This is a genomic window from Ramlibacter sp. JJN2-2R (assembly GCF_057747835.1).
Window position 1 is genome coordinate 1,167,027 of record NZ_CM173226.1, and the last position, 53,336, is coordinate 1,220,362.

General features: G+C 69.4%; 63 protein-coding genes (2 of these 63 cut by a window edge). 36 read left to right on the plus strand and 27 right to left on the minus strand.

The annotated features are described in order from the left end of the window. The 5 genes from ftsH to AC3ANR_RS05715 all read left to right on the plus strand — a co-directional run. Nucleotides 1-97 carry the 3' portion of an ATP-dependent zinc metalloprotease FtsH gene (gene ftsH, locus AC3ANR_RS05695; RefSeq protein ID WP_488290906.1) on the plus strand. The gene continues 1,907 nt to the left of window position 1, outside the view, so only the last 97 of its 2,004 coding nucleotides appear in the window; its start codon lies off the left edge, out of view; its stop codon occupies nt 95-97. Nucleotides 98-164: 67 nt separating this feature from the next. Next, a complete protein-coding gene (locus AC3ANR_RS05700; RefSeq protein ID WP_488290907.1) occupies nt 165-431 on the plus strand; it encodes a GIY-YIG nuclease family protein in 267 nt (88 codons plus the stop codon). A 46-nt stretch (nt 432-477) separates the two neighbouring features. Further along, complete coding sequence (locus tag AC3ANR_RS05705; protein WP_488290908.1) at nt 478-882, plus strand: FKBP-type peptidyl-prolyl cis-trans isomerase; 405 nt, start codon at nt 478-480, stop codon at nt 880-882. A 99-nt stretch (nt 883-981) separates the two neighbouring features. Next, complete coding sequence (locus AC3ANR_RS05710) at nt 982-1,338, plus strand: hypothetical protein (RefSeq protein WP_488290909.1); 357 nt, start codon at nt 982-984, stop codon at nt 1,336-1,338. Between the two features lie 33 nt (nt 1,339-1,371). Then, nucleotides 1,372-2,469: a CapA family protein gene (locus AC3ANR_RS05715; protein WP_488290910.1), complete on the plus strand. Its 1,098-nt coding sequence runs from the start codon at nt 1,372-1,374 to the stop codon at nt 2,467-2,469. Nucleotides 2,470-2,556: 87 nt separating this feature from the next. Here the strand turns inward: AC3ANR_RS05715 and AC3ANR_RS05720 are convergent, their stop codons facing one another. Beyond that, nucleotides 2,557-3,108, minus strand: coding sequence for a GNAT family N-acetyltransferase (locus AC3ANR_RS05720; RefSeq protein ID WP_488290911.1), 552 nt, complete (start codon nt 3,106-3,108; stop codon nt 2,557-2,559). Between the two features lie 138 nt (nt 3,109-3,246). On the opposite strand from AC3ANR_RS05720, the gene AC3ANR_RS05725 reads away from it, so the two are divergent. Next, nucleotides 3,247-3,807 carry a GNAT family N-acetyltransferase gene (locus AC3ANR_RS05725; protein ID WP_488290912.1) on the plus strand — a complete coding sequence of 187 codons (561 nt, stop codon included), beginning with the start codon at nt 3,247-3,249 and terminating at the stop codon, nt 3,805-3,807. Beyond that, nucleotides 3,783-4,487, plus strand: a complete 705-nt coding sequence (locus AC3ANR_RS05730) for a class I SAM-dependent methyltransferase (protein ID WP_488290913.1) — start codon at nt 3,783-3,785, stop codon at nt 4,485-4,487. The genes AC3ANR_RS05725 and AC3ANR_RS05730 overlap by 25 nt, the downstream gene beginning before the upstream one ends. A 42-nt stretch (nt 4,488-4,529) precedes the next feature. Here AC3ANR_RS05730 and AC3ANR_RS05735 read toward each other — a convergent pair whose 3' ends face one another. After that, nucleotides 4,530-5,039: a hypothetical protein gene (locus AC3ANR_RS05735; protein WP_488290914.1), complete on the minus strand. Its 510-nt coding sequence runs from the start codon at nt 5,037-5,039 to the stop codon at nt 4,530-4,532. A gap of 161 nt (nt 5,040-5,200) precedes the next feature. Between AC3ANR_RS05735 and AC3ANR_RS05740 the strand changes: the two genes are divergently transcribed. Further along, nucleotides 5,201-5,602, plus strand: coding sequence for a hypothetical protein (locus tag AC3ANR_RS05740; RefSeq protein WP_488290915.1), 402 nt, complete (start codon nt 5,201-5,203; stop codon nt 5,600-5,602). 34 nt (nt 5,603-5,636) lie between these two features. Here the strand turns inward: AC3ANR_RS05740 and AC3ANR_RS05745 are convergent, their stop codons facing one another. Then, entirely contained in the window at nt 5,637-6,569 is a 933-nt protein-coding gene (locus tag AC3ANR_RS05745; protein WP_488290916.1) for a M14 family metallopeptidase, read from the minus strand. A 116-nt stretch (nt 6,570-6,685) separates the two neighbouring features. Here AC3ANR_RS05745 and AC3ANR_RS05750 point away from each other — a divergent pair, with 116 nt between their 5' ends. The 3 genes from AC3ANR_RS05750 (at nt 6,686) to AC3ANR_RS05760 (ending at nt 10,395) form a co-directional block, all read left to right on the plus strand. Beyond that, nucleotides 6,686-7,918 carry an adenylate/guanylate cyclase domain-containing protein gene (locus AC3ANR_RS05750; RefSeq protein ID WP_488290917.1) on the plus strand — a complete coding sequence of 411 codons (1,233 nt, stop codon included), beginning with the start codon at nt 6,686-6,688 and terminating at the stop codon, nt 7,916-7,918. Nucleotides 7,919-7,946: 28 nt separating this feature from the next. Beyond that, nucleotides 7,947-8,522, plus strand: a complete 576-nt coding sequence (locus AC3ANR_RS05755) for a sugar O-acetyltransferase (RefSeq protein WP_488290918.1) — start codon at nt 7,947-7,949, stop codon at nt 8,520-8,522. A 196-nt stretch (nt 8,523-8,718) separates the two neighbouring features. Beyond that, on the plus strand, nt 8,719-10,395 hold the full coding sequence (locus tag AC3ANR_RS05760; protein WP_488290919.1) for a protein kinase domain-containing protein: 1,677 nt from the start codon (nt 8,719-8,721) through the stop codon (nt 10,393-10,395). A gap of 60 nt (nt 10,396-10,455) precedes the next feature. On the opposite strand, the gene AC3ANR_RS05765 is transcribed toward AC3ANR_RS05760, so the two are convergent. From AC3ANR_RS05765 to AC3ANR_RS05775, 3 genes are read right to left on the minus strand one after another with little or no spacing between them, the layout of a single operon-like run. After that, complete coding sequence (locus AC3ANR_RS05765; protein ID WP_488290920.1) at nt 10,456-11,001, minus strand: GAF domain-containing protein; 546 nt, start codon at nt 10,999-11,001, stop codon at nt 10,456-10,458. 5 nt (nt 11,002-11,006) lie between these two features. Continuing rightward, entirely contained in the window at nt 11,007-11,972 is a 966-nt protein-coding gene (locus tag AC3ANR_RS05770) for a Bug family tripartite tricarboxylate transporter substrate binding protein (protein WP_488290921.1), read from the minus strand. Nucleotides 11,973-12,005: 33 nt separating this feature from the next. Further along, nucleotides 12,006-13,841 carry a gamma-glutamyltransferase family protein gene (locus AC3ANR_RS05775; protein WP_488290922.1) on the minus strand — a complete coding sequence of 612 codons (1,836 nt, stop codon included), beginning with the start codon at nt 13,839-13,841 and terminating at the stop codon, nt 12,006-12,008. 128 nt (nt 13,842-13,969) lie between these two features. Between AC3ANR_RS05775 and AC3ANR_RS05780 the strand changes: the two genes are divergently transcribed. From AC3ANR_RS05780 to AC3ANR_RS05795, 4 genes are all read left to right on the plus strand, one after another. Beyond that, a complete protein-coding gene (locus AC3ANR_RS05780; protein WP_488290923.1) occupies nt 13,970-14,878 on the plus strand; it encodes a LysR family transcriptional regulator in 909 nt (302 codons plus the stop codon). A gap of 79 nt (nt 14,879-14,957) precedes the next feature. Beyond that, nucleotides 14,958-15,902: an NYN domain-containing protein gene (locus AC3ANR_RS05785; RefSeq protein ID WP_488290924.1), complete on the plus strand. Its 945-nt coding sequence runs from the start codon at nt 14,958-14,960 to the stop codon at nt 15,900-15,902. Between the two features lie 85 nt (nt 15,903-15,987). Further along, complete coding sequence (locus tag AC3ANR_RS05790; protein WP_488290925.1) at nt 15,988-16,215, plus strand: hypothetical protein; 228 nt, start codon at nt 15,988-15,990, stop codon at nt 16,213-16,215. Between the two features lie 16 nt (nt 16,216-16,231). Then, nucleotides 16,232-16,972, plus strand: coding sequence for an RNA pseudouridine synthase (locus AC3ANR_RS05795; RefSeq protein ID WP_488290926.1), 741 nt, complete (start codon nt 16,232-16,234; stop codon nt 16,970-16,972). A gap of 41 nt (nt 16,973-17,013) precedes the next feature. Here AC3ANR_RS05795 and AC3ANR_RS05800 read toward each other — a convergent pair whose 3' ends face one another. Continuing rightward, on the minus strand, nt 17,014-17,235 hold the full coding sequence (locus AC3ANR_RS05800) for a hypothetical protein (RefSeq protein WP_488290927.1): 222 nt from the start codon (nt 17,233-17,235) through the stop codon (nt 17,014-17,016). 213 nt (nt 17,236-17,448) lie between these two features. Next, complete coding sequence (locus AC3ANR_RS05805; protein WP_488290928.1) at nt 17,449-18,285, minus strand: hypothetical protein; 837 nt, start codon at nt 18,283-18,285, stop codon at nt 17,449-17,451. A 293-nt stretch (nt 18,286-18,578) separates the two neighbouring features. Between AC3ANR_RS05805 and AC3ANR_RS05810 the strand changes: the two genes are divergently transcribed. The 7 genes from AC3ANR_RS05810 to AC3ANR_RS05840 all read left to right on the plus strand — a co-directional run bounded on the left by AC3ANR_RS05810 (nt 18,579) and on the right by AC3ANR_RS05840 (nt 23,440). Next, nucleotides 18,579-18,788 (plus strand): hypothetical protein, encoded by a 210-nt coding sequence (locus AC3ANR_RS05810; protein ID WP_488290929.1) that lies wholly within the window; start codon nt 18,579-18,581, stop codon nt 18,786-18,788. A gap of 220 nt (nt 18,789-19,008) precedes the next feature. Then, complete coding sequence (locus AC3ANR_RS05815; protein WP_488290930.1) at nt 19,009-19,365, plus strand: SpoIIAA family protein; 357 nt, start codon at nt 19,009-19,011, stop codon at nt 19,363-19,365. Between the two features lie 100 nt (nt 19,366-19,465). Continuing rightward, nucleotides 19,466-20,347, plus strand: coding sequence for an isocitrate lyase/PEP mutase family protein (locus AC3ANR_RS05820; RefSeq protein WP_488290931.1), 882 nt, complete (start codon nt 19,466-19,468; stop codon nt 20,345-20,347). 49 nt (nt 20,348-20,396) lie between these two features. Beyond that, a complete protein-coding gene (locus AC3ANR_RS05825; protein WP_488290932.1) occupies nt 20,397-21,416 on the plus strand; it encodes a Bug family tripartite tricarboxylate transporter substrate binding protein in 1,020 nt (339 codons plus the stop codon). A 17-nt stretch (nt 21,417-21,433) separates the two neighbouring features. Next, nucleotides 21,434-22,234: an SDR family oxidoreductase gene (locus AC3ANR_RS05830; protein WP_488290933.1), complete on the plus strand. Its 801-nt coding sequence runs from the start codon at nt 21,434-21,436 to the stop codon at nt 22,232-22,234. A 94-nt stretch (nt 22,235-22,328) separates the two neighbouring features. Further along, on the plus strand, nt 22,329-22,712 hold the full coding sequence (locus AC3ANR_RS05835; protein ID WP_488290934.1) for a hypothetical protein: 384 nt from the start codon (nt 22,329-22,331) through the stop codon (nt 22,710-22,712). 119 nt (nt 22,713-22,831) lie between these two features. After that, a complete protein-coding gene (locus AC3ANR_RS05840; protein WP_488290935.1) occupies nt 22,832-23,440 on the plus strand; it encodes a hypothetical protein in 609 nt (202 codons plus the stop codon). Between the two features lie 41 nt (nt 23,441-23,481). On the opposite strand, the gene AC3ANR_RS05845 is transcribed toward AC3ANR_RS05840, so the two are convergent. Then, the gene (locus AC3ANR_RS05845) at nt 23,482-24,456 is read right to left on the minus strand and encodes a questin oxidase family protein (protein ID WP_488290936.1); all 975 of its coding nucleotides are present in this window, start codon (nt 24,454-24,456) and stop codon (nt 23,482-23,484) included. Between the two features lie 61 nt (nt 24,457-24,517). Here AC3ANR_RS05845 and soxR point away from each other — a divergent pair, with 61 nt between their 5' ends. After that, nucleotides 24,518-24,997 (plus strand): redox-sensitive transcriptional activator SoxR, encoded by a 480-nt coding sequence (gene soxR, locus AC3ANR_RS05850; RefSeq protein WP_488290937.1) that lies wholly within the window; start codon nt 24,518-24,520, stop codon nt 24,995-24,997. 68 nt (nt 24,998-25,065) lie between these two features. Here soxR and AC3ANR_RS05855 read toward each other — a convergent pair whose 3' ends face one another. Next, nucleotides 25,066-26,253 carry a DUF445 domain-containing protein gene (locus AC3ANR_RS05855; protein ID WP_488290938.1) on the minus strand — a complete coding sequence of 396 codons (1,188 nt, stop codon included), beginning with the start codon at nt 26,251-26,253 and terminating at the stop codon, nt 25,066-25,068. A gap of 347 nt (nt 26,254-26,600) precedes the next feature. Between AC3ANR_RS05855 and AC3ANR_RS05860 the strand changes: the two genes are divergently transcribed. From AC3ANR_RS05860 to AC3ANR_RS05870, 3 genes are all read left to right on the plus strand, one after another. Next, complete coding sequence (locus AC3ANR_RS05860) at nt 26,601-27,347, plus strand: class II aldolase/adducin family protein (protein WP_488290939.1); 747 nt, start codon at nt 26,601-26,603, stop codon at nt 27,345-27,347. A 6-nt stretch (nt 27,348-27,353) separates the two neighbouring features. Beyond that, nucleotides 27,354-27,941 carry a YdeI/OmpD-associated family protein gene (locus AC3ANR_RS05865; RefSeq protein ID WP_488290940.1) on the plus strand — a complete coding sequence of 196 codons (588 nt, stop codon included), beginning with the start codon at nt 27,354-27,356 and terminating at the stop codon, nt 27,939-27,941. Between the two features lie 174 nt (nt 27,942-28,115). After that, entirely contained in the window at nt 28,116-28,805 is a 690-nt protein-coding gene (locus AC3ANR_RS05870; RefSeq protein ID WP_488290941.1) for a Type 1 glutamine amidotransferase-like domain-containing protein, read from the plus strand. Between the two features lie 87 nt (nt 28,806-28,892). Here the strand turns inward: AC3ANR_RS05870 and AC3ANR_RS05875 are convergent, their stop codons facing one another. Further along, the gene (locus tag AC3ANR_RS05875) at nt 28,893-31,619 is read right to left on the minus strand and encodes a cation-translocating P-type ATPase (protein WP_488290942.1); all 2,727 of its coding nucleotides are present in this window, start codon (nt 31,617-31,619) and stop codon (nt 28,893-28,895) included. Between the two features lie 527 nt (nt 31,620-32,146). Beyond that, nucleotides 32,147-32,605 carry a hypothetical protein gene (locus tag AC3ANR_RS05880; protein WP_488290943.1) on the minus strand — a complete coding sequence of 153 codons (459 nt, stop codon included), beginning with the start codon at nt 32,603-32,605 and terminating at the stop codon, nt 32,147-32,149. A gap of 143 nt (nt 32,606-32,748) precedes the next feature. Here AC3ANR_RS05880 and AC3ANR_RS05885 point away from each other — a divergent pair, with 143 nt between their 5' ends. Then, nucleotides 32,749-33,444: a SagB/ThcOx family dehydrogenase gene (locus AC3ANR_RS05885; RefSeq protein ID WP_488290944.1), complete on the plus strand. Its 696-nt coding sequence runs from the start codon at nt 32,749-32,751 to the stop codon at nt 33,442-33,444. A 312-nt stretch (nt 33,445-33,756) separates the two neighbouring features. Here AC3ANR_RS05885 and AC3ANR_RS05890 read toward each other — a convergent pair whose 3' ends face one another. The 3 genes from AC3ANR_RS05890 to AC3ANR_RS05900 form a co-directional block, all read right to left on the minus strand. Continuing rightward, nucleotides 33,757-34,749: a serine hydrolase domain-containing protein gene (locus AC3ANR_RS05890; protein WP_488290945.1), complete on the minus strand. Its 993-nt coding sequence runs from the start codon at nt 34,747-34,749 to the stop codon at nt 33,757-33,759. Between the two features lie 109 nt (nt 34,750-34,858). Further along, nucleotides 34,859-35,254 (minus strand): PACE efflux transporter, encoded by a 396-nt coding sequence (locus tag AC3ANR_RS05895; RefSeq protein ID WP_488290946.1) that lies wholly within the window; start codon nt 35,252-35,254, stop codon nt 34,859-34,861. 352 nt (nt 35,255-35,606) lie between these two features. After that, entirely contained in the window at nt 35,607-36,497 is an 891-nt protein-coding gene (locus tag AC3ANR_RS05900; RefSeq protein ID WP_488290947.1) for a LysR family transcriptional regulator, read from the minus strand. Between the two features lie 71 nt (nt 36,498-36,568). Here AC3ANR_RS05900 and gstA point away from each other — a divergent pair, with 71 nt between their 5' ends. Then, nucleotides 36,569-37,183: a glutathione transferase GstA gene (gstA, locus tag AC3ANR_RS05905; protein ID WP_488290948.1), complete on the plus strand. Its 615-nt coding sequence runs from the start codon at nt 36,569-36,571 to the stop codon at nt 37,181-37,183. 2 nt (nt 37,184-37,185) lie between these two features. Beyond that, nucleotides 37,186-37,884, plus strand: coding sequence for a glutathione S-transferase family protein (locus AC3ANR_RS05910; protein ID WP_488290949.1), 699 nt, complete (start codon nt 37,186-37,188; stop codon nt 37,882-37,884). 136 nt (nt 37,885-38,020) lie between these two features. On the opposite strand, the gene AC3ANR_RS05915 is transcribed toward AC3ANR_RS05910, so the two are convergent. From AC3ANR_RS05915 to AC3ANR_RS05925, 3 genes are all read right to left on the minus strand, one after another. After that, entirely contained in the window at nt 38,021-38,299 is a 279-nt protein-coding gene (locus AC3ANR_RS05915) for a DUF2917 domain-containing protein (RefSeq protein ID WP_488290950.1), read from the minus strand. Nucleotides 38,300-38,495: 196 nt separating this feature from the next. Further along, complete coding sequence (locus AC3ANR_RS05920) at nt 38,496-38,642, minus strand: hypothetical protein (protein ID WP_488290951.1); 147 nt, start codon at nt 38,640-38,642, stop codon at nt 38,496-38,498. A gap of 20 nt (nt 38,643-38,662) precedes the next feature. Next, nucleotides 38,663-39,319, minus strand: coding sequence for a TetR/AcrR family transcriptional regulator (locus AC3ANR_RS05925; RefSeq protein ID WP_488290952.1), 657 nt, complete (start codon nt 39,317-39,319; stop codon nt 38,663-38,665). Nucleotides 39,320-39,337: 18 nt separating this feature from the next. Between AC3ANR_RS05925 and fabF the strand changes: the two genes are divergently transcribed. Next, a complete protein-coding gene (gene fabF / locus AC3ANR_RS05930) occupies nt 39,338-40,660 on the plus strand; it encodes a beta-ketoacyl-ACP synthase II (RefSeq protein WP_488290953.1) in 1,323 nt (440 codons plus the stop codon). A gap of 32 nt (nt 40,661-40,692) precedes the next feature. On the opposite strand, the gene AC3ANR_RS05935 is transcribed toward fabF, so the two are convergent. After that, nucleotides 40,693-41,670, minus strand: coding sequence for a GlxA family transcriptional regulator (locus tag AC3ANR_RS05935; RefSeq protein WP_488290954.1), 978 nt, complete (start codon nt 41,668-41,670; stop codon nt 40,693-40,695). 70 nt (nt 41,671-41,740) lie between these two features. Between AC3ANR_RS05935 and AC3ANR_RS05940 the strand changes: the two genes are divergently transcribed. Together AC3ANR_RS05940 and AC3ANR_RS05945 are read left to right on the plus strand one after the other, a co-directional pair. Then, a complete protein-coding gene (locus AC3ANR_RS05940) occupies nt 41,741-42,595 on the plus strand; it encodes a dienelactone hydrolase family protein (protein ID WP_488290955.1) in 855 nt (284 codons plus the stop codon). Nucleotides 42,596-42,640: 45 nt separating this feature from the next. Further along, nucleotides 42,641-43,441 (plus strand): alpha/beta fold hydrolase, encoded by an 801-nt coding sequence (locus tag AC3ANR_RS05945; protein ID WP_488290956.1) that lies wholly within the window; start codon nt 42,641-42,643, stop codon nt 43,439-43,441. A 261-nt stretch (nt 43,442-43,702) separates the two neighbouring features. Here the strand turns inward: AC3ANR_RS05945 and AC3ANR_RS05950 are convergent, their stop codons facing one another. After that, the gene (locus AC3ANR_RS05950; protein WP_488290957.1) at nt 43,703-45,301 is read right to left on the minus strand and encodes an aminotransferase-like domain-containing protein; all 1,599 of its coding nucleotides are present in this window, start codon (nt 45,299-45,301) and stop codon (nt 43,703-43,705) included. On the opposite strand from AC3ANR_RS05950, the gene AC3ANR_RS05955 reads away from it, so the two are divergent. After that, nucleotides 45,292-46,095, plus strand: coding sequence for a PhzF family phenazine biosynthesis protein (locus AC3ANR_RS05955; protein ID WP_488290958.1), 804 nt, complete (start codon nt 45,292-45,294; stop codon nt 46,093-46,095). The genes AC3ANR_RS05950 and AC3ANR_RS05955 overlap by 10 nt on opposite strands. An 11-nt stretch (nt 46,096-46,106) precedes the next feature. Beyond that, nucleotides 46,107-46,742 carry a glutathione S-transferase family protein gene (locus tag AC3ANR_RS05960; protein ID WP_488290959.1) on the plus strand — a complete coding sequence of 212 codons (636 nt, stop codon included), beginning with the start codon at nt 46,107-46,109 and terminating at the stop codon, nt 46,740-46,742. An 84-nt stretch (nt 46,743-46,826) separates the two neighbouring features. Here the strand turns inward: AC3ANR_RS05960 and AC3ANR_RS05965 are convergent, their stop codons facing one another. From AC3ANR_RS05965 to AC3ANR_RS05985, 5 genes are all read right to left on the minus strand, one after another. Beyond that, a complete protein-coding gene (locus AC3ANR_RS05965) occupies nt 46,827-47,606 on the minus strand; it encodes a hypothetical protein (RefSeq protein ID WP_488290960.1) in 780 nt (259 codons plus the stop codon). Nucleotides 47,607-47,806: 200 nt separating this feature from the next. Then, entirely contained in the window at nt 47,807-48,967 is a 1,161-nt protein-coding gene (gene ampC / locus AC3ANR_RS05970; protein ID WP_488290961.1) for a class C beta-lactamase, read from the minus strand. A 137-nt stretch (nt 48,968-49,104) separates the two neighbouring features. After that, a complete protein-coding gene (locus AC3ANR_RS05975) occupies nt 49,105-49,533 on the minus strand; it encodes a GNAT family N-acetyltransferase (RefSeq protein WP_488290962.1) in 429 nt (142 codons plus the stop codon). Between the two features lie 315 nt (nt 49,534-49,848). Further along, nucleotides 49,849-50,253: a hypothetical protein gene (locus AC3ANR_RS05980; protein WP_488290963.1), complete on the minus strand. Its 405-nt coding sequence runs from the start codon at nt 50,251-50,253 to the stop codon at nt 49,849-49,851. Nucleotides 50,254-50,447: 194 nt separating this feature from the next. Further along, entirely contained in the window at nt 50,448-51,107 is a 660-nt protein-coding gene (locus AC3ANR_RS05985) for a glutathione S-transferase family protein (protein ID WP_488290964.1), read from the minus strand. Nucleotides 51,108-51,319: 212 nt separating this feature from the next. On the opposite strand from AC3ANR_RS05985, the gene AC3ANR_RS05990 reads away from it, so the two are divergent. Beyond that, nucleotides 51,320-51,574, plus strand: a complete 255-nt coding sequence (locus AC3ANR_RS05990) for a hypothetical protein (RefSeq protein WP_488290965.1) — start codon at nt 51,320-51,322, stop codon at nt 51,572-51,574. Nucleotides 51,575-51,616: 42 nt separating this feature from the next. On the opposite strand, the gene AC3ANR_RS05995 is transcribed toward AC3ANR_RS05990, so the two are convergent. Beyond that, a complete protein-coding gene (locus tag AC3ANR_RS05995; protein WP_488290966.1) occupies nt 51,617-52,216 on the minus strand; it encodes a YitT family protein in 600 nt (199 codons plus the stop codon). Between the two features lie 114 nt (nt 52,217-52,330). Between AC3ANR_RS05995 and AC3ANR_RS06000 the strand changes: the two genes are divergently transcribed. Beyond that, nucleotides 52,331-52,831, plus strand: a complete 501-nt coding sequence (locus tag AC3ANR_RS06000) for a c-type cytochrome (RefSeq protein WP_488290967.1) — start codon at nt 52,331-52,333, stop codon at nt 52,829-52,831. 54 nt (nt 52,832-52,885) lie between these two features. Here AC3ANR_RS06000 and AC3ANR_RS06005 read toward each other — a convergent pair whose 3' ends face one another. After that, a protein-coding gene (locus AC3ANR_RS06005; protein WP_488290968.1) for an IclR family transcriptional regulator crosses the window boundary here: on the minus strand, nt 52,886-53,336 show its 3' portion. Its footprint extends 311 nt past the window's final position; 451 of the gene's 762 nt are visible here — the last part of the coding sequence; the start codon falls outside the window, past its right edge; its stop codon occupies nt 52,886-52,888.

Genomic DNA, 53,336 nt, shown 5'->3' on the forward strand with positions numbered 1-53,336 from the left:
GCTGCTGCGCACGGAAACCGTGTCCGAGGAGGAGATCCTGCAGGCCACCGGCCTGCCGCCGGCGCCGCAGTTGCCCGGCGGGCCTTTGCGCGCGTGAAGCCGTCGTGGCGCCGGCCGCGCCATTCGATGCGATCATGCGGGCCTTCCCACCACGCCGCCTTGCATTGAGCGCCGCAACCCCCTACTGGCTGTACCTGCTCGAATGCGACGGTGGCCGCTACTACGCGGGGATCGCCCTCGACGTCGAGCAGCGCTTCTTCCAGCACGTCCTGGGCGTGGGGGCGAAGTTCACCCGCGCCTTCCAGCCGGTGCGCGTGCTGGCGGCACGCGAGTACGAATCCAGGTCGGCGGCCCTGCGCGCCGAGATCCGCCTGAAGCGCCTGCCGCGCACGCACAAGCTCGCCTTCTTCGAAGCGCAGCCGCCACGGTGACGGCGGCGCGATCGGTCGGCGGCCGCGCATCGCCGACAATGCGCCGATGCGCCGCGCCCCACTGATCCTGTCCGCCCTCGTCCTGCTTGCCTCGTGCGCCACGACGGCGCCGCCGGTCACCACGGCCAGCGGGCTGGTGTACCAGTCGCTGCGCGAAGGCGCCGGGCCGTCGCCGGCCCCCACGGACACGGTGAAGGTGCACTACCGCGGCACGCTCGCGGACGGCCGGGTGTTCGACAGTTCGTACGCCCGCAACGAGCCCGCCGAGTTTCCGCTCAACCGCGTCATCCGGTGCTGGACCGAAGGCGTGCAGATGATGAAGGCCGGCGGCAAGGCGCGCCTGACCTGCCCGCCGTCGATCGCGTACGGCGAACGCGGCGCCGGCCAGGGCCTGATCCCGCCGAACGCCACGCTGGTCTTCGAGGTGGAACTGCTCGGGATCCGGCACTAGCCTGCACTTCTCGATCGGCGGGGCGGCGCCGCGCCGGCCGGCCCATCCTGCTGCTCATCGATGAAGGACAATGGACCACCTGACGCGGAGTCCTTGCGCATGACGCCCTTCTCAGTGACGGTCCACCGCGGCCACTACCTGCTGCTGGTCGCCACCGGCGATGCCGAGCTGGCCGACCTCCTGGGCCTGGTGGACCTGGCGGCCAGGATTTCCAGGGACGAGGGCGACCGGCGGGTGCTGGCCGACCTGATCTCGATCAACGTCCTGTTTTCCGACGACGACTACCGCCGGCTGCAGGTCTACGCCGTGAAGGCCTTGTTTCATCTGGAGCGGCTCGCCTACACCGTCCCGGCCTGCTACAACGAGGGCAAGGACGACCCGCCTGCGCTTCCCGCCGGCGCGGCCGTGCGCACCTTCAGCGACCTGCGCGCGGCGTGCGACTGGATCGCGGCCTGAAGCCACCGGCGCGGCGTCCTGCCGGAGGACGCGATGGACCTGCTGCTGGGCGGCGACGTGATGTGCGGCCGCGGAATCGACCAGGTGCTGGCGCACCCGGGCTCGCCCGAGCTCTTCGAGCGCTGGGTCGACGATGCGCGCGTCTACGTGGACCTGGCCGAGCGCGCCAACGGCCCGGTGCCCAAGCCGGTCGGGCCTGCCTACATCTGGGGCGACGCGCTGGACGTGATGGACCGCCGGCGCGAAGCGCTGCGCATCGTCAACCTCGAGACCGCCATCACCGCCGCCGGCGAGCCCTGGCCCGACAAGGGCATCCACTACCGCATGCACCCGGCCAACGTCGAGTGCCTGCGCGCGGCGCGCATCGACGGCTGCAGCCTGGCGAACAACCACATGCTGGACTGGGGTCGCGCGGGCCTGCAGGACACGCTGGACACGCTGTCCGCGGCCGGCATCGCTTGCGCGGGCGCCGGCCCGGACGAGCGGCACGCCACCGAGCCGGCGATCCTGCAGGGCCAGGCGGGGCGCGTCCTGCTCTCGGCCTGGGCCGTCGACAGCAGCGGCGTCCCCCCCGAGTGGGCGGCCACCGCGTCCGCCTCCGGCGTGGCGCTGCTGCGCGAGCTCAGCACGAACGCGGCGCGTGACGTCGCCGACCGCATCGCGGCCGTGCGGCCCGAGGGCGCCTGCGCCGTGGTCTCGCTGCACTGGGGCGGCAACTGGGGCTTCGCCATCCCCGCCGCACACCGCACGTTCGCCCACGCCCTGATCGACCTCGGCGCGGCCGACGTGGTGCACGGCCACTCCTCCCATCACCCGCTGCCGGTGGAGGTCTACCGGGGCAGGGCGATCCTGTACGGCTGCGGGGACCTGGTGAACGACTACGAGGGCATCGGGGCGCACGGCAACCTGCGCAGCGACGCCGCCTGCCTCTACGCCCTGTCGCTCGCCGCCACCGGCGAACTGCGCGCCCTGCACGTCATTCCGCTGCAGCTGCGGCGGTTGCAGCTGGGCCGGGCGGATGCGCCGACCAGGCGGTGGCTGCATGGCATCTTCGACGAGCATGGCAGGGCGTTCGGAACCGGCGTGGCCGATGCCGCCGACGGCAGCTTCGAGCTGCGGTGGCCGCACTGAGGTGGGGCGGTCACGCGTTCTTCGGAACGCGATCGATCGACTTCCTGGGGCGGTCACCGCCGGCGCAGCCGGGCGTGCGGGCCGTTGCTAGCCGGCAGGCGGCCCGGCAAAGAGCCGCGCCGCGCCCTCCAGGACGCCGGCGCGCGCCTGGAACACCTCTTCGCGCCTGGCGTCCAGCTGCTTGGCCAGCTTCACCAGCAGGCCCATCTCGGCCGTGAACTCAGTGCCGACGATGGTGTAGCCGGCCTTCATCTTGGCGATCAGCACCGCGCTGTTGGCGGCCCGGTGGTGCGACTCGATGCGAACACAGCGCAGCGCGCGTGCTTCCTCTTCCATGGCAGCGACCAGCCGCGTGTAGAGCCCCTGACGCCGGTAGCCGGGCTCGACCGCCGAATTGGAGACATAGAGCACCCCGCCGGGGCCCAGGAAGGCGTGGCTCCAGCCCACCAGGGTGTCCGCGTCGAACGCGCCGATGCGAACCTGCTGCGCCTGGCTCGGCGTGGGCGAGGGGCCCGCCGGGCCGAACAGGCGCCCGGCCACCGCGCGCCTGTCGGGGTCGTGCAGCAGCCGGTTCACCAGGTCGGTGAAGGCCGGCTCCGCGAATCGATCGATCGTGCGCAGGGTGATGGGGCCTGTCATGGCGCGATCATGCCAGCGCCGGCGGCGGCTGCCGCCGGGCCAAAGCCGCGGCGCACGCTGTCTCTCAGCGAAAACACGGTCACGCTGCACGTGACAGGCGCCGATAATTTCGCCATGGGGAGGCCAGGGCACTCTTGCATGGAGATCCGCAGCGCTCTTCCCGAGGACTGCCGCGCCGTTGCGCAGGTGCATGTCGCGTCGTGGCAGGCGGCCTACGCCGGCCTGCTCAGCCCGGACTTCCTGGCCGGCCTCTCGGTCGATCGGCGTGAACGGTCCTGGCGGCAGGTGCTGGCGGAAGGCGTCTCGCAGCTGCTGGTCGCGCACGACGCCGACGGCCTGCTCGGTTTCTCCTCCTTCGGTCCCTCGCGCGACCCGGACGCACCACCAGGTCGTGGCGAGCTCTGGGCGCTCTACGTGCATCCCGATGCCTGGTCGACCCGGGTCGGCAAGACGCTGTGGGAAGCGACGCACGAGCGGCTGCAGTCGCTCGGCTTCTCGTCCGTCAGTCTCTGGGTGCTGGAAGGCAATGCCCGGGCCATCCGGTTCTATTCGGCCGCGGGCTTCGTCGCGCAGCCGGAATCGGGCAAGGCGTTCGAGCTCGGGGGCTCGACCGTGCGCGAGGTGAGGATGGTCCAGGCACGCCAGCCCTCACCGATGGATTCGAAAGGAAAACCATGCCAGGCAGATTCGAGGGGTTGAGCCAGCGCGAGCTGGCCGAACTGGACGCGGTGTTCGCCACCCGCGAGAGTCCGTGGTGGGATTCGTTCTACCAGGACCGTGCCAGGCCCATCCCGTTCTTCACGGCGGCGCCGTGCGAGAGCCTGGCCGAGTGGGTCGGCGGCGGATTGATCCCGCCGGGCCGGGCACTCGATCTCGGTTGTGGCAGCGGGCGCAATGCCGTCTTCCTGGCCCGACGCGGCTTCCGGGTGGAGGCGGTCGACTACTCGAGCACCGCCATTGCCTGGGCCCGGGAGCGTGTCGCCGAGGCCGGTGTCGAGGTGGCGTTGGCGTGCCGCAATGTCTTCGACCTGGAACTCCAGCCCGCCAGCTACGACCTGGTGTACGACTCGGGATGCTTCCACCACCTGGCCCCGCATCGCCGCAAAGCCTATGTCGACCTGGTCGTGCGTGCGCTCAAGCCCGGCGGCTGGTTCGGCCTGGCCTGCTTCCGGCCCGAGGGCGGCAGCGGGTACTCGGACGACGAGGTCTATGAGCGCCGCTCGCTCGGCGGGGGGCTGGGGTATACCGAGGAACGCCTGCGGGAGATCTGGTCGCAGGGGCTGCAGGTTCGGCGCTTGCGGCAGATGAACCGGCCCGGCGCCGGGAGCGGCCTGTTCGGCGAAGACTTCCTCTGGGTGCTGCTCGCCCAGAAGGCGTGAGCGCTCCGCGCCGCGCTGCAAGCGCCCCGCCGCGCCGCCCGGTCAGCGCAAGCTCAGGTGGATCGTGCTCACTTGCGTGCTGTCGAACGTGGACGTTGCAACGAGCACCACATCGATCGGCAGCAGCGCCGGACCATAGAACGCCGATTGCAGGACGACCCGCGATGGATCGAACTGCTCCTGCGAGATGGTGACGCCACCGACATCCACGGTGGTGCCGTTGGCAAACAGCGGGCTGCCGTTCACCGAGAAGCTCCACGACACCGCCTCGTTCGCATCGAACTCGATCGTCTGGCCGACCGCCGCGGACACGTCGATCTGCTGGCCGCTCGACACGCGGCCGTAGTTCGACCCCGCGACGACCACGCCGATGTCGATGCCTGCCGCGGTGGTCACGCCGAGATCCCCGCCGCCGCCGCACCCGGCCAGGCCCAGGGCCGTCGCGAACACGATGGCGCCGAGCCATCCGCGGATGGGGCGGGGCCGACGTTCCTGGAGGGGCTCGGTGGCGCCGCGCATCACGGCGGCTGTCGAATCGATGGGGCTGGTCATGGCGTGGTCCTTCGGAGCGGCGACTGTCCTCGATGCATGCTGAACCGGCGCTGAACCGCTGCGGGAAGCGAATGCGCGATGCGGCCGGGGGATGCCGGCGGGATGACGGGCGGGACAGCCAGCGCTGGCCCGGCGCGCAGGCAGCCCGCTATGCTCCGGGCGTGATCTCCTCACTCGTCTCGCGCGCCAGCGCCGCGCTCCTGCTGCTCGGCGGCCTCGCGCTCCTCTTCGCTTCGGACGTCGTCCTGCCGGCCCTGGTCCCCGGGTTCCCTCCGGCGGCCGCGTGGCTCGGGCAGTTGCTCGGCGCCGCGTGGCTCGGGGTGGCGGCGATCAACTGGCTCCTGCGCTTCGCCGTGCTGGGCGGGATCTATGGCCGGCCGGTCGTCCTGGCGAACCTCGCCCTGTACTTCGTGAGCGCGGCCAGCCTCGCTCGCGCGCTACCCGGCGGCGCGGCGCCGCCGGCCCTGTGGCTGGCGTTCGTCCCGGCGGCCGCCCTGGCCGTGGCGTACGGCGCGCTGCTGCTGCGCGGCCCGTTCGATCCGCTGCAGCGGCCCGCGGGCTGACGAGGCGCCGCAGTGGCGCCCCGCGCGCCGCCGTCTACAACGCGCGCGCGATGTACAAGCCCTCGCGGCCGGGCACGGCCTGCCGTGCCGGCATCAGGATGGTGCAGTCCTCGGGTGCGCGGATGTCGGTGTCGCCGTCGGTGGCGATCAGCTCGCCGCGCGCGAAGGTCTCGAACCCGGTGACGGGGCGGGTGAAGCGGAAGTCCGGCGTGCGCATCACGTACGTCTGCAGCAGCTGGTAGCGGCGCTGCGGCGCGGCCCCGTGCAACGGCCGCGCCTCGATCAGGCCGAAGTGCGCCAGGAAGTCCAGCGTGACCTGCACCGCCAGGTCCGAGGTCGCCTGCAGGAAGTGCTGGCCGCACTCCGCGACCAGGGCGACGCCGGCATCGGAGCCCGCTTCGCCGTGGCGCCCGTGCTGGATGACGGGCGTGCCCGAACCCAGGCCGTCCGGCATCACCAGGTGCACGGCGGGGCGCCCGATCGCCAGCGCGGCCTCGGCGTTGCGCGCGAAGTCCGGATAGACCCAGAACGGCTCCACGTCCTGCGAGGTGGAGTGCAGGTCGAGGATGTGGTCGGCCGCCGCCACGACGGGGCGCAGCTCGCGTGCGCGCGACAGCTCGGGGCTGTCCTCGTCGCCTTCGAGCCAGTCGGGCGACCACACGCGGTTGAGGTTGTGCACCAGCTGGCGGCTGTCGAAGGGGCGCTGCGCGTCGAACGACTCGTACGCCGCCACGTTGGCAAAGCTCACCGTCAGCGTGCCGATGCGCGGCCGAACGCCCGTGTCCAGCAGGTGCGTGGCGGCCACCATGCCGCACAGCTCGTTGCCGTGCGTGAGCGCGTTGACCAGGACATGCGGTCCCGGCCGTCCCGAGTCGAAGCGGTGCACATAGGGGATGCCGGTGTTGCCGGCGCGGTAGGCGCCCAGGTCGCGCGGGAGCACCTGGAGGAGGGGAGGGGCAGCGGTCATGGGGCACATTCTGACGCCAGGTTCCCCCGCCTCGCCGGAGGCCGCGGCTGCCGCCCCGTACACTCGCCCGCAGCCCGCGCCGGGGCCAACCGGCGGCAACTGCGAGGGAGGTGGTCTTGACGGATCCTGATTTCCCCGGATGGCTGGCACAGAAGTCCTGGAAGCAGGGCGTGCGCTTCTGCAAGGTCGCGGCCTGGCTGGTGCCGCTGGTGGCACTGTCGGTCGACGGGCCGATGCTGTTCGACCCGGTGCGCCGCAGCCACCCGTCGTGGATCGCCATGGCGATCTGGCACGTCGCGGCCGAAGCCATGTGCGTGGGCGCCGTCCTCATCGACCGCACGCCCTTCGCGCAGCGCCGGCCCCAGGCCTGCCTGACCGCCCTGGCGGGCGGGCTGCTGCTGCTCACCACCCTCATCGCCATCATCAACTGGACGATCGTGGGGGACCTGTCGATGTTCGCGCTGGGCGCCGTGTTCGTGGCCACGGTGCTGTGCACGCCGCGCCCGACGCGGCGCCCGCTGTACCTGGCCGGCGTGGCGCTGATCTTCGCCTTCATCGTGTTCCGGGTGCCGGACGCGCAGTCGCTGCTGAACGCGATGGTGAATCCGGTCTCGGTCGCGATCGTGGCCGTGCAGCTGGACAAGTACACCTACGAGCGCAACGTGGAGCTGTTCGGCGAGAAGCAGCGGGCGGAGCACGAGCGCGCTCGCGCCGACAAGGTGCTGTACAACGTGCTGCCCACCTCCATCGCGGACGAACTGAAGGCCAACGAGCGGGTCAACGCCGTCAAGTTCGACGGCATGGGCGTGCTGTTCGCCGACCTCGTGGGCTTCACCACCTATTCGAGTTCGCTGCCGCCGCAGTCGCTGGTGGTGGTGCTGGACGAGATCTTCTCGCGGTTCGACCACCTGGTCGACCGCCATGCGCTCGAGAAGATCAAGACCATCGGCGACGCCTACATGGCAGTGTCTCAGCGGCGCACCGAAGACCTGGCGGCGCTGGCGCTCGACATGCTGCGTGCCATCGAGGCCTACAACGCCGACAACGGCACCGCCTTCCAGCTGCGCATCGGCCTGCACGTCGGGCCGGCCGTCGCGGGCGTGATCGGCGTCAAGCGGTTCCTCTACGACGTCTGGGGCGACACGGTCAACGTGGCCAGCCGCATGGAGTCCAGCGGCGAGCCCGGCCGCGTGCACGTCACGCAGGCGGTGCGCGAGCAGTTGCGTGGCCGCTTCCTGTTCGAGGAGCGCGGTGGCATCGAGGTCAAGGGCAAGGGACGCATGACCACCTACTTCCTCGGCGAGCCGGCGCCGCGCGTGGCGAGCCCGGCGGTGCCTGCGCTGGCCTGAGCAGCAGCCCCGAGGGCAGAATCGGCGCATGAAGTCCGAGCTGGAAAAGATGCTCGACGGCGAGTTGTACGACGCCAGCGCGCCGGACCTGGTGGCCGCCCGCGAGCGCGCACGCGAGCTGTGCGTGCGCATCAACGGCCTGGCGCCGGCCGAGCCGCAACGGCGCGAGTTGCTCAAGCAGCTGTTCGGCGCCGGCGGCGACACGGCGACCATCACCTCGCCGTTCTACTGCGACTACGGCGCTCACATCGAACTCGGCGAGGGCGTCTATTTCAACTTCAACTGCGTGGTCCTCGACGTGTGCCGCGTCCGCATCGGGGCCCGCACGCTCATCGGCCCGGCCGTGCAGATCTACACGCCGCTGCATCCGCTGGATGCCGTGCAGCGCCGCGAGCAGGAGTACGGCCGGGAGGTGGAGATCGGCCGCGACGTGTGGATCGGCGGCGGCGCGGTGATCCTGCCTGGCGTGCGGATCGGGGACGCCGCCGTGATCGGCGCGGGCAGCGTGGTGACGCGCGACATCCCCGGCAACGTCCTCGCCGCGGGCAATCCTTGCCGCGTCGTGCGCAGCCTCACGCAGGCCGCGAACGGACCCGCCGGCTAGGCGCGGACGGCTGCAACGCCCGGCACGGAAGGCGGCCTGCCTGCATGCTCAGCGCGGGCCGCACGTGCGGATCCTCCGCCGTCCTACAGCCGGGGATGATGTGAACTTCGACCATGGCTCGCATGCAGAACGAGTTGGCATCGACAGGGCGCGGAACGCGCCGCCGGGCACGCCCTGACGTCCGGGCAGCCAGGCCGTGACCGGAGCGGACGCGACCGTCGATGGTGTCGAGCCGGCCGGCTCGTCGTTCGAAGGCGAGGTGCTGGCGCACTACCTGGCGCGCGTGGGCCGGCTGCCTGCCTTGCAGGGCCTGGCCTTCGCCGTGCAGTTGCTGTCGGCGCTGGAGGCGCTGCACCGGCAGGGCGTGGCGCACACCGCGATCGACCCCCGGCACCTTCTGGTCAGCCGCACCGGCCGGCTGCAGGTCCCCGGACCGGACGCAGGGGTGGCGTTGCCGGCGGCAGCAGGGCGGCCCGGCGCACCGGCGCCAACGCCCTCCATGGCGCCGGAGCAGAAGCTCGGCCTGCGCGCCGACCAGCGCGCGGACCTGTATGCGGCCGCTGTCGTGAGTTACGAGCTGCTGACCGGAGCGTTGCCGTTTCCGGTGGACGGGGTGAACGGCGCCCACGGTGCGAACGGAGCGGACCATGGTGCTCCGCACGGGGCGCCGCGACCCGTCCGTGCGTCCCGTCCGGAGCTGCCGGCCGGTCTGGACTCCGTGTTCCAGCGCGCCCTCGCGCGGAGTCCTGACGCCCGGTTCCCTGGTGCCGCCGAACTGTCGGCCGCCTTGCAGGCGGCGCTGCCGGCCCCGTGCTGGGAGCGGCGCCCCGTGGCGGTGCGCCGGGCGGCGGTCGTTGCGCCTTGCGAACCTGTGCACGTGGACGACACGATTCGGGTGGAGCAGCCGGTTCACGTGGAGCAGCCGGTTCACGTGAAGCAGCCGGTTCACGTGAAGCAGCCGGTTCATGTGGAACAGCCGGTTCAGGTGGACGAGTCGGTCCTCGTGGTCGACACGATTCAGGTGGACGAGCCTGATCGGGCGGACGCGATGATCCCCGTGCTGCCCTCGCGGGACGTCGCGCGCGGGTCACCGCTGGGTCGCCGCGCCAACCGGCTGGGGCTGGCTCTTGCCGCGGGTTGCGCGGCGGCGCTCGTGCTGGCCGCGACCTGGATGGGCGGCGCGTCGACGCCCGAAGCGCCGGTGAGGGTGGCCGACGCCCGAGCGGAAGCGGCAGCGCGCGTGGATGCTCCGCAAGCGCAGCCGGTGCAGGCGCAAGTGCCAGAAGCCCCGGAAGCGCAACCGGTGCAGCAAGTGCCAGCGCAAGTCCGGGAAACGCCAGAAGCGCGGCTAGTGGAGCCAGTGCAGCCGATGCGGGACGTGCGGGACGTGCAGGACGTCCGGCAAGCGCAGCAGCCGGCAGCGCAACGGATCGCACTGGCCGATGCGCCGCCGCCGGCAGCCTCCCCCGGACCCGGCACCCCTCTCCCGGTTGCATCGGAGCCGATCCCGATCACGCCGCCGCGTTCGCCCGACGCGGTGCAGACGACGCCGGAGCGCCCCCCTGTTGCGGCACCCACCCCGCAGGCCTCGCGGGGTGCCGTGGAGCCGCGACGCCACGGCGCGAGGCTCGCCAGCGCGCGCGGGGCCGCCCCCGAGCCGCGGATGCGGCGGGTGTCGACGCGCGCGGCGCGACCCTGGCAATCCGCCCGCCCCGACCTCAGTTGCACGCAGGACATGGCGATGGCGCGCGAGCTGTGCACGGCCGTCCAGTGCGCGACGGCCGAGTTCCGCAAGCATCCCGTCTGTGTGCGGATGCACGCGGAGGGCGCCCGCGCCCGCGCCCGTCTGGCCGAGACGTTCGGCGGTCCTTGAGCCTTGCCGCTCTTGGCGACCTTCGCCGGACGGCCCCGCTACGACACCGGCAATGACCCGCTAGGACGGCGCCTGCAGGCGCAGTGCGAACGGCGTGGCCAGCAAGGCAAGCAGCCGCACCGCCGCAATGTCCTGCCGCCGCCACCGCGGTTGCATCCCCAGCACGTTGAACGTCGCGCGGCAACGGCCCCCTTCGATCATCGGCACGTTGATCACGGCCCGGAGGCCGAGTTGCGAAATGCGCGCATGGTCATCGAAGGCACTCGCCAAGGCGTCGTCTCCTTCCCCGATGAACACGTGTCCGCGCACCAGCAGCTGCTCGGTCCAGGGCGTGGGCTGCTTGCGCTTGCGCCCGCCCACCGGATAGGCGGACGGGTTGGACGACCAGCCGCGCTGCAGGTGGATCTCTCCCGGTGGGTCGCCAGGCCGGGTGGCGACCAGGTTCACGGTCAGCAGGCCCGGGCCCAGCAGCGACTCGCGGGCGGACTCGATCCGGGCCAGCGCCTGGGCGGCATCCGGGCTGCGGCCCAGCTCGTCGCAAAGGGCCTCGCAAAGGGCGAGCGGCAGGACGCCGCTGGCCGGGTCGGCGGCGAGATCGGGCGGCATCCGCGTCAGTCCAGCTTGATCGACAGGTCCTTGATCAGCTTTCCGTAGCGCTGCGTGTCCTGCTTCAGCTGCCCGGCCAGCTGCTCGGGCGTGCTGTTGACGACTTCCACGCCGATGGCATCCATGCGCTTGCGCAGTTCGGGCTGGGCGAGCGCCTTGTTGATCTCCGCGTTGAGCTTCGTGACCAGGTCGTGGGGCATCCCGGCCGGGCCGAAGACGGCGTACCAGACGCTCATGTCGAAGCCAGGCAGGACTTCCGAGACGGTGGGCGTGTCGGGGAGCAGCTTGGACCGCTTGGGCTCGGTCACGGCGATCAGCTTCAGCTTGCCGGCGGCCACGTGGGGCAGCGTCTGCGTGCCCGCGGAGAACAGCACCTGCGTCTCGTTGGCCACCGTGGCCAGCACCGCGGGCGCGCCGCCCTTGTACGGCACGTGCAGCATCTCGATTCCCGCCGCCTTCTGGAACATCTCCGCGCTCAGGTGGTTGGTCGAGCCGCCTCCGGCGGATGCGTAGGCCAGCTTGCCGGGGTTCGCCTTGGCATAGGCAATGAATTCGCGCAGGTTGCTGGCGGGGATCGAGGGGTGGATCACCATCGTGTTGATCACGTTGGCGACCAGGGCGATGGGGGTGAAGTCGTCCGCGCCCTTGAACGGCATGTTGCTCATGAGGGCGGGGTTCATCGCATGGGTGCTCATGGACCCCACGAGCAGCGTGTAGCCGTCGGGCCTGGCCTTGGCGACGGCCAGCGAACCGATGTTGCCCGAGGCCCCGGCGCGGTTGTCCACGACGACCGCCTGGCCCATGGACTTGGTCAGCTGTTCGCCGATGGCCCGCGCCAGGATGTCGGTCGACCCGCCGGGCGCCCAGGGCACGATGAGGGTGATCGACTTGTCGGGGTAGGCGGCCCAGGCAGAGTGGGCGGCACAGCCGAGGGCCACGGCCAGGAAGGTGCGGCGCAGGAGGTGGGTCATGGATGGTTTCCTTCGAACGAACGGTTGTGGGGCTCAGCGGCCGACGGCGTAGCCTTGCATGCCGCGCGGATTGGCGCCCGCGCGCAGGATGCGGCGGCCCTGCGCGTCGGTGCTGCGGCTGGCGGCGCACAGCCGGCCCTCGGACCAGGGCTCGCCCACGTGGACCTGGTGGCCGAGGGCGCGCAGTTGCTCGATCTCCTGCGGCGCAAGACGCGACTCGACGTGCAGCGTGTTCAGTACCGTCTGCCGCGGCCAGAACGAGCTGGGGGCGTGCTTCACGTGCCAGGCCGGCGCGTCGATGGCCTGCTGCAGGTCCAGGCCGTGCACGGCATGGCGCAGGAAGAAGGCCACGGACCACTGGTCCTGCTGGTCCCCGCCGGGCGTGCCGAAGGCCAGATAGGGCTCGCCATCGCGCAGCGCAAGCGTCGGGGACAGGGTCGTGCAGGGCGCCACGCGCGGCGTGACGGTGTTCGGCAGGCCGGCGTCGAGCCAGGTCATCTGCAGGCGGGTGTTGATCGCGAATCCCAGCGCCGGCACCACCGGGCTGGACGACAGCCATCCGCCCGACGGGGTGGCCGCGACCATGTTGCCGTGCCGGTCGATCACGTCGACGTGGCAGGTGTCGCCGACGAAGATCTCGCGGTCGGCCCACTCGGCCACGGGTGGCAGGGTGGCGAACGTCGGCTCGCCGATGCCGAACCGGGTGTCCGCCTGCTGCAAGGTGCGGCCGGCGACGGCCAGGTCGGGCAGTTGCGGGGCGTGGCCGGCGGGCGAACCAGGGCGCAGCTGGTCGGAGGCGCGCCCCGGGTCCACCAGCGCCCAACGTTGCCGCAGGTAGTCATCGGACAGCAGCGCCTGCTGCGCGGCCGGATCGGCGCCCGGCGCGACCCCGTACCAGGCCAGCCGATCCGCCAGCGCCAGCTTGGCCGCTTCCGCCAGCCGATGCACGAAGCCGGCGGTCGGCGGCGCGTGGGCGGCCAGGTCCGCGTGGCGCAGCATGCCGAGCTGCTGCAGGAATATCGGGCCCTGGCTCCAGAAGCCGCACTTGGCGACGGTGTAGCGCCCGAACGTGCCGGTGAGCGGTGCCTCCACCTGCACCCGCCAGTCCGCCATGTCTTCGTAGCGCAGGAAGCCGGCATGGTTCTCGCCGCTCGTGTCCCGGACGGCGTGCGTGCGGTAGTAGCGGTCGATTTCGCGCGCGACGAAGCCCTGTTGCCAGCAGCGGATGGCGGCATCGATCACGCCGGTGCGGCCGCTGCCCTCGCGCTGGGCGGTCTCCACGATGCGCTCGTACGTGGCGGCAAGCGCCGGCAGCCGGTGCAGGCTGCCGGGCGCCGGAACCTTGCCGTCAGGCAGCCACACGGCGGCCGAGGACGGCCAGTGCGCCAGGAACAGGTCGCGCACCGCCAGGATGGCCTGTGCCACCCGTGGCAACACGGGGAATCCGTCGCGCGCATAGGCGATCGCCGGCGCCAGCACGTCCGCCAGCTCCCACGTGCCATGCTCGCGCAGCAGGGTGAGCCAGGTCGGGAACGCGGCCGGGACGGTGGCCGGCAACAGGCCGATGCCGGGCACCTGCTCGAAGCCCAGGCCACGGAACGCCGCCGCCGACGCGAGCTGGGGCGCGCTGCCCTGGCCCCGCAAGGCATGCATGCGCCGCTCGCGCTCGCTCCACAGAAGGATCGGCACCTCGCCGCCGGGCCCGTTCAGGTGGGGTTCCACGACCTGCAGCACGAAGCCGGCCGCCGCCGCTGCGTCGAACGCATTGCCGCCCCGCTCCAGGACACCCATCGCCGTCTGCGAGGCGATCCAGTGCGTCGACGATGCGACGCCGTAGGTGCCGGTGATCTCGGGGCGGGTCGTGAACATGCGGCTCAGTGTATCGACCGTGCATAGGCCAATCGGCATGTTTTTCGATGGAATCATGTAGCGATGGCTATGGCGCGACGTACCATCCCGCCATGCCGAGTCCCACTGTGCAGCGACTGTCCGCGCGCTTGAAGCTGCGCCATTTCGCGCTGCTGCTCGAACTTCAGCGGCAGGGATCCGTGAGCCGTGCCGCCCAGCGCCTGGGCCTGGCGCAGCCCACGGTCACCCGCGCGCTGGCCGAGATCGAGGCCATCTTCATGGCGCCCCTGTTCGTGCGCAGCCGCCGGGGGCTGGAGCCGACGCCCGCCGGTGAGGTGGTGTTGGCGCGCGCCCGCCATGCGCTCGCCGATACCGCCGCGCTCGAGCGCGATCTCGCCGCCGTCGAGGCGGGGTTCCGGGGCAGCCTTCGCATCGGGGTCATTCCCTTCCTGTCGAACAGCACGCACGACGCGCTCTGGCGGCACTTGCTGGATTTGCGGCCAGCCCTGCGCTATGAAGTGGAGGAATCCACCAGCGACCGCCTGCTGGAGGCCATCAAGGCCCGGCGGATCGATTGCGCCATCTGCCGCTTCACGGCGGCGAGCGCAGGCGACGGGCTCGTCCTGCGCCCCCTGTACCAGCAGGAGCCGCGCCTCGTGGTGTCGGGCCATGCGGCGAAGCGACTGGCCCGCAGCGGGCTCGATTGGGAAGCCTATGCCGCGATGCGCTGGATCCTGCCGCCGCTGCAGACGCCGATCCGCGACATGATCCAGGCGATCTTTGCGTCCGCGGGCCAGCCCGAACCCGCGGCGGTGCTCGAATCGTTCGCCGAGAAGACCCTCAAGTCGCTGCTGCGCCAGCTGCCGGACGCCATCACCATCCTGCCCGATGACATCGCCGCCGAGGTCGCGGATGCCGCCGGCGCCCGGGTGCTGCCGCAGCGCCTGCAGTGGAACCTGCCGCCGATCGGCCTGGTGCGGCTCGACGGCCTCAGCAACGCACAGCTGATCGACCAGGTGGCCGAGGCGGTCCGCCGCGCGCACCAGGCTCAGCGATGACCTCCGCGGCGGGGCATCGCCGCCGTCCCGCCTGGCCGGTTCCGCCCCCCATTACCATGCAGGCAGGGGAGAACTGAACATGCTCAAGAGCGATGCGGCGGACGGGCGAACCGTCGCCTTGTACTGGGATTTCGAGAACATCCATGCGGGCCTGTGCGAGGAGCGCGATCCCGGCTCCTACGGCCGCAACGACGTGCGGTTCAAGCCCCAGGACCCGCTGGTCAACGTGCAGGCGGTCGTGGAGTTCGCCGCGTCGTTCGGGCCGATCGCGATCAACCGCGCGTACTGCAACTGGCAGTTCTTCGGACGCTACCGGGATGCCCTGCTGCAGAACGCCGTCGAGCTGATCCAGCTGTTCCCCCCGGGCGGGGCCGCCAAGAACGGCGCCGACATCAAGCTGTGCCTGGACGCGACCGAGGACATCGGGCGCTTCGCCCACATCGGCACGGTCATCGTCGTGGGCGGCGACAGCGACTTCATGCCCGTGTCGCAGAAGATCAAGGCCGCGGGCCGCACGCTGATCGGGGTGGGAACGCGCAGGGCCACCAACCGCCATTGGGCCAAGAGCTGCCATGAGTTCCGCTACTACGAGAACCTGGTGGAAGTGCGCGAAGACGTGGCGCCTGCGCCCGCACCGGCCGCCCCCGCCGCGGCCGGCGACAAGCCCGCAGCCGAGGCGGAGGCAGTCCCTGAGGTCGCTGGATCCGTGGCTGCCGCCGCCGACCCTTCAGTTGCCGCTGCCGCCGATGCGCCGGCCGACCTGCTGCGGCGGGCGCTGCGGCTGCTCGCGGAAAAACGCGGCGACGCCTGGGTGAACAAGGGGGAGATCTGGCCCATGGTGAAGCGGCTGGACCCCACCTTCGAGGTCACCGAGCATGGGCACAAGACCTTCGCGGGCCTGTTGAAGGCACTCGACGACATGCTCGAGGTGCGCAAGGGCGAGTCCGACCAGCAGGTCCGTCTTCGGGAGCCATCGGCGCAGGGCCATCCTGCGGATGTGGCCGCCGAGGGCGGGCCGGGATAGGGCAACGCGTCGGCAGGAAAGCGACGGCAGCCAGCCCGATTGCGGGGGACAATCGGGCATCCACCGCAACCGAGGAAGCCGCGCTTTGCCCCGACCCACCGCCTGGTCCGACAAGATCGTCGCGCTGCTGCGCGCCGGAAACACGGCCGCCGCCATCGCCCAGGTGAAGGTGGCGCCGAGCGTGCGCGACCTGCGCGCGCTGGAGAAGGCGCTCGCGGCGGCGCAGCTGGCGGGCCGCTGGAAGGATGTCGACCTGGCCATCGGCGAGAGCATCCAGGCGCTGTCCGCGCCGCGCCTGCACCGCTCGCCCTGACGGAGGCGCCGCGGACATGGTGGACACCGAACCTCGCCTCCCGGCCGGCGAGCCGCAGCGGCTCTCCAAGGTCGTCGCGGCCATGAAGGGGTGCTCGCGCCGCGAGGCGGAGCAGTACATCGCGGAAGGCTGGGTGCGCGTGGACGGCAGCCGCGTGGAGGAGCCGCAGCACCGGGTGGGCGACGCGCAGCGCGTCGAGATCGATCCGCAGGCGCGCTTGCAGCCGCCGGCGCCCGCCACGCTGCTGATGCACAAGCCGGCCGGGATGAGCACCGCCCAGGCGCACGCGCTGCTCGGCGCGGCGTCGCACTGGACGGGCGACACGTCGGGCATCCGGCGCATCAAGAGCCACGCCGTGGGCCTCACGACACTGATGCCGCTGCCGCCGCAGGCCGGCGGCCTGGTCGTCTTCAGCCAGGACGGGCGCATCGTGCGCAAGCTCACCGAGGACGCGGGCCTGGTCGAGCAGGAGCTGGTCGTGGACGTGTCGGGCACTGCCGCACCCGACGCCCTGGCACGGTTGTGCGGCGGCCTGGTCCGGGATGGCAAGCCGCTGCCGACCGCCCGCGTGAGCTGGCAGAGCGATGCGCGGCTGCGCTTTGCCAGCAAGGGCCTCGCGCCGGAATGCATCCCGTGGATGTGCGCGCAGGTGGGCCTGACCGTCACCGCGCTCAAGCGCATCCGAATCGGCCGCGTGGCGATGGCGGGCCTGCCCCCCGGGCAATGGCGATATCTGCCACCGGGCCAGCGCTTCTAGGGCACGCGGGGCAGCGGCGGCGCGCCTTCGCGCGACGGCCGTCAATGCAGCTTGTCGAGCGCCTTGAGCAGCCTGGCGAGCGCCAGGTCCCGCTCCTCGAGCGTCTTTCGGCAGAGCGTGATGGCCTCCCAGCGGCCGTCCGGCTGCTGGACGCTGAGCGTGGCCGAGTCGATCTCGCTGCGTTCGATCCGCCGAAGCAGGTCGTCCATCGCGGCGATGAGGTCGGCCTGGTTGAGGACCACAGGCAACTTCCCCCGGGGCATGCGGGCAGGATACGGCGCGGCGCGGTGCGATGCGGCGCGCGCGCCACGGGCACGACGATTGGCGCAGGCCGAAAGGCTTCGGCGGCCGGCGCGCTTAATTCCGTCGGCCTACACGGCGTGCTGGGCAGCAGCGCAGGTCATGCGGACAGCCGGACCCGGATGGTGATGCCACCGTTCGCCATTGGCCGGGCCGACGCCGGCCTCGTCGCCGGGTCAGCGTTCGTCCAGCGGCACCGTGAGCTTCATCGAGGCCCGGTGCCGCGCTTCCGCATCCACTTCCACGCCCGTCGCCAGGCTCGCGCGGCGCGGCAGCGCCAGGCTCGTTCCGAACATCAGCGCCGAGGCATCGCCGGCGTCCCAGCGCACCTGGCGCGTGTAGCGCACCTCCATCCGCGCCCGCGAGGCGATGGGCCACTGCGTGCCCAGGCGCAGCCCGGCGCGCGGCTCGGTCCCGCCCGACGGCGAGACGTAGCCGCGGGCGGCCGCGTCGAGGCCGAAGGTCCAGCGCGAGCGGCCCGCGATCCGGGTGGTCTCGAGGTCCCAGCGCGCGCCTTGCGCCGCCGGCGTGCTCGATTGGGACACCAGGGCCTGGACGGCATCGCCGTCGCCGAAGTCCTGCCGCAGCTGCAGCACCTGCCCGCTGCGGGCGGGCGTCCACTCGCCGGACGTGTCCGCGGCCAGCCCGCCGCCCAGCGGCGCACGCCAGGCCGCTGCCGTGCCACCGGCTTCCAGCTCGCGCAGCTGCACCTGGCCCGGCAGGCCGGGGGCGGGCAGTTCCAGGCTGGTCTCGCCGCGTTGCAGGGCGCGTTCGTCGCCGGGTGCCACGCGCACCGTGGTGCGCAAGGTGCCGGCCGGCGTCGCCACCGAGCCGTCGAGCCGGCCGGGTGCGGCCGTGCGGTCGGCGGCCCCGAACTGCTCGAGCCCGATCTCGATGCCTGGCACGGGCTGCATCACCGCCCGGCCCACGGGTTCGGCACTGGCGTGCCCCATCCCCAGGCCCAGGATCAGGACCGTGAGCAGGTGCGGGCGGCAGGGCAGGTGGCGGGGCACGTGTCGTCTTTCCTCAGGCACGGATGGTAGGGGCGCCGCCGCCGGTGGCGCGACTGTGACGGGGCGTGCGCAACCTGCCCCGGCGCAACGTGACGGATGTCGCGCCCGGCCTGCACGGTGCGGCGCCGGCGCCACGAACTTACTTTCGTGACGAGCGGAAACACCGCGGCTCACCGATGGTTCCAGAAAATGGAACAACTTCGGGCGCCGCACCCGTCGCCGTCATCGCCTGGCGGCATGGAGCGCGGCCGGCTCGCCTGACCGACGGGGGTGCAGATCCAATGAAACGCGAAATGCAATTGCGCGCCATCCACCGCCTTGCGATCGGCGACGTCGTTCAACTCGCCAGCGACGAGCGCCTGTACAAGGTCATGAGCGTCCACAAGGACGCCAGGAACCCCGACGAGCGCTGCAAGGTCGACCTCGAGGCCATCGACGGATCGGCCTCCGCCACGATCGTGAGGACGGGGCGTGATCTCGTGCAGGTGCTGCTGTCGTTCTGAGCCGGGCCTGGGTGGAGCAAGGACTTCCTTGTCGTTGCGGGCTCGACCCGCGATCCAGTCCGGTGGTCGGGCCGGCCGCCGTCGCTGGATGCCGGGTCGAGCCCGGCATGACAAGCGGGGGGGCGGGAAGCCGCCAACCATGGACCGGACGCGCCCATGCATCGACGACACCCGACCGGCTAGACTCGCCGCGGGGCGTTCACTGCCCAGCTGAATCTTGATGTTCAACATAGCGATCTCGCGTGACGACTACCTGCTCGTCGTGTGCACCGGGCGACCCAGCCTGAAGGACTACCAGGCCGGCGTCGGGTTGATCGCCGATGTCGTGGAGCGCGAGGGCGTGCGCAGCGTCCTCATCGACCTGGCCAGCATTCCGTACGGACTCACGGACCACGAGCGGATCGAGCTGGCCCGCCATGCGGCGGTGCGCCTGAAGGACGTCCGGATCGCTGTCGTGGCCTACACGCCCTGGCGCCTGCAGGATCCGGAACTCGTCGCCAACCACATCGGGCTGCAGACGCAGGTGTTCGGCGACCATGCCGCGGCCCGGGCCTGGCTGGAACAGCCGGCAGGCTGAGGCACCGACCACCTGCAGAATGTGCCTGCGTGCGCGGCGCGCGCCTGAGACACGCTCCCTGTCCGCCGCGACCCCTGTCCAACCCATGCCATCCATTCCCATGTCCGCTCCCACTCCCTCTCCCCTGTCCCTGGCCCAGCGCCTTCGCCAGCCCGGCCTGGTCGTCGCGCCGGGCGTGTACGACATGGTCTCGCTGCGCCTGGCCGATACCTTCGGCTTCGACGCGCTCTACATGACGGGCTTCGGCACCGTGGCCAGCCACCTGGGGTTGCCCGACGCCGGCATCGCCACCTTCACCGACATGGTCCAGCGCGTGCGCACGATGGCCTCGATGGCGCGCGCCCCGCTGATCGCCGACGGCGACACCGGCTACGGCGGCCTGCTGAACGTGGCCCACACGGTGCGCGGCTACGAGGCCGCCGGCGCGGCGGCCATCCAGCTGGAAGACCAGGAGTTCCCGAAGAAATGCGGCCACACGCCGGGCCGGCGCGTGGTGCCGATGGCGGACATGGTGCGCAAGATCCGGGTCGCCTGCGAGGCCCGCTCGAGCCGGGACTTCCTCATCATCGCCCGCACCGACGCGCGCACCGCGCTCGGCCTGGACGAGGCACTGCGGCGGGCCGACGCCTACGCCGAGGCCGGCGCCGACATCCTGTTCGTCGAGTCGCCCGAGTCCGAGGAGGAGATGCGGCGCATCGGGCGCAGCACCCACCTGCCGCTGGTGGCCAACATGGTCGAGGGCGGCCGCACGCCGGTGCTGTCCCAGGCGGATCTCGAGGCGATCGGCTACCGCATCGCGATCTTCCCGGTCACCGCGCTGCTGGCCGCCACGCAGGCCATGCGAGCCACCTATTCCCATATCCGCCAGCAGGGCTCGTCGGCCGGACTGGCCGCGCCGCTGATGCCGTTCGGCGACCTGACGCAGCTGATGGGGTTCGAGGAGGTCTGGGCCTTCGACCGCCGTCACGCGGAACTGCCCTGACACCGCGGTGGCCGGGCTTCGAGACATCACCAACGACAAGGAGACAAGCATGCAACCCAACACCCACAGTTCCGCCGTCACGGGCCGCCGCCGCTGGCTGGCCGCCACCGCCCTGGCCGCGGCCGCGCTCGGCCTCGGCGCCGCCAGCCGGCCGGCCGCCGCGCAGGACGCCTGGCCCGCCAAGCCGATCCGGCTGGTGGTGCCGTTCACGCCGGGCGGCGTCACCGACACCAGCGCGCGCGTGGTCGCCGAGTTCCTCGGCCGCCGGCTCGGCCAGCAGGTCGTGGTCGACAACAAGCCGGGCGCGTCCGGCAACATCGGCATGGCGCTGGTCAAGGATGCGGCGCCCGACGGCTACACCCTGGCGCTGGGCTTCGACGGCACCATGGTGATCAACCCCCATGTCTTCGCCAAGCTGCCGTTCGACACGCTCAAGGACTTCACGCCGATCGGCAAGATCGGCAATGCCACGCTGATCCTGGTGGCCCACCCGGGCGCGCCGATCAAGACCGTCTCCGATCTCATCAGCGTGTCCAAGAGCACGCCGGGCGGGCTGTCGTTCGGCACCTCCGGCACCGGTGGCACGCCGCACATCGCGGGGGAACTGCTCAAGCTGCGCACCAACGCCAACCTGACCCACGTGCCCTACAAGGGCGGCGGCCAGGCCCTGACCGACGTGATCGGCGGCAACATCCCGCTGGTCTACACCGCGGTCGCGGGCGCGCACGGCTTCGTCAAGAGCGGCAAGGTGCGTGCCATCGCGGTGTCCAGCGCGCGCCGGTCGCCGGCGCTGCCCGACGTGCCCACCTTCGTCGAGGCCGGCGTGCCGGACTTCGTCGTCGACTCCTGGGTCGGCCTGCTGGCACCGGCGGGCCTGCCGCCCGCCATCGCCACGCGCCTGAACGGCGAACTCAACGCCGTGCTCAACGACCCCGAGGCGCGCGAGAAGCTGCGCACCCTGGGCATCGAGGCCACGCCGGGCAGCGCCGCGCAGTTCCGCGACGAGATGGCCCGCGACCTGGCGCGCTACGGCCAGGTGGTCAAGGCCGCCGGCATCAAGCTCGACTGACGCATCGGGAGGCCGCCATGGATCTGCAGCTTGCCGGCAAGCATGTGCTCGTGACGGGCGGCAGCAAGGGCATCGGCCTGGCCTGCGCGCAGGGCTTCCTGGCCGAAGGCGCCAAGGTCAGCCTGGTGTCGCGCAGCGCCGCCAACCTGGCCGCCGCGGTGGACCATCTGGCGCGGCAAGCCAGCGACGCGGTCGTGCCGGTGGCGGCGATCGCCGCCGACCTGCGGCTGCCGGCCGATGCCGAGCGCGCGCTCGCCGAGGCCGAGCGGTCCCACGGGCCGGTGGACGTCCTGGTCAATTCCGCGGGCGCGGCCCAGCGCACCGTGCCCGAGGAACTCGGCGCGCCCGCCTGGCACGACGCCATGGACGCGAAGTTCTTCACCTACGTGCACATGATCGACCTGGTGGTCAAGCGCATGGGTGCGCGCGGCGCCGGCGCCATCGTCAACGTGATCGGCGCGGGCGGCAAGTCGCCCAGCCCCTACCACCTGCCGGGTGGCGCCGCCAACGCGGCGCTGATGCTGGTGAGCGCGGGCCTGGCCGTCGCCTATGGTCCGCGTGGCGTGCGCGTGAACGCGGTCAACCCGGGCGCGACGCTCACCGGCCGCCTGCAGTCCGGCCTGGAGGTGGCGGCCCGGCTGGGCCGGATCACCGTCGACGAAGCGCTGGCCCGGGCCACCAGCGAGGTGCCGCTCGGGCGGCTGGCGCAGCCGGAGGAGATCGCGAACGTCGTGGTGTTCCTGGCCTCGCCGTGCGCCAGTTATGTCACGGGCGCGATCGTGTCGATGGACGGGGCCGCGCGGCCGATGGTGGTGTGAGGGCGATGGCCGCGGCGTGCGAACAATGCACGCTGGGCGGCACAAACACCTCCTGCCGAGGTGTGTCCCGTCCGCCTGTGCGTAGGCTGGGCGCATGGCACACGAAGAAGCGTCCAACGACTGGTCTCTCCCCCACCTGGAGCGGGTGCTGCTGGATTACCTGCAGGTCTGCCTGCGGATGGTCGAACGCTGGTTCGACAACGCGCTGTACACGCAGGCGAGCCGGGCGGCAGCGTCGGTCCGCGCCTTGCTGGGCCGCGATCCCGAGCTGTCGGAGCACACCAGTTCCATCCTGGGAGCGCACGACAACCTCATCCTGGCGCTCTGGCGCTCCACGCACATCCGCACCCGCGAAGCCAGGCTGCGGATCCAGCAATCGATCGACAGGCTCTTCGGCGCGGTGCACAGGCTGCGAGCGCGTGCCACCGAGCTGGCGGGCGTCCTGCACGGCCCTGGCGAGCGGGCATCGGATCCGTAGCAACGGCTTCGCCGGCGGCGCCGGGCCCGTGCCGGCTTGCGGGTGCGACCTCCCGCCTACAGCACATGAGGCTCGTTGCCGACGCCGATCGCCTCCCCTGTCAGTCACAAGATCGGCGCATGGAACCTCCCATCGCTCCGCGCGTCGTCACCAGCGTGCTGGTTCTGCTGGCCTGCGTCGTGGCGTCCTGGCGTGAGAGCGACGTCGCCCGGCACGACGTGGCTCGGTCGAGCGCGATGCCCGCGCCTCCTGTCGTGGCGCTGGACCGGCTCATCGCGCCGCCCTCGGGGACGGTTCAGCCCGCCCAGCCCACCGTGGATCTTCCTGCGCTCGTCGCTCCACTGGCTGCGCAGCGCGACCGCATCGAGGTCGCGCCGGCGGTTGAGCGGGTGAAGGCGCAGGCGGACCCACCTCGACCCTCGACCGAGGCTCGGCGGCCGCTGCGGGCGGTGCGGGTCGCAGCGAATGCTCGCGTGAGGAGCCAGGCAGGCCGAAGGGCCTCGGGCTCAACCCTGCAGGCGAAGGCGATGGTGAGTCGGCCGGCCGCCCGCCCCCTGGCTCGCCGCCTGGCGGCGCGTCGACCGATTGCGGTCGCCCGGGCGACCGTGCCACCGGTGCCGGCCGTGTTCGTGCCGCTGCGCAATCTGGGGCTGGCGATCCAGGCCAGGCTCATCGTCCCCAACGATGCCGCGCGCGGCGCTGCTGCGGGACGCGTGCGGCGAGCCTGAATGCGGGCCGCCGGCGGCCGCCTCGCGTTGGCCTGCGGACCCTAGACCGCCGCCACGGCCCGGCGTGCGGCGGCCAGGAACGCGTCCTCGGTCGGCGAGCCGGAGAGCTGCGTGCACGCGTGCACGAGCTTGATGACGTGGTCGTCCAGCGACGAGCGGGCCGCGGCCGCCACCTCGCCCCATGAACCGGCCGCCGCCCGCATCGGCTCGCGTGGGCCGACGCCACTGGCGACGATCGCCGCAGCCAGCGCGTGCCAGACCTGTGGCGGAGGCGCCGACAAACCCGCGAGGCGAAGCAGTGCCCGCGATGCGGTGACGACGTGCAGGACGGTGAAGTTCCCGGTGTCCGCGTAGAGGGCCGCGGCCCACTGTGCGGCCCGCGCGAGCGCATCGCCGGATGACCGCAGGCGGGGAGCGAGTCGACGGAAGGCGGTGGTGCCGGCGGCCTCGTCCATCCGCTGCGAGATGAAATGCCGCCCGGACCGCCAGGAGCGCGCCAAAGCTTCGGCCTCGGCCAGCCAGTCGTCGAGGTCCAGGTCCGGCTCCGCCGCCATGCCGGCGTCCACCGGCTGCCAGCGCGCGGCCCAGTACGCCAGGGCGGCGGCCAGCTCGCCCGGATGACCCAGCTCCCAGGCATGCGCGACCCGGATGGGGCCGTGGAAGGCCGCTGCAGCGACGCCGGGCCACAAGGACGGCAGCGCCTCCACCAGCGCGCCGCGGGTTCCGGCGATCGCGATGCGCGCGGTGAAGTGCCCGTGCCACGCCGTGAAGGCGCTGAAGTCGCCGAGGCGGGGCTCTCCAGCGACGGGCGCCTCGACGCTGGCGGCCGCGCTGGCCAGGCGGGTGCGTTCGACATAGGCGGCCGAGAAGCGGCGCAGCTGGACGTCGTCGGCGCCCAGCTCGTGCAGCGCATGCAGCGCCATCGGCAGGTGGTTGGTCAACCCATCGCGGTACTCGGGGGCGCGGCGGAGGTTGTCGTCAATGAGGTGGAACAGGGTCGAGGTCGCCATCGGCATCTCCAGGGATCGGATGGCGCTAAGCTTCGAACTTCAAGTGCACTTGAAGTCAAGGGATTTCATGCAGGCGGACGACCACCTCACGATCAGCGAGCTCGCGCAGCGCAGCGGTGTCGCCGCCAGCGCCCTGCGCCACTACGAGGCCATCGGCCTGCTGGCGAGCACGCGCAGCGAGGGCAACCACCGGCGCTACGCGCGTGGCACGTTGCGCCGGGTGGCCTTCATCCGCGCGGCGCAGGCCGTCGGCCTCTCCCTGGACGACATCCGCGCGGCACTGGCCACGCTGCCGGACTCGCGCACGCCGACGGCCGCTGACTGGCACCGGCTGGCGCTGGGCTGGAAGCCGTTGCTCGACGCGAGGATCGAGTCCCTCACGAGGCTGCGTGACCGGCTCGACTCGTGCATCGGCTGCGGTTGCCTGTCGCTCGACACCTGCGCCCTCTACAACCCGGGCGACCGGGCAGCTAGGCTGGGGAGCGGGGCGCGGTACCTGCTCGGCGACAGCCCCTCCTCGGCGCTTCGCCGCCAGCGGGCGCGTTAGCCGACAACGCCGATGTCGGGGCATCGCCACCCGCTCGGTTGCGAGGCCCACAGGCGGGGCGGACACCTTCACATGCCCCCCGCCACATACGTGAGCAGGTGCAGCCCGAGGCCGATCACGCCGCCCACGATCGTCCCGTTCACGCGGATCGCCTGCAGGTCCTTGCCGATGTTCAGCTCGATCTGGTCGGCCATCTCGCGCCCGTCCCAGGCGCGCACCGTGTCGCGCACATGGCGGGTCAGGAAATCGGCGACCTCCGGCGCGAGCCGGGTGGCGGCCTCCTCGAGTTGCGAGCGCAGAGCCTGGCGCAGCTGGGGGTCGCGCGTGAGCTGCTCGCCCAGCCACGCGCCGCCGGCGGCAACGCCCTGGTGGAACACCGAGTGGGGATCGCGCAGGTCCTCCGCCAACCAGGTCTTGAGTGAACCCCAGAGGCTGCCGACGTAGGTGCCGAAGGTGCCATCGTTCAGCAGGTACTGCTTGATGTCCTCGCCGCGCGCCTGCAACGCGGGGTCCGACTGCAGCCGCAGCACGAAATCGCGGACGGCTTCATCGAACAGTTGCCGGTACTCGTGCGCCGGATTGGCCCGGATGCTCTCCAGCCGGGCAGTGACGGCGTCGGCGATGGCGGTCGCCACGTTCTGCGCGATCCATTGCTTGGGCAGCAGCTTCTGCTTGCGCGGATGCTCATGGGTCAGCCAGTCGATCACCTGGGCGGCCATCCACGCGCGTGTCTCGGGGCGGTCCATGAGCCCCAGCGCGCGGTCCAGCACCTGTTCCAGCAGCTGGTCGTGGCGGCCATCGCTGGTCAGCGTCTCGAGCACGCCGCGCAGCGAGCCGGTCAGGTCGATGCCCTTGAACACCTCGCGCGCGGCGTCGCGCACCAGCTGTTCGATCCGGGCGTCCTCGACCAGGTGCAGCGCGCCCTCCGTGGCGCGTGCCAGGTAGGCGCCGAGGCGCCGCGCATTGGCCGGGTCGGTCAGCCAGTCGGCCACATACCGCGAGGGATCGTGCTGGCGGATCAGTTCGACCAGCGTCCGGGGCGCCAGGAACTTCTCCTTGACGAAGGCGGACAGGTTGTCGGCGATGCGGTCCTTGCTGCGCGGGATGACGTCCGTGTGCGCCGTGATGAAGGGAATGCCGGTGGGGATGCGCCGGAACAGTGCGCTCACCGCGAACCAGTCCGCCAGCCCGCCCACCATCGCCGCCTCGGTGATCGCGCGGATGGCGAGCACCCACGGGTTCGGGGGGAGCAGCATCGTGATCCCGAAGATGCATGCCGCGGCCGCGAGCAGCAAGCTGGCCTTGCGCTTCGCGGACGCGAGTTCCTGCCGTTTTTGCTCCACGATGCCCTCCGTGCGGCCGCGTCCTGGCGCACGGCATCCGGAGAAGCGAAGTCCCCAGGTCCGAGCACGCGCCGCAACGCAGTCTGCCAGAGACGGATGCCTGCTTTCGTCGGCGGAAGGGCAGTCCAGTTGCGGGTCTGGACGGCGACTTGACGGTAGTTTCACTCTGGCGTGCCGGTCGACATTCCCGAGAATCGATCGCCATGGTCTGGACCGTGAGGGCGCCGGATCCGTTCTTGAGTACGAAAGGAGCACCAGAGATGAATCACGACAACGACGACATCCGGCGGGCGCGCGTCCATCTGGCCGCGGCGAACCGCCTCGCCGTCTACGACGACCTGGAAGAGGGCATCGACAACCACTTCACCATGCGCGTGCCCGGGCAGGAGGACCGGTATCTGGTCCTGCCGTTCGGCCTGCACTGGTCCGAGGCGAGGGCCAGTGACCTGATCGTGTTCAATGAGGCGGGCGAAGTGCTGGAAGGCAACGGCAGCCTGGAGCTGAGCGCCCTGAGCATCCACGCCCCCCTGCACAGGATCACCGGCGCCAACGTCATCCTGCACACCCACCAGACATGGGCGCTGGCGTTGAACATGCTGGAGGACAACCGCCTGCTGCCCGGCAGCCAGACGGCCGCATTCCTCACGCGGAACATCGCCTACGACGACGGGTACACGGGACTGGCCGCTTCGCTGAGCGAAGGGGAACGCCTTGCAGCCGTCCTGGGCGACAAGCAGATCATGTTCATGAAGAACCACGGTGTCCTGGTGGTCGGCGACACCGTGGCACAGGCGTACCGGCGGCTGTACAAGCTGGAGCGTGTTTGCCGCGCGCAGGTCCTGGCCATGTCCACCGGCCGGCCGCTCGCGCTGCTGGACGAGACCATGGTGAAGAAGGTGGAGGCGCCCAACCCTCGCAACAGCCACTCGCAGGCGGAGCGCGAGGCGCTCTATTTCGCCGCCATGATGCGCGTGCTGGATCGGGAGATGCCGGGCTACGCGGACTGAGACGCGATGCTGAAGGCAGCCCCGTCACAGGCGGATCCCTGTCGATTTGCGACGCAACGCGCGTTCGAGTCCTGGCTGCGGGAGAACCACGCATCGTCCGATGGCGTCTGGCTCCTGATCGCCAAGCCTGGCACCGAGGCGCCGACGGTCACCTACCCGCAGGCGGTGGAAGTGGCCCTTTGCTACGGCTGGATCGATGGGCAGAAGAAGGCACTGGACGGACAGCACTGGCTCCAGCGCTTCACGCCCAGGCGCGCGAACAGTGTGTGGTCGAAGACCAACCGTGAAAAGGCCGAGGCGTTGATCCAATCGGGTCGGATGCAGCCAAGTGGAATGGCGCAGATCGACCGGGCAAAAGCCAACGGGCGATGGGAGACCGCTTACGACGGCGCCCGGACCGCCGTGGTCCCCCCTGATCTGCAGGCAGCCCTCGACGCCGTGCCCGAAGCACGCAACTTCTTCGCCCAGCTCAACGCCGCCAACCGCTATGGGGTCCTCTGGCGTGTTCAGACGGCGAAGCGGCCCGAGACGCGAGCCAGGCGCATCGAAACGCTGGTGGCGATGCTGGCCCGAGGCGAGAAGATCCACGGCTAACCGGGCGGCGCGTGGCCGATTGCGGTGCAGGCGCGCTTTGAGGGTTAACCCTGGTCTTCCGTTGTCGAGAACGACGATCTTGCTTCGTCGTGGGCTTGCAGGCTGAGTGCCACCGATCACGGAAACACTGACGGGAACGCACTCGCCGCGCACTGATGAACGCGAAAAACCGCCATGAAACTTCTTCTGACTTCCGCCGGCATCCGGAATTCGAGCATCCGCGACGCGCTGGTCGGCATGCTTGGCAAGCCCATCGCCGAATGCAACGCGCTCTGCATCCCCACCGCCGGCCATGGGCATCCCATGATGGGCCCCAGCCACTCCTGGCGCTTCGTCAGCGGACGCGAACCTCGATGTCCGATGGTCGAGCTTGGCTGGAAATCCGTGGGCATGCTGGAATTGACGGCCCTGCCGAGCATTGGTCGGGCGCGATGGGAGCCTTGGGTTCGCGCGGCGGACGCCCTGCTGGTCAACGGAGGCGACGCCGTGTTCCTGGCCCATTGGATGCGACAGTCAGGGCTGGCCGACCTGCTGCCGGCACTGGACGACACGGTCTGGGTCGGCCTGAGCGCTGGGAGCATGGTGATGACCCCCCGCGTCGGTGACGACTTCGTTTCGATCCAGCCGTCCATCACCGGGGATGACCGTACGTTGGGGATCGTCGATTTCGCGATCTTCCCGCACCTGGATCACCCTGACCTGGCGTGCAATACCCTTGCCAACGCGCAGAGGTGGGCGGGCGGCATCGAAGGTCCTGCCTATGCGATCGACGATGAGACCGCCATCAAGGTGGTCGATGGCGTCGTGGAAGTGATCTCCGAGGGGCACTGGCAGTTCTTTGCGCAGCGACCAGTGCTGGGCTGATGCCCACATGCACTCATGTTCAGGAGCGTCGTCTGCAGATTGCCAACAGGCGCATACGGCCCAGGCACCGGACCGCACGATGCCCGCTCAGGCCGCGGAGTGCCCCGAGGCGGGCGTCTGGAAGTTGCGCAGCAGCCGTACGGAGGCCTTGCAGACTTCGTCGAGCAACAGCACGCTGGACGCGACCAGCACGGCCAGTCCCCAGTCGGCCAGCGTCAGGTCGACTGTGTCGAACACGGCCTGTGCCGGCGTCCAGTGCACGACCACGACCTGCAGCGCTGCCACGGCGCCGAGCGACAGCCACAGCGCGCCGTTGCGCAGCAAGTGGCGGTTGAAGGCGGAGCCGTGTTCGGCGCGCGCGTTGAAGATGTTGAAGAACTGGAACAGCACGAATCCGGTGAACGCCAGAGTCAGTGCATAGGCCTCGCCTTCGTCTCGTGCATGGTGGAACAGTGCCAGCGTGCCGACCGCCATCGTGAGGCCGTACACGAACAGCCGCAAGAGACGTGGCAGTGCCAGGATCTGCGCGTCCGTGCGGCGGGGCGGCTCATCCATGAGCCCGGCCCGGGCCGGCTCAACGCCCAGGCTCATGGCAGGCGGCCCGTCCATGATGATGTTGATCCAGAGGATCTGGATCGCGGTGAACGGCGTCGTCCAGCCGAGCAGGCTCGCGCCGAGCACCGCCTGGATCGCGCCCATGTTGGTCGACAGCTGGAAGCGCACGAACTTCACCATGTTGTCGTAGATGGCGCGGCCCTCCTCGACGGCGCGCACGATGGTGGCGAAGTTGTCATCCGTCAGGACCATCATCGCCGCTTCCTTGGTCACCTCGGTGCCGGTGATCCCCATCGCCACCCCGATGTCCGCCGTCTTCAAGGCTGGCGCGTCGTTGACGCCGTCGCCCGTCATGGCCACGACCTGCCCCGCGTCTTTCAGCGCATTCACGATGCTGACCTTGTGCTCGGGCGCGACGCGCGCGAACACCGCCGTTTGCGTGATGCGCGCGGCAAGTGCATCCGGTGCCAAGGCATCCAGGTCGCGCCCGTCCATCGCCTCGCCTTCAAGCCCGAGATCGCGCGCTATCGCCGCCGCAGTGGCGCGGTGGTCGCCAGTGATCATCTTCACCGCGATGCCGGCGCGGCGGCACAGCGCAATGGCCGCGCGCGCCTCCGGCCGCGGCGGATCGATGATCCCGACCAGGCCATACAGCGTCAGGCCTTCCATGTGCGCCATCAGGTCACCCGCGGCATCGAAGTCTCGCGCGGGGATGTCCTTGCCGCCCACGGCGATCACGCGCATCGCCTGGCGCGCCAGATCGTCGTTTTCTGCCGCCCAGTGAGACCGGGCAGCGGCGTCAATCGGCAGATCGCCGTTGTCGGCCAGATGGCGCGTGGCGCGCGCGAGCAGCACATCGGGGGCCCCCTTGACGCACACGCGCACATGTTCGCCGTCACGGTGGAAGGTGGCCTGGAACTTGTGGGCCGAATCGAACGGGATCTCGGCGATGCGGGGGTGCTCCTGCGCCACCCGATCGGCGGAAACGCCGCCCTTCGCCGCCAGGGCCAGCAGTGCGCCTTCGGTCGGGTCGCCAACCAGACGGCCCTCATGGATGCGGCTGTCGTTGGCCATCACGGCGGCGTGCAGCAGGCGCTCGAGCACGGGCAGCGACCCCGGGCTGACCTCTGCGATCGCTCCAGAGGCTCCATAGCCCTCGCCGGTCACCGCGAAGCGTCCCCCGTGGCAGGCCACCACACGCGCGGTCATCTGGTTCATCGTCAGCGTGCCGGTCTTGTCCGAGCAGATGACTGTCGTGCAGCCCAGCGTTTCCACGGCGGCCAGCTTCTTGACGATGGCGCGATGCTGGGCCATGCGGTGCATACCGATTGCCAGCGTGACGGTCACGACGGCGGGGAGCCCTTCGGGGATCGCGGCGACCGCCAGCGCAACCGAGGTCAGCACGACCTGCACCAGCGGCTCGTCGCGCGCCCAGCCGAGGGCGAGTATCAGGAGGATGACCAGCCCAGCGATCAGCGCCAACCGGCGCCCGAGCACGTCGAGCTGAACCTGCAATGGCGTCGGGCCGGCTTCGGCTTGGACCAGCATCCTGGAGATCCGGCCCATCTCCGTTGCCATGCCGGTCGCGGTAACCAGCAGCTCGGCGCGGCCGCGGGTCACAACCGTGTTCATGTAGGCCATGTTCACGCGCTCGGCGAGCGGCGCCTCCGCCGGCACGCTGCGATCGGCATCCTTGGCCACCGAGTGGGACTCACCCGTCAATGCGGCCTCGTCGATCTCGACGTTATGGCTGGCGAGCAGCCGCCCGTCCGCCGGCACGCGGTCTCCCGCTTCCAGCAGCACCAGGTCGCCCGGCACCACTTGCGCAGCCGGCACTTGCTGGACGACTCCGCCGCGGCGAACGCGTGCGACCGGCGAGAGCATCTTCTTCAGCGCCGCCAGCGTGGCCTCCGCCCGATGCTCCTGCCAGAAACCGAGCAAGGCATTGAACAGGACCACGACCAGGAGGACCACCACGTCCTTCACGTCTCCGATAGCGCCCGCGAGCGCAGCCGCGCCGAGCAGCACCAGGATCAGCAGGCTGCGGAACTGGTCGACAAACAACGCCCACTTCGACCGGGGCTGCTTGTCGGCCAGCCGGTTCTCGCCATGGCGCGCCAGCCGCGCGGCGGCCTCGTCATCCGGCAACCCTGCCGCTGGATCCATGGCTTGGCCCGCCGCGGCCAGGGAGGCATCGAGCCGATGCCAGGCCCGCGCGGAGGCCATCGGCGTGCCCGTGTCGAGACTGGGCGCGGTCATGGGGCGACGCGTCGGTTCGCCCGTCGATCCGTCGCAAGGCTCATCGGCACCCCGGGATCGCGGCGCCGACGCCGATGGCTCTTCATGCTGGCCATGAACGCCTCCTTGTTGCTGCTGAGAAGGATGCTCGCCGAGCCGGTCGATTGTGACCAGCAACGACTGCCGCCGCTTTGACTGGCCTCAAGCTGAAAGAAGAAGGGGCGACGGCTCACCGCTCGGCGAAAGAAGGGGCGACGGCTCACCGCTCGGCGAGCACGCCCGCCGGTTGCGGCAGGCAGTTTTGCTGCAGCGGCACGGTTCACGGCCCTTCTTGGTCTTCTTGATGGAAGCGCGGAGCGCTTGCAGAGCGTCGCGCCTCATGAACGAGATGCACTACATCCATGGGGGCCGTCGTGCTGCACGTGACGCGGGGGCGGCACACGCCGACCCGCACCCCCCGCGATCACCAGTCGTGCCTGGTCAGCAGGCTCGAGCCAGTGTCGTCTTCCGTGCGCTGAAAAGGCAGACTTGCGCGCGGCGCCGATGTGCTACTGCGAGGATGGCCTGAACCTTCCGAACAGCGCCCATGCGCCGAGCAGTGCCGCGGCGGCCAGGGCGATGGATGCGGTTCCGAGCAGGTGCGCCGGGTCGTCGTGCACGAACTTGAAAGTTGCCACCAGCGACTCGATGGCGAGCGAGATGACGACGACCAGCAGGAAACGCGAGAGCACCCGGCCCATCCTGGCGCCATGGCTCAATCGTGTCTCGCGGCCGAATTCTTCCTCCAGGATGGTGTCGGCAAGCTCCAGGCTAGCCATGGCGATGGTCAGCATCGCGACGCACTCGAGGATGGCATCGAAGCGCTTCGTCAGGGGCAGCGACGTGCCCGGATGCACGGCGTTCCAGAGTTCCACCGCGCCAAACGCGATCAGCGAAAGCGCGCAGAGCGCGAACAACACGACGATGGCGACATAGCCGACCGCGAAGATGCGCGTGAACTGGTGCATTTCGATCCCGCTTCGGAATGGCCACTATAGGCGAGCTATGGGGCAGACAACACACAGATATTCATGCGGCCGCCCTCCGCATTGATCTCGCGCAAGCGCGCCTGCCTGCGCGGGCCCATGCTGCGCCACAGGAGGGCACAGCCATGGCCGGGATCCGGTCGAGTTACTCCCCCGGCCGGCGCGCCGCAGTCGGCACCGCCGCCGCCGGTTTGGCCGGCTTGCTCACGCCGCAGCCAGCGCTCCCGCGGGCCTGGACGCGCTTGCCGCCGCCGTCCATGCCCGCTTTGCCGGTGCAGGATGCGCTCGCGCGGCGACGCTCTGTGCGCAGCTACGCGCCCGGCGCGCCCTCACTGGCGCAGATCTCGAGCCTGCTGTGGGCGGCACAGGGCCTGAGTGGACGAACCGGGCTCAGGACCGCACCCTCGGCAGGGGCGCTCTACCCGCTGGAGCTCTACATCCAGACGTCGCCAATGGACGGCTTGGCAGCGGGCGCGCACCACTACATCCCGGCGGCGCACGCGCTGGAACCCGTGCAGCTTGGCGCTGAGCGGGGGCCGCTGGTCGAGGCCACGGCGGGGCAGCGCGCGGTGGCCGAAGCGCCACTGGTCGTGGCGATCACCGCTGTCGCCGCCCGCACGGCCGCCAAATACGGCCCGCGCAGCGGGCGCTATGTGGCATTCGAGGCCGGCGCCGCTGCCCAGAACCTGGCCTTGGCCGCGGTGGCGCTCGGCCTGGGCTCGGTCGTGATCGGTGCACTCGACGAGGCAGCGGTCGCCCGCGTGCTGCGACTGCCGGCCGGGACCGATCCGGTGGTGCTCATGGCGGTTGGGCGCCGATAGCGCCCGTCGCGCTCCCGGCCAATACCAGGCGCCCGGGTGTCGTCAGACCCGTCCGGTGCGTTCAACGATCCGACTGCTCGACGACGACCTCGCTCAACTGCACCACCGGCACGATGTCGGTGTAGTTGGCGATATCGCCCCGGATCTCGGCGCTGTGCTCCTGGCTGGCGACCAGATAGCCTTCGGCTCGTGATCGCCGACGCTCCTACCCTTCGCGCGGTCGATGGAGCCTGGGACGTCCGTCCCGGCCGATGCAGTTCACTTGCGAAATGTCCACTTCTGGCCGGAAGCGGAAATGCGCTCCCAAGCCCGCTATTCGGTGACACCTTCGCGCAGCCAGCGCATCGCTGGATGCGAGCCGGGCAGCATGCCTGCGACGAGTTCGGTCGCGAGACGCAGTCCGGTGTTGCTGTTCGTCAGGACGACCAACGCCGTGCCACGCGGGCGGTTCCCCATGACGAACGACCTCATTCCTGCCATCTTGCCCCACTGAAAGAATGTATCGGCGGCGGGCTCCACGCCCCAGCCTAGTGCCCAGCCGATGTCTGGTTCCGTCATCTCGGGCGGCGCATGCAAGCGCTCGATCTCCCTCGAGGGGACCATGACGGCTGGCGCAAACCACTGTTGCCACGTAGTGCGGCGCAGACGGTCACCGCGGAGCACCGCGCGCGCAAACGCGGCGTAGTCCGAGGCAGTTGTCTTGAGCGAGTACGAGGCGTTGGCTGCTGCGGGCCGATGAGGCGCCAGGCGGACGCCTGCGTCATGCGGGGCTGCCTCGTTCCCGGTGAATGCATCCCGCCATTCAAGGCTGGACGATGCCATGCCGAGCGGGCCGAACACGAGGCGCCGAATCGTGTCTTCGAGCGGTTCACCAGTCTTCGCTTCGACGGCGAGTTGCAGGTACATGAAGCCTACGCTCGAATAACTGAACCACGCCCCGGGCTCAAAGAACATGCGCAGCGGCTCCTTGCCGCGGACGTTCTGCAGGCCGCACGTATGCGAGAGGAGATGGTAGGCGGTGATCCTGGCCGCTCTCGGATCGTCGGGCACCAGCAAGCGCGTGAATTCGGCGAGCGGCTGGTGAAGGTCCAGGACACCCTCGTCCGCGAGTTGCAGCGCGGCGAAAGCAACGAGCGGCTTCGTCAAGGACGCCACGTCGAACACAGTGTCGGAGGTGACGGGCAGGCCTGTCACGGCGTCCCGCGTCCCCGCGACCGCCACTTCGATGCAATCGCCTTGCACGAAGGCGACGCTGGCGCCCACGGCGGAAGTAGCTGCCACAAGTTGCGGGAGTTTCTCGAGCATCGCGCGGATTTCGCCATATCGCCCGGGGCGGGTCAACTGCACTCCCGAGGGATGCACGACTGCTTTCGACGCGCAGCGGACATGCGTTCCCGCGTCTGCGAGTTCCTACCTAGCGATCAGCATCGGAAGCGTCTGCAGCCGATGCGGGCAGACCAAAGACGCGGTCGAACGCCCACGTGAAGGCAATGGCGTAGACGAAGAAGAACACGAGCAGCCCGAGATTGGCGGCGAACGCCGCCTTCCATGAAATCTCCAGCCAGATCGACATGACCGGCGTCAGGATCACCGTGAGGCCCCCCTCGAACCCCAAGCCGTGCGCCAGCCGCCTCGCGAAGGAGCGGCCGCGGACGGCCTGGCGCGACTCCCAGCGCTCGAAGATCCAGTTGAAGACGTAGTTCCACGTGAGCGCGATCGTGGACAGGACGACAGCCAGGCCGAAGGTGGATGTTTGCGACTTGGAGAAGGCAAGGCTCAGCGCGGGCCCCACGACGATGATGGCGATCACCTCGTACAGGATGGCTTGGAGGACACGGCGGCTTGTCGATGACATGAGGGGAGGAGCGTGCGCCGGGCCGTCCCGGACCTTCTTTCCCACGGCGGGGGAGGCCGTTCCTCCTCGCGTCCGCTCGTCGTGTGCGGAGCGCTTGCGTGATTGTAGAGGCCGCGCCGCTAGCAGCGGCGTGATGCGCAGCTTTGGGCAGACGTCCGCTTGCGGCCAGGAGCACGGCGCAGGCCCTTGCTCATGGAGATCGAGCGGTCGATGTCGTCCGCTTTCCTCGAAAGCATCCGGCGGTCGATGGCGGCGCGCCCGTCGGGCGCGAACATCGTCCCGATCTCGTCCAGGGGGCCTGCTGCGTTCAGCCCTCGGGCAGGCGGATCGCCTCACCCAGGTGCTGGTAGACGGCGGCGATGCGCCGCAGGTGGCGCGATTCAGGATGCGCCAGCAGCCAGAGCGAGGATTCGCAGCCCTCCAGCGGGTCTGAGAGCACCTTGAGTTGCGGCTCCACGTCCAGCATGAACAGCGGCACGATGCCCACCCCCAGGCCGGCCTTGATCGCATCCACGACGCCGACGATGCCCTCGACGAGGTGGCGCGGCGCGACCTTCGGCAGGTGCCTGCGCCGCCAGCGCACGGAAGGGTGCTCCGGCATTGCTTCGTCCGGCCCGATCCAGTCCGCCTGCTCGAAGGCTGGCGACCTTGTGCCGCGGACGCGCAGACCGCAGACGGCGAAGCGGATGGTGCCGAGGCAACGGCCGACAAGGTGCTCGGGTGGCTTGGGCGTGGCGCGTAAGGCGAGGTCGGCGTCGCGTTTGCTCAGGCTCAGGCGCTCGTTGCTCGCGCGCAGCTCCAGCTGCAGCAACGGGTGTTCGCGCGCCAGCGCCGGCAAGCATGGCAGCACCAGCCCGCGCAGCACGGAATCGGTGGTGGTGAGCCGGACCTTGCCCGAGGCCTGGGGGCTGCCACCCGAGGCCGCGGCACGCGCCGCCTCCAGCTCCGCCTCGATGCGTTCGGCGTGGCGAGCCACCTCGGCGGCGGTGTCGGTCGGGTGGTAGCCCTGGCGGGTGCGTTCGAACAGGCGATGCCCGAGGCGCTGCTCCAGGCGCTGCAGCGCGCGGAACACAGTCGATGCATTGCTGCCGCAGCGCTGTGCCGCTTCGGCGAGCGTGCCGCCGCGCACCAGGGCCAGCACCACTTCGAGGTCCGAGGCCGTGAGGTGGTATTGCGTTCGTGCAATCGTGGATTTCATGATCGCCTATTTCGCTTGCGCGGATGCAATCCTACAGTGCCGGTCCCCGATCACTGAAAAAAGGAACTGCCATGAAGCTCTATCTCTCCCCAGGCTACTGCTCGCTGGCCGTGCACATCGCCTTGCGTGAAGCTGGCTTGCCCGTGGACTTGGTGCAGGTGGACACCGTCGCCGGCCGCACCGCCGACGGAGCCGACTACCGCGCTCTCAATCCCCGCGGCTACGTGCCGATGCTGGAACTGGACGACGGCAGCCGCCACACGGAAGTGGCCGCTCTGCTGCAGTACGTCGGCGACCTGGCGCCGGGCAGCGGATTGATGCCGCCCACCGGCAGCCGGGACCGGTTCGAGGTGCTGCAGTGGCTCACTTTCGTCTCCAGTGAGCTGCACAAGGGCTTCAGCCCGTGGCTGTTCCACAAGGAGACGGCGGACTCCACGCGCAATGCCGTCAAGGACAAGCTCAAGGTCCGCATTGGCGACCTGGAATCGCGACTCGCCGGGCGCGAATGGCTGGTGGGCCCGTCGTTCACCGTCGCCGATGCCTACGGCTTCACCATCGTGAACTGGGCTCCGATGGTCGGCATGGGCCTGTCCGCATGGCCCAACGTCGCTGCCTGGGTCGAGCGGGCGCGGGCGCGTCCCCAGGTCCGCGCCGCACTGCGCGCCGAGGGGCTGCTGAAGGAGTGACCATGGAACTCACCCTGGTCAGCCACCACCTGTGCCCCTACGTGCAGCGTGCGGCCATCGTGCTGGCGGAGAAGGGCGTGCCCTTTTCGCGCCGCTGGGTGGATCTGGCCGCCAGGCCGGACTGGTTCGCCGCCGTGTCCCCCCTGGGCAAGACGCCGGTGCTGCTGGTGGACGGCGAGCCGCTCTTCGAGTCGGCGGTGATCTGCGAGTACCTGGACGACGTGGTCCCGCCGCGTCTGCATCCTTCCAACCCGCTGGAGCGCGCGCGCCATCGCGGCTGGATGGAGGTCGGCTCCAGCGTGCTCGATGCCATCGCAGGCTTCTATTCCGCCCGCGACGCAACGGCGCTGGAAGCGAAACGAGGGCTGCTGCGCGCGCGCTTCGCCCAGGTGGAGCAGGCGATCTCGGACGAAGGGTCCTATTTCGCCGGGGACGCCTTCAGCATCGTGGACGCAGTGTTCGCACCGGTGTTCCGCTACTTCGACACGTTCGAGGCCGTGGGAGAGGCCGATGTGTTCGAAGCCACACCGCGCGTCCGTGACTGGCGCCGCGCGCTGGCAGCACGGCCCTCGGTGCGGGCTGCCGCGGTGGCCGACTACCCCGAGCGGCTGCTCGCCTTCCTGCAGGGCCGCGACAGCGAGCTGTCGCGTCGGATTGCCACGTTCCAGCGCGCTCGTCGCCTGCCCTCCAGCGCAGCCTGAGGTTTCGCATTCCCATCGTGGCACTTCGCGGCGGCTCACGCGGCGCTGCGCACGCCGGATGACCGCAGTGCGACCAGGCAAGCAGCCAGAAAGGTGGCGAGCATGTCCGGCGCAAGGGCGCGGGGGAGAGTCGGGGTCATGGCAGCTCCTCGGGCGAAGACGACGAGATCAGCAGGCCGCCAGACGGCATCCCGACCAGCACGAGCGCATCGCCACGCCGCGCCGAATGCTGGTCGCCGGCGTCGAGCACGTAGTCGCGCGGATCACCCTCGCGCGTGAGCCACACCGTGCCCGCCGTGCAGGCGATGCGCAGGTCGGCCAGCACCTGCAGCGAGGCCGCGCTGACTTCGCCGTGCGCCAGGGTGAGTGCGTGGGGCAGTTCAGCCAGCCGGCGCCGCTGGGCGCGTTGCGGCACGCCTGTCTGCAGGTGCAGCCGGTAGGCCAGGCCACGCGGCGCGCCCGGGCACGCAGGACGGCGAAGGGTGCGGTCAACGGAGCGAGGAGTGACGAGGTCATGGGCGGCACGCAGGAGGGAGATGCAGCCCATTCTTGGCGGGCCTCGCTCTCACGTCACGCGACTTGCAGGCGCCGCCGCATGCAGCCGCCGAATGTCACGAGTCCCGGCGGGTGGGCGGCTGGCCGGCCTCGGCACGGAACCAGTCGGCGACCTTGGCGACGTCGCGGTGCGGCGCCGCTTCGGCCTGCAGCAGCCAGGACGAGTAGGTGCTTGCGGCGACGCCGCCAGCCGCGTCAAGCATCCAAACAGACCTCGCGCGACTCAATGCGACGTTGCTGCAGCCCCGGCGAGCCGCTCTCGCAAGCTGCGCATCACCTTGCGAGACAACTGCGGGCGGGCTTGCGCCGTCGCCCGCGCGATGATCAGGCCACCCAGCATTGTCGCGAGCATGTGGAGTGCTTGCGTCTCCGCGTCAGATGGTTTTGTGCCCGCGGTGCAGCCTTCGCTGCGCACGGCTTGCGTGAAGCTGGAAAGATAGGCCTCGATTCCTTCGGCGAAGGCTTCGGCGATTTCCCCGCCCGCGCGCGCTGCGTCCACCGCGAGTGCAGCGACCGGACAGCCCAACTCGGCGCCATCCCGGTGTTCGACGGACAAGTAGTTCGCCACGATCGCTTTCGTGCCAGAGCCGCGTGATCGCGTGCCCTGAAGGTCCAGCGGCGTCCAGTCGAAAGCCTGCGCACAAGCCTCGAGCACCAGCGCCTCCTTGGACGCAAAGTGCCGGTAGAAGGCGCCATGGGTCAGACCCGCCGCTTGGCAGATCTCCGCCACGCCCGCGCCTCCCAACCCCTTCTCACGCAGCAGGCGGCCTGCCGCTTCGATCAATGCCTGGCGGTGCTGCGCCACCCGTTCCTTGCTCACCCGCATTGCGTTGCCTCCGATCTGGGCGAATGGTACCTTGGTTATGATGATGAACATCATCAATAAAGCCGTCCGTCGATGAGAACCCACGTCCCCGATCGAGAAGCCAATCCCTCCACGAGCCGAGGGGCGGCGCCCCGCGTCGTCGTGACCGGCATGGGCCTGGTATCTCCGCTAGGCTGCGGTGCGGAGCTCGCGTGGCAGCGCCTGCTCGAAGGCCGCTCCGGCGTGCGCAGCCTGCCGGACGAACTGTGTGGCGATCTGCCTGCCAAAATCGCCGGCGTGGTGCCGGAGCAAGCCTCCGACCCGCAAGGCGGATTCGATCCCGGCAGGGTGGCGGATGCGAAGGACGTGCGGCGCATGGACCGATTCATCGTCCTGGCGCTGGAGGCGGCCCGCCAGGCAGCGGAGCACAGCCGCTGGAAGCCCGGGACCGAAGCGGAAGCATGCAACACAGCCACCATCGTCGCTTCAGGAGTCGGCGGCTTCAGCTCCTTGTCAGAAGCCGTGCGAACGACCGACAGTCGAGGCCCGGGGCGGCTTTCGCCCTTCACGGTGCCGTCCTTCCTCGTCAATCTGGCCGCAGGCCATGTCTCCATTCGCCACGGCTTCAAGGGCCCCATCGGGGCACCCGCCACGGCATGCGCCGCAAGCCTGCAGGCCATCGGCGAAGGTTGGCGCCTCATTCGAGCCGGCGAAGCGCAGGTGGCGTTCTGCGGCGGTAGCGAAGCTGCCATTCATCGCGTGAGCCTGGGAGGATTCGCCGCTGCCAAGACGTTGAGCACCCGCTACAACGAAGCGCCGGTTCTTGCCTCGCGTCCGTTCGACGCGGACCGCGACGGTTTCGTCCTCGCGGAGGGCGCTGGGATGCTGGTGCTGGAATCGCTGGAGCATGCAAGAGCACGAGGCGCGACTCCGCTGGCCGAGATCGTCGGGTACGGGACGACCGCAGATGCACATCACATCACGTCCGGCCCTGCGGATGGCGATGGCGCCTATCGCAGCATGCAAGGCGCGCTGCGGACTGCGGGGATGTCGCCTGCTGAAGTCGACCATCTGAACGCGCATGCGACGTCCACCCAGGTCGGCGATCGGGCGGAGCTCGCCGCGATCCGCCGCCTCTTCGCGGGTACACGAGGACCGGCCATCTCGGCGACGAAGTCCGCCACCGGCCACCTGTTGGGCGCGGCGGGTGCGGTGGCCTCGCTGTTTTCGATCTTCGCGCTACGCGACGGGATCGCCCCACCAACCTTGAATCTGATGAATCCGGACGAAGAAGCCATGGGCCTCGACTTGGTCAGGATGAACCCGCGGCCGATGCCCATGACCACCGTGATGGTCAACGGGTTCGGCTTCGGTGGGGTGAACGCGACCTTGGTGATCAAGAAGATGGCGAGCTAGGCCGCGCCGGTCCGAGGGCGCATGACCCGTGCTCAAGCCAGGGATCGCCGAGGCCTGAATTGCCTGGGCGTGGCACCCGTCGACCGCCGCATCAACCGTCGCAGCGCAGTCGCATCCTCGTAACCGACCGCTGTTGCAACCTGTTCAACGGACATCTGGCTTGTCTCGATGAGCGACCGGGCCCGGTTCAGCCTCACCGCTTGCAGCAGGGCCAGTGGGGTGGGCCCGCCGGCAGCCCGCACGCGGCGAGCCAGCGTGCGCTCGGACATCGCGAACTCACTCGCTAGCGCGGCGACGCTGGGCGGATTCGGCAACGCCGACTCGATCCGGGCCGTCAGCTGCGCGAGCAGCGCGTCGCCCCTGGCTTGCATTGCCGGAATCACATACGGCGCCTGGGCTTGCCGCGCATCGATCAGCAGCGTCCGGCGCAGCATGTCCGCCATCGCAGCACCGAAACGCGACTGCAGCAGATGCAGCATCAGGTCGACGTGGGCGAACGCCGCGCCAGCCGTGCTGATCGGGCCATCGACGCACACCATCTGGTCGGCTGCCACCGTGCACCTGGGCTCCAGTTGCTGCAGCCGCGGCGCGAGCCACCAGGAGGTCGTCGCACGGCGGCCCGCCAGGACGTCGGCGCTGTGCAGCAGGAAGACGGACGCGCAGGAAGCCGCCGCATGGCCGCCTGCCGCGACGTGTGAACCCAGCGCAGCGGCCGCACGGCGCGCATCATCCTGCGCGAGCCGCATCTCGAGGCTGGCCACGCTTTCCGTTCCCAGGCCCGGGATGATCCAGGTGGAGCGGTCAGCCGTGTCGCGCGGCAAGGCTGCCGCTTTCACCGCCATTCCGTTTCCCAGTCGAACGGTGCCCGCGCGGCAGGAGACGACCCGCCAGCGCGGCGACGGCAGTTTCAGCCGCGGGGCCACAACGGATGCCGCTGCGAGCAGGTCGAGCGTCGCGGCGACGCTGCTTGCGAATGCGTCGGGCAGCACAAGGACGGTGAAATCGTACATGGCGGAAAAAGCCGGAAAGAAGTCGGAAGCGACACCTCGACATTATCGAAACGCCGGGTCCAATACGCGAATGCGGACTCCATTGCCTTCACACGACCACCTGGAGGACTTCCAGGCCCGCGACATCACTTTGCTCGGCGCCTCGAGAAAGGTCTACATCGCTGGCCACGGGCCGGCTGTGATCGTCATGGCCGAAATGCCGGGGATCACACCCTACCTTGCGCGATTTGCGAGATGGGCGCGCGACGCAGGCTTCACGGTGTACATGCCGTCGCTGTTCGGGGTGGACGGCGCCATGCCTGGCGCCGAGGAAAGCGTCGGCGTATTCCGCCGGGCATGCGTCAGCGCCGAGTTCAGGGCGTTTGCGGCGAACGAGGCCAGCCCGATCACGCAATGGCTGCGCGCATTGGCCCGGTTCGCCCACGCCGAATGCGGGGGAGCGGGCGTCGGTGCGATCGGAATGTGCTTCACCGGCAATTTCGCGCTCAGCATGATGCTGGAGCCTTCGATGCTTGCTCCCGTCGTCTGCCATCCTTCGCTGCCCATCGACAACCCGGGCGCAACGGGCCTGGCGGCGCAGGAGCTCTCCGCCGTGCGCCGCCGACTCGAGCGCGACAACCTGACGGTGCTGGCATATCGCTTCGAAGGTGACAAGTGGTGCCAGGCGCAGCGCTTCGCCGCCTTCCAGGAGGCGCTGGGTGGCGCGTTCATTCCGCGAGTGCTCCCCGACAGCGCGGCGGAGCCGGAACCGGCGGCCTTCTACAAGCACGTCGTTGCCACGCCTCACAGTGTCGTGACGGCCCACCTGATCGACGAGGAAGGCCAGCCGACGCGGGCGGCACGCGACGAAATCCTGGCGTTCTTCGCCAGCCGGCTGCATGCGACGCCGCACGGGCACACAGGCGCGGCTCAGCCATCGTCGTGACTGCGACGGTTCCAGCGATCCAGAACCTAAACAAGAGGACATCACATGCGAACAAAACGAATCCTGGTCGGCGGCTGCAACGTCCACGTGGTCGACGACGGGGTGGGGACGGCCACGCTGTTCCTGCACGGCAACCCGGACTCCTCCGACATCTGGGAGGACATCCTCCCTGCACTCGTGCCGCATGGTCGCTGCATCGCACCGGACCTTCCGGGGTTCGGCCGGTCGGACGCGCCGGACGACTTCGATTGCTCGCTCAAGGGCATGGCCGCATTTGTCGATCGTCTCGTCACGGCGCTGGATGTGGAGGGACCGCTGAACCTGGTCGTCCACGACATCGGAGGCCCTTATGGTCTGGCCTGGGCCGTCTGCCACCCGCACAAGGTGCGCAGCCTGGTCATCATGAACACGGTCTTCTTCCCGGACTACCGCTGGCACCGGATGGGCCGCCTCTGGCGCATGCCCGTGGTCGGCGAGCTTGTGCAGGCTTTGACCACCCGCCGGGGGTTCGTGCGCGAACTGCGGCGCGGCTCACGTCGGCTGAGCGACGCACGGATCCACCGCACCTACGATCTGGTGACCGCGGCAACGAAGCGCATGGTGCTTCGCTGGTATCGGGCCACCGACCCCCGGAATTTCGCGGTCTGGGACGAGCGGCTCCTCCAGCTGACGGCCCGCGTGCCGACCCGGGTCCTGTGGGGCGAGCACGATCCCTACATCCCGGCACGTTATGCCGAGCGTTTCGGCACGGCGAATGTCGAGCGCTTCACCGGGGTTGGGCACTGGCTCCAGGCTGAAGCGCCGGAGGAGGTGGCAAATCGGCTGCTGCGGTTCCTGCACGGATGAACGCCGGCCGTCGTCGGAGTTCGCGAGCGGCAGCCCCACATCGTGCCGTCGGGCTGAGGGGGCTTCGATGACTGGTTGGCCGCCTGAATCCGGAGTCCGACAGTCGCTATGTCCGCTTCCGGCCAGAAGCGGACGTCCCGCCACCTGATCGTCGAACGATGGGGTTCGCCCCCTCTGATCTCGAGGTCGCGTGATGCGAGCCGCCCCCCGGCCGGACGCGAATGGCAATCTTCTCACTGATACAGCGACGCGGGGGGGCACTCAGACCCAAGCCAGCGCGCTGCTGTCGTCGCCGGGTACGGGCGGCTGTGACTTCAGTTTGGACAAACTTCGGCCGAGCCGCTCTGCACCTTCCACAAGTTGTTCGGCGTCGGCGGAGGCATAGCACAAGCGAACGTGACTGGATCCTCCGTGCTCGGGCAGGAAGGCCTCGCCACCGCGCACCGATACGCCTTCGGCGGCGGCTGCAGCTTCGACCTCTCTGCCCGTCAGCCCCTTCGGCAGCGCTGCCCACAGATAGGGGCCGCCCACTGGCAGCGTGAACCGAAGTCCGGCGCAGTGACGCTGGAGCGCGCGGGATAGCTGATCCCGCCGCTTCTCGAGCTCCCTCCTCAACACGCCCAAATGGCGCGAATGGGCGCCACTGGCGAGGAAGTTGGCCAAGGTGGCCTGCGTGATGGCGGGCGTGCTCAGGTCCAGGCTGGCCTTCGCCGCGACGAGCAGCGATAGCGCTTCACGCGGCGCGGCGAGCCAGCCCAGGCGCAAGGCGGGGCTGATGCTCTTGGACGCGCTGCCCTGCTGGATGACCAGGCCCGCGGTATCGAGCTTCTTGAGAGACGGCGGCGCGGGGCCGAAGACAAGGTCGCCGTAGACGTGGCTCTCGACGATGGGGGTGCGAAAGCGCTCGCAAAGCTGCAGGACGCGTCGCCGGCGCTCGACACCCATCACGCGGCCAGTCGGGCACTGCAGCGTGGGGATGAGGTAGACGAGCTTGGGGCGCACTCGTACGAGCGCATCCTCCAGCGCTTCCGGATCGATGCCTTCGTGGTCCATGGGCAAACCGACGACCTCAGCACCCGCAGCGCGGAACGCGCGGAACGCGCCGTGCCAGCTGGGGCTCTCCACCAGCGCCACGTCGCCAGGGCCGAGGAGGGCACGCGCGATGACGTTGAGGCCTTGCTGTGCGCCCCCGGTGACCAACAGGTCGTCGGCCAACACCCGGGCACCATGCTCCTGCAAGCCGACGGCAAGGGCCTCGCGCAGAGCCGGCAGGCCTTGCGGCGGCGCCGCGCTGCCCAGAAGTCCGCTGGCGGCTGCGGCGCGCGCGGCGCTCGCCGCCAGCGCCGCGCCCGGCACGAGCGCTGGATGGAGCCAGCCGTCGGCAAGCGGAATGTCGCCGGGCGCACGGCGAGGTCCGGGCGGCGGTGCATGCCGTGTCAGGCGTGCGCCGAGCTGCGCCCATGGAACGGCACCGGCCGGGGCCTGATCGGTGTCGCTGGTCATGACGATGACGCCGCGCCCCACATAGCCGCGGACCAGCCCTTGGTCCTTGAGCTCCTGGTAAGCCGCCGTGACGGTCGTGCGGCTCAGCCCCAGTCGCGCGGCGTAGTCCCGTTCGGAGGGCAATCGGTCTCCGACCCGCAGCCGGCCCGCGCGAATGGCGGCGCGTAGGTTGGCACCCAGCTGCCGGTACAACGGCTCGGGCGATGCGAGGTCGGGGCTGAAGCGTGGCAGCGCATCGACGGTTTTGGGCATGGTGGCGTCCTGAAGCAGTCCAATCATGAAATGGCTATGGAAGATAACCGCAAGCGACGGCCAAATGGACGACCAATCCACCCGTTGGCCCTGCAATGCCTTCACCCATCTTTCAGATCGACGCCTTCGCCAACCGCCGTTTCGAGGGAAACCCCGCGGCCGTCATTCCGCTGGACGCATATCCCGAGGACACGGTGCTGCAGGCGTTCGCGGCCGAGAACAACCTTTCCGAAACCGCCTTCATCGTCCGGGATGGCGCCGATTACCGGCTGCGCTGGTTCACGCCGCGCGTGGAAGTGCCCCTGTGCGGTCATGCCACGCTGGCAAGCGCGGCGGTCGTGATGGAGCGGCTGGAGCCCGGGCGCGAACGGGTTGTCTTCCAGACTGCCAGCGGACCTCTGGTCGTGCGTCGTGCCGCGTCGGCCGTTGGGACCGGCCGATACGTGATGGACTTCCCCGTACGCCGATGCACGCCGGTCGCTCTCCACCGCAACCTCGCCGAGGCGCTCGGCGACGAGCCGGTCGAAGTCGCCCATGACGGCTTCAACTTCGTGGCGCGCCTAGCAAGCGAATCGCAGGTGCGCCAACTTGCACCGGACATGCAGGCCATTGCCGCGCTCGAAGGCGTCGCTGGCGTAATCGTGACGGCGACAGGCGCCACGCCCTACGACATCGTCAGCCGCTACTTCGCGCCGGCCAAGGGCATCCCCGAAGACCCCGTCACCGGCGGCGCGCATTGTTCTCTCGCGCACTTCTGGTCGCAAAGGCTCGGGCGAAGCGAGCTGCGCGCCTGGCAGGCCTCAGCGCGCGGCGGAGGAATGCTCGTTCGCCTGCTCGCTGACGATCGCGTCGAGCTCGAGGGCTCGTGCGTGTTTTTCTTCCAGGGCGAACTCTGCTGAGGAGAGCTAGCATGGTGAAACTTCTTGGCAAGTCGCAATCCATCAATGTGCGCAAGGTGCAGTGGCTTTGTTGCGAACTTGGCCTGGCCTACGACCACGAGGAGTGGGGCGTGGGCTACCGACCGACCCAGGAGCCGGCGTTCCTTGCGCTCAACCCCAACGCAATGGTGCCCGTCCTCATTGACGAAGATTTCGTGCTCTGGGAGTCCAACACCATCTGCCGCTATCTGGCGTCGCGCGAAAGGCGACTGGACCTGCTGCCGGCCGCGCCGCGTCAACGTGCGCTCGTCGAGCAGTGGATGGACTGGCAGGCCACGGAGTTCAACAACTCGTGGCGCTATGCCTTCATGAGCCTAGTGCGCAAGAGCGCCGAGCACCAGGATCCGCACGCCTGCGCGACCGGCGTCGCCAATTGGAATCGCCACATGCAGATCCTGGAGGGACAGCTCGAGCGCACCGGGGCGTATGTGGCTGGCCTCGACTTCACCCTGGCCGACATCGTGATCGGGCCGTCGGCTCAGCGCTGGCTGATGGCACCCATCGAGAAGTGCGCTACACGGCCCGACCTGCCCGCAGTCCGCGCCTATTGCGAGACTCTTCTCGAGAGGCCTGGATTCCGCAAGCACGGAGCCAACGGGGAACCCTGAGATTCGTTCCCTGCTTTGCAAGCGCCAAACAACCCCCGGTGACTGCTTCTGGCCGAAAGCAGCCGAGGATGAACAGCGAGGCGGTCAACCGTGTTCCTGTTTCTGTTCGGCCTCAAGCTTGTTTATCAACTCGTGAATCGATGCCGCTGTCTTCTGAAACTCGGCGTCCAGCCCGAGGATCTGAAGACGCTCTTTGATGACCATGAAAAGCAGCTGACAGACGTAGTGCATGCACCGGAGCAGGTCGAGCATGCCAACCAGTACAGCCTCACGGCCGTGCGCAAAGACAGTGACGATCTCGAACTTGTCCTGATCCAATTGCCTAATGTCTGAGCTCAGAGCGAGACCGTCCGCATTTGGATGCGCCCCGTGATTAATTAGATTGTCATACTCGTCGGAGATCCTGGATGCCAAGTCCTTGTTCGCGCCTTCGATCATCTTCAGAATATCTGTCCAACCAAAGAGCTTCCTCGCGACCTTTCGCTCTGCGTCACCATCCCCTCTCTCCTCCCATGCCTTCCTGTGCTGTTCGGACACGCAGCACACCCAGGCATACACCGCGCTCTCCAACAAAGACCTCATGAGGACGGTGGCCTCAAACAACTGGCCGCTGACAGACAGTCGAACTGCCGCACGATAGGTCGCGAAGCAGCGCATGAAGAGCCTCGTTGAGGTGCGCCTTGGCGGGTCGATCTCGTGGAAAAAGGTGGGCGCTTTCTCCGTCACCGATTGGTCTATCCGAATCAGGATGTTGAACCACTCGGGCAGGCCGGCAAAGGATGCGAGAGCCTGCTCCTCTAGCAGTGCCAAGAACTTCGTGAGTTCGTCGCCGCCCCAACCTTTCGGAATGGGGCGCTGTTCCATGCGGCTTTCTACAACGACCCCAGCCGATGCTTCTGGCATGGCGAACCTCCTTGTTCTGCACGCACACTTTAGTCCCGCTGAGTGCGGATAGGCACGTCTGCTTCCGGCCAGAAGCGGACGTCAGACCGCCGGAGTGTCACTGGCCCGTCACCCCCGGCTGCTTTCGATCCCGAACCGCCATCTACCAGCCGACCACTTCGCTACATGTACACCACCTCGCGCAGCACGGCATACGCTGCGCCGATACGTGCGGGAATCGGCACATTTCTATTGGCCAATACAACAATGCCGACCCCCCGGCTTGGCACGAACGCGGCGTAAGCGCTGAACCCATTCGTCGACCCCGTCTTGTTGAACAGCGTCGGGCCTTGCCGCGCATCCGTCGGGGGCAGCGCAAGCGCGGCTTGCGGTTGGAACATCATTGTCCCGGCGTTGCCCGCTTGCAGGTGGTCAAGGGACACGGGGAGCGGGTACTGCTCCCAGCCCAGCCCCTGCACCATCGGGCCGACACGAAAGTGGCCAGCGTGCGTTGCCTCGACGGCGCGGCGCATGGCCGGCTCGAGCGGCGAGGGATCAATGTTCGCCTCGAGGAACGTCAGCATGTCCGCGACGGTGCTCTTGGCGCCGTAGGCCGGTCCGTCGAAGACACCCGGGTTTACGTGGGTCGGCATGTTGGCCTTGTTGTAGCCCCATGCATAGGCGCCCCCGTGCGACGCCGGAACGCGAAAGAATGTTTCGCGCATTCCGAGTTTGGCAAACAACTCACTCTCGGCCATCTCGACGGGGTCGCGCTGCATGGCGAGCGCCGTGATGTGCCCGAGCAAGCCGATGCTCGGGTTCGAGTAAAGCCGCTGTTCACCGGGCCGTGCCGTCGGTTTCCAAGTCCGGTAGAACTCGATGGCTTGCGTCTCGTCATCAATGCCGTCGTGGAACTGCAGCGGCAGACCGCCTGCGGTGTAGGTGCCGAAGTGAAGCAAGGACGCCGCATCGAGGGCGGATCCGCGCAGGGCCGGCAACGAGCGACCCGGTGAGTCGTGCAGCGACAGCTTGCCCTGCACGTGCGCGAGCGTGGCCAGCGTGGCGGTGAAAGTTTTGGTGAGCGAGCCGATCTCGAACAGAGTCTGCGCATTGACGGGAGCCCGACTCTCTCTTGAGGCCACGCCGAAGTGGAAGGTGTGCCGCCTTGCGTGGAGTGTCAGGCCGACTGCGATGCCGGGCACGTCGAATTCCGCCATCAACGGACGTATGGCGCTGTTCACTGCGGCTGAGAGATCTCGGACGTCGCCCTGCGCAAACGCGGGTGAAAAGGTTGAAGCAAGAGCTCCAAGAATGAGGCGCCTTCGCCGGGGGAGATGGTGCATAGATCCTGACAGACTTGGAGGCGGGATTCTACGGAGGTGCTGGAAGGCTGCTGCTGGCCGGGAGTTGCCTTCCCGATTCCCTGACTGCGACCGGGCTACGCCTCTAGTTGGTCTTGCCCCACCTCACACCAGGTCGGCTATGCAAGCGAGAGGGCGAGGTGATGGCAATTCAGTTCGAAACCTTTGCCGAGATAGAGGCGATGGGCGGCATGCCTTGCGTAGCCTGTGTCGAGGTGCACGGCATTGCACTCAAGCTCCCTGGCGTGGATGACTAGCCAGTCGAGTAGCCTTCCCGCAAAACCTCGGCCGCGCGCCTCTTCAAGCGTCGTAAGGTCATCGATGTACAGCACCTTTCCCCATGCGAGGAATTCAAGAACCCTGAACCCTGCGGCGCTCTGGACAGCGCCTTCGTGCCGGAGAGCCAAAACCTGGAAAGATTGCGCTCGCTGACGCCGGACCTGCGCGACAAATTGCTCTCGGTTCAAATGAGGACGAAGGACGGCGAACGCCTTGAAGCAAGATTCGATGTCGGAATCGGTGTGCGCGAGGAAGATTTCAGAATGCATTTACGGAGCCGGGGTGAAGGAGCAGCTAGAAATGTATGTGCATTGATCGCGCTTACTGCGGCACATCGAGCCCTGATGTTCTGCGCTCTGTATCGCTCGTCTGACCGACACACTTCCGGAGGACTAGCACTTCAACGTCGAATGCGGAACCTCCTTGGGGGCTACGACAGCACCATACAGTCTCCATCAGCCTTCACCCGGCGGCCGCTTTCGGCCAGAAGCGGACATCCGCGCCGCCCCTCGCCAGGCGGCACGCACCGCCTTCGTGAACATGGGCGAGCCGAAGGTGACGGGCCCCGCCGGGCCCGTCACCGTTCAACGGAAGCGCGGGTCGTACGGCGCGCGGTCGTGGCGGTTCGGGACGCCGTCGCGGTCGGCGTCGCCCCACGGGCGGTTCATCGCGAAGCGACGATCGTCGTGGCGGTCATAGCGGTTGGGGATGCCGTCGCGGTCCGCGTCGCCCCACGGTCCGCGCTCGTGGTAGCGCCGCCCAGGCGCTTGCACGTAGCGCGGTTGCACGGGCACCGGCGCCGGCCGCACGTAGACCGGCGCGGGTTCGAAGTGCACGGGCGCCGGCTGCACGTGGCGCACGGGCGCGCCCACGGTGACGGACAGGAACGCATCCGACACGCCCTGGGCCCGCGCGCCCGTGGCAGCGGCGACGCTGCCGAGCGCAAGGGCCACGGCGAGAAGGGGCTTGGCGGAGAGGATGCTTTGCATGGAAGACTCCTTGTGTGAGGAGGCTCCATGGTGCGGGGGCGCACTTGAACCATTCCTGAATGCGGCGCGCACGGTCCGTGTCCGCTGTGCAAAGTTCGCGTGAACCTCTCCGTTGCCGAGGCTTTCCATCCCCAGAACGCTCCTCTCACGGCTTCGAACGCGCATGCGGCTGCACCGCGTGGGACGGGCCCAGCTCAATCGCGATCAGGTGCCCCGAGGGGAAACAAGTGCCGATACGGTCGCGCCTCGTCGACCGCCCGCGCGAACGAAGCGCGATCCAGCAGGCGCGCACGGTAGGCGCGCACGCGCGGGTACTGGTCGGAAATGCGGTGTGTCCAGTCCGCATAGAACAGGGACGGCGCCGCCGCGCAATCGGCAAGCGAGAACTGCGTGCCCGCGACCCACTGGTCGTGGGAGAGTTGTCCTTCCAGCCAGGCATAGGCGCGCTCGAGCTGCTTTGTCGAGAGTTCGTGCGCATCCTTGCGTTTCGCCGGGTCGCCGGTGAGTGCACCGCTCACCGCCTGTTGCACCGGAGCCATGACGTACAGGTCGAAAAAGCGGTCCAGGAACCGCACGTCCAGGGCCGCCATCGGGTCCTCGGGAAGCAACCGGACGGGGCCGGGGTGGGCGAGCTGCAGGTATTCGATGATGATGCTTGTTTCCACCAGGGATCGGTCTCCATCCACCAGCATCGGAAACTTCGCCAACGGCCAACGCTGGAGCCAGTCCTGCGCATGTTGCGGATGCTCCGCATCGATGCAGCGGAATTCGAATGCGGTCCCGTTCTCGTACAGAGCGATGAGCGCCTTCTGCGTGTACGAGGAAAACGGGTGGCCATAAAGAGCGAGCGTCATCGGTCGACCTTTCTCGTGTCGGCTTGCACTATGCAAGTGGTTTCACTGTAACCGTCGCACTTGCATCAGTCCTGGCCCGTCACCGACCTGCCGGGCTCGACCGCCTTCGACAAGGCCCTGGGCTTCGAGAAGAACGCGCAGTTCAGCGACGACACGGCCGCCTGCATGGCGTGGAGCGGGTCATTCGACCACCCGGCGCGTACAGTGCAGCCATGCCCGAAGCAGCCATCACCACCCCCGTCTACAAGCTCTTCCCGTCGCCGCGCAACCGCGATCGCACCGTCTTCGAGCACGAGGTGTTCGTGCCGCACCCCTATGCGCTCGTCGATCCGCCGAGCTATGACCCGAAGGGCAAGTGGAGCCTGTTCGCCGCGCACCGCCTCGCCGATGGCAAGAATGGGCAGCTCGTGACTTTCGAACTCGAGGCAGACGCCGCGAGATTCGAGCAGCGGTTTGTCCCGGATTGAAGTGCGCTCGCCGCACAGCCAGCTCGGGCCGCCACCCGGGGCTCACCGCGCCGGTGCGTAGCGATCCGGCCGGTGGTTCAGCACCAGGACCGCGCTGAGAACCAGCACCGCGAGCACCGACGCCGGCAGGCGCTCGAAGCTCCCGAGGGATGCGCAGCCTCCCAGGAGGATCAGGGCATCGAGGAGGAACTGCACCTTGCCCGGGCTGAAGCCCCAGCGCTCGTGGGCGAAGAGGGCCACGATGTTCAGCCCACCCAGGCTGGCCGTGTGGCGGAACAGAACGAGCAGTCCCACGCCGGCCAGCAGGCCCCCCAGCACCGCGGCCCACCATGGCGAGACATGGACGATGTCCAGGCCGCGCGGCAGGACCTGGGCGAAACCGGCGGTGAGCGCCACGCTCAGCAGCGTCTTGATGGTCAGCTCGCGTCCCATGCGCAAGCTGGCGAAGGCGTAGAACGGCGCATTGACGAGGAGCAGGGCGACGGAAATGTCCAGCCCCGTGCTGTAGGCCGCCACCAGGGACAAGCCCACGGTGCCGCCGGCGAGCAGGCCCCCGGCCTTCAGGATCACGACGCCGAGCGCGGCCAGCAGGCTGCCCGTGAGGAGCGCCTGCAGGTCATCGAGGAAGGAACGGACCGCCACACGACCAGCATAGGGAAGCTGGCCCCGTGCCTTGCTGATTCGCGTCAAGGGCGTGCCGGAAACCCGGCGGCGCCGATGGTTCGATGGCTCTATGCTGCTTGCACGATGCAGGCCATGGATCATTCTTCATCCCGTGGGCGGCTCGCCTCGGGTCGCACGCTCGTCATCCTGTTGGGAGCCGCGCTCATGCAGCTGGCCTGCGACGGAACAAGCCGCGGCGGCGGCATCGACCTGCGGACGGACGACCCGCAAGTGCTGGCGCAGGGCAGGGCGATCTACCAGGCCCATTGCGCGGCCTGCCATGGCGACCGACTGCAGGGGCAGCCGGATTGGCGCCAGCGCGATCCCCAGGGCCGGCTGCCGGCGCCACCGCACGATGCGTCCGGCCACACCTGGCACCATCCGGACCAGGTGCTCTTCGCCATCACGAAGCACGGCGTCGCCAAGGCGGCGAACCTGAAGGACTACCAGTCCGCCATGCCGGCCTACGAGGGCACGCTCACCGACGCGGAGATCGGGGCGGTGCTGTCGTGGATCAAGTCGCAGTGGCCCGCGCAGATTCGCAAGCAGCAGCAGGAGGTCGACCAGGCCGCGCGGCGCCACAACCGCGCCTGACCGGCCTGACGGCGCCAGCGGGAAGGTCCCGCCACCGCGCGCTGGAACCCTTCCTCACGGATGCCATCGCGACACCGCCGCGGGTGTCGCCGGCGAGCGGCTTCCGGCCAGCGCATAGGACAGCTGGTTGGCCGCGCGGATCACCGCCTTGGCGTGTTTCTCGAGTTTGGCCTTGGTCAGGCGCGAGCTGGGACCCGAGATGCACATGGATCCGAGCAGCCGCCAGTTGAGGCCGAAGACCGGGGCGGCGACGCTGGCGACCTCGGCTTCCCGCTCGCCGAGCGAGATGTGGAAGCCGCGTTCGCGGATGGATTCGTAGGGCTCGCCGGTGGCGCCGCCGAATGCCAGGATCACGCGTCCAGGCGCGCCCTTGTCCAGGGGCAGCCGCTCGCCGATGCGGACGTTGTGGCGCACCGACTGGGGGCCTTCCACGCGTGCCACGCAGGAGCGGATGTCCCCCTCGCGCACGTAGAACGAGGCGCTCTCGCCCGTCTCCTTGACGAGT

Coding starts and splice junctions, on each gene's coding strand:
- AC3ANR_RS05845 (WP_488290936.1), bottom strand. CDS start 24,456: ATGCCGATGGCGACCTCGACCCTGTTCCACCTCATTGACGACAACCTC.
- AC3ANR_RS05770 (WP_488290921.1), bottom strand. CDS start 11,972: ATGACCCACCTCCTGCGCCGCACCTTCCTGGCCGTGGCCCTCGGCTGT.
- AC3ANR_RS05955 (WP_488290958.1), top strand. CDS start 45,292: ATGCCTTCACCCATCTTTCAGATCGACGCCTTCGCCAACCGCCGTTTC.
- AC3ANR_RS05890 (WP_488290945.1), bottom strand. CDS start 34,749: ATGCTCGAGAAACTCCCGCAACTTGTGGCAGCTACTTCCGCCGTGGGC.
- AC3ANR_RS05730 (WP_488290913.1), top strand. CDS start 3,783: ATGCCAGGCAGATTCGAGGGGTTGAGCCAGCGCGAGCTGGCCGAACTG.
- AC3ANR_RS05940 (WP_488290955.1), top strand. CDS start 41,741: ATGCGGACTCCATTGCCTTCACACGACCACCTGGAGGACTTCCAGGCC.
- gstA (WP_488290948.1), top strand. CDS start 36,569: ATGAAGCTCTATCTCTCCCCAGGCTACTGCTCGCTGGCCGTGCACATC.
- AC3ANR_RS05705 (WP_488290908.1), top strand. CDS start 478: ATGCGCCGCGCCCCACTGATCCTGTCCGCCCTCGTCCTGCTTGCCTCG.
- AC3ANR_RS05715 (WP_488290910.1), top strand. CDS start 1,372: ATGGACCTGCTGCTGGGCGGCGACGTGATGTGCGGCCGCGGAATCGAC.
- AC3ANR_RS05945 (WP_488290956.1), top strand. CDS start 42,641: ATGCGAACAAAACGAATCCTGGTCGGCGGCTGCAACGTCCACGTGGTC.
- AC3ANR_RS05725 (WP_488290912.1), top strand. CDS start 3,247: ATGGAGATCCGCAGCGCTCTTCCCGAGGACTGCCGCGCCGTTGCGCAG.
- AC3ANR_RS05815 (WP_488290930.1), top strand. CDS start 19,009: ATGTTCAACATAGCGATCTCGCGTGACGACTACCTGCTCGTCGTGTGC.
- AC3ANR_RS05785 (WP_488290924.1), top strand. CDS start 14,958: ATGCTCAAGAGCGATGCGGCGGACGGGCGAACCGTCGCCTTGTACTGG.
- AC3ANR_RS05985 (WP_488290964.1), bottom strand. CDS start 51,107: ATGACGCTCGCTCTTTATGGCCACCCGTTTTCCTCGTACACGCAGAAG.
- AC3ANR_RS05920 (WP_488290951.1), bottom strand. CDS start 38,642: ATGCTTGACGCGGCTGGCGGCGTCGCCGCAAGCACCTACTCGTCCTGG.
- AC3ANR_RS05975 (WP_488290962.1), bottom strand. CDS start 49,533: ATGCATTCTGAAATCTTCCTCGCGCACACCGATTCCGACATCGAATCT.
- AC3ANR_RS05965 (WP_488290960.1), bottom strand. CDS start 47,606: ATGGAACAGCGCCCCATTCCGAAAGGTTGGGGCGGCGACGAACTCACG.
- AC3ANR_RS05825 (WP_488290932.1), top strand. CDS start 20,397: ATGCAACCCAACACCCACAGTTCCGCCGTCACGGGCCGCCGCCGCTGG.
- AC3ANR_RS05765 (WP_488290920.1), bottom strand. CDS start 11,001: ATGCCGCCCGATCTCGCCGCCGACCCGGCCAGCGGCGTCCTGCCGCTC.
- AC3ANR_RS05755 (WP_488290918.1), top strand. CDS start 7,947: ATGAAGTCCGAGCTGGAAAAGATGCTCGACGGCGAGTTGTACGACGCC.
- AC3ANR_RS05795 (WP_488290926.1), top strand. CDS start 16,232: ATGGTGGACACCGAACCTCGCCTCCCGGCCGGCGAGCCGCAGCGGCTC.
- AC3ANR_RS05960 (WP_488290959.1), top strand. CDS start 46,107: ATGGTGAAACTTCTTGGCAAGTCGCAATCCATCAATGTGCGCAAGGTG.
- AC3ANR_RS05980 (WP_488290963.1), bottom strand. CDS start 50,253: ATGCAAAGCATCCTCTCCGCCAAGCCCCTTCTCGCCGTGGCCCTTGCG.
- AC3ANR_RS05875 (WP_488290942.1), bottom strand. CDS start 31,619: ATGACCGCGCCCAGTCTCGACACGGGCACGCCGATGGCCTCCGCGCGG.
- AC3ANR_RS05860 (WP_488290939.1), top strand. CDS start 26,601: ATGAATCACGACAACGACGACATCCGGCGGGCGCGCGTCCATCTGGCC.
- AC3ANR_RS05900 (WP_488290947.1), bottom strand. CDS start 36,497: ATGAAATCCACGATTGCACGAACGCAATACCACCTCACGGCCTCGGAC.
- AC3ANR_RS05745 (WP_488290916.1), bottom strand. CDS start 6,569: ATGACCGCTGCCCCTCCCCTCCTCCAGGTGCTCCCGCGCGACCTGGGC.
- AC3ANR_RS05885 (WP_488290944.1), top strand. CDS start 32,749: ATGGCCGGGATCCGGTCGAGTTACTCCCCCGGCCGGCGCGCCGCAGTC.
- AC3ANR_RS05925 (WP_488290952.1), bottom strand. CDS start 39,319: ATGATGTTCATCATCATAACCAAGGTACCATTCGCCCAGATCGGAGGC.
- ampC (WP_488290961.1), bottom strand. CDS start 48,967: ATGCACCATCTCCCCCGGCGAAGGCGCCTCATTCTTGGAGCTCTTGCT.
- AC3ANR_RS05800 (WP_488290927.1), bottom strand. CDS start 17,235: ATGCCCCGGGGGAAGTTGCCTGTGGTCCTCAACCAGGCCGACCTCATC.
- AC3ANR_RS05910 (WP_488290949.1), top strand. CDS start 37,186: ATGGAACTCACCCTGGTCAGCCACCACCTGTGCCCCTACGTGCAGCGT.
- AC3ANR_RS05810 (WP_488290929.1), top strand. CDS start 18,579: ATGCAATTGCGCGCCATCCACCGCCTTGCGATCGGCGACGTCGTTCAA.
- fabF (WP_488290953.1), top strand. CDS start 39,338: ATGAGAACCCACGTCCCCGATCGAGAAGCCAATCCCTCCACGAGCCGA.
- AC3ANR_RS05865 (WP_488290940.1), top strand. CDS start 27,354: ATGCTGAAGGCAGCCCCGTCACAGGCGGATCCCTGTCGATTTGCGACG.
- AC3ANR_RS05830 (WP_488290933.1), top strand. CDS start 21,434: ATGGATCTGCAGCTTGCCGGCAAGCATGTGCTCGTGACGGGCGGCAGC.
- AC3ANR_RS05820 (WP_488290931.1), top strand. CDS start 19,466: ATGTCCGCTCCCACTCCCTCTCCCCTGTCCCTGGCCCAGCGCCTTCGC.
- AC3ANR_RS05735 (WP_488290914.1), bottom strand. CDS start 5,039: ATGACCAGCCCCATCGATTCGACAGCCGCCGTGATGCGCGGCGCCACC.
- AC3ANR_RS05840 (WP_488290935.1), top strand. CDS start 22,832: ATGGAACCTCCCATCGCTCCGCGCGTCGTCACCAGCGTGCTGGTTCTG.
- AC3ANR_RS05835 (WP_488290934.1), top strand. CDS start 22,329: ATGGCACACGAAGAAGCGTCCAACGACTGGTCTCTCCCCCACCTGGAG.
- AC3ANR_RS05775 (WP_488290922.1), bottom strand. CDS start 13,841: ATGTTCACGACCCGCCCCGAGATCACCGGCACCTACGGCGTCGCATCG.
- AC3ANR_RS05710 (WP_488290909.1), top strand. CDS start 982: ATGACGCCCTTCTCAGTGACGGTCCACCGCGGCCACTACCTGCTGCTG.
- soxR (WP_488290937.1), top strand. CDS start 24,518: ATGCAGGCGGACGACCACCTCACGATCAGCGAGCTCGCGCAGCGCAGC.
- AC3ANR_RS05855 (WP_488290938.1), bottom strand. CDS start 26,253: ATGCTGCTCCCCCCGAACCCGTGGGTGCTCGCCATCCGCGCGATCACC.
- AC3ANR_RS05720 (WP_488290911.1), bottom strand. CDS start 3,108: ATGACAGGCCCCATCACCCTGCGCACGATCGATCGATTCGCGGAGCCG.
- AC3ANR_RS05935 (WP_488290954.1), bottom strand. CDS start 41,670: ATGTACGATTTCACCGTCCTTGTGCTGCCCGACGCATTCGCAAGCAGC.
- AC3ANR_RS05990 (WP_488290965.1), top strand. CDS start 51,320: ATGCCCGAAGCAGCCATCACCACCCCCGTCTACAAGCTCTTCCCGTCG.
- AC3ANR_RS05880 (WP_488290943.1), bottom strand. CDS start 32,605: ATGCACCAGTTCACGCGCATCTTCGCGGTCGGCTATGTCGCCATCGTC.
- AC3ANR_RS05870 (WP_488290941.1), top strand. CDS start 28,116: ATGAAACTTCTTCTGACTTCCGCCGGCATCCGGAATTCGAGCATCCGC.
- AC3ANR_RS06000 (WP_488290967.1), top strand. CDS start 52,331: ATGGATCATTCTTCATCCCGTGGGCGGCTCGCCTCGGGTCGCACGCTC.